This is a genomic window from Cetobacterium somerae ATCC BAA-474 (assembly GCF_000479045.1).
Classification (GTDB): domain Bacteria; phylum Fusobacteriota; class Fusobacteriia; order Fusobacteriales; family Fusobacteriaceae; genus Cetobacterium_A; species Cetobacterium_A somerae.
In genome coordinates this window covers 1-47,157 of sequence record NZ_KI518117.1, presented here as the reverse complement: position 1 = coordinate 47,157, position 47,157 = coordinate 1, and the positions used below count along the sequence as shown (strand labels likewise).

Sequence of the window (47,157 nt, the reverse complement as noted above, 5' to 3'; positions counted from 1 at the left end):
TAAGGGGATTAAAAAACAAAAAAATATTATTGTTAATATACAGAAAAAATGGTATATTATATTACGCTAAATATATTTATTATTGTTAATATACATATTTAGTATTATAAAATTATAGAGAGGTTTTTAATGGAAAAGAAGGTGAAAAAAGAAAAAGATGATATCGTAGAGAATTTTAATATAACATCTACAGGATCACTTTTAACAGATATAACAAAAATTGATATAAGATTAAATCAATTGCCAGATATTGAAGTTAGAGAAGTTATAATAAAAGAAACTGGAAATTTTTTAAATTTAAAAGATAATGTAATAAATATACCTGTCGAAATGATTGTTTTTCCATTTTTTACTCCTCAAAAACAAAATAAAAGAGTAAATTTTCAATATTCTTTTGAAGATTTGGGTGTTACTATGTATTGTACATTAGTAGCTAAAGATTCAAGAGATAAAGTATTTCAACCATCTATTTTTGAAGAAAAAATATATACATATTTAATTTCAACTTATGAAGCTAAAAAAGATTTAGATGATGAAGATGAATATATTGAATTTGAAATTTCAGACTTTATAGTTCATTTTTTAGGAAATAAAATGAATAGAACTTATTACACAAAAGTTGAACAAGCTTTAAAGAATTTAAAAAATACAGAATATCAGTTTATAGTTTCAAATCATACAAAATTAGGGAAATATAAATTTGAAGATGAGGAATTTAAACTTTTAACTTATCAAAAATTAAAAAAGGGTAAAAAAATATATTATAGAGTTACTCTTAATAAAAATATAAGAAAAAAAATAAGTGATAAAAGATATATAAAATATAATTCAAAGGCTTTAATGGAAATTTTAGCAAAAGATCCTATAGCTGGAAGAATTTATAAATACATTAGTAAAATTAGATATGAAAAGCAAGAAGATAGAATAAATCTAAGAACAATTGCTGCAATTATTCCATTAAAAACAGAACAAACAACAGAAAGAGTAAATAAAAATGGTGATACAAAAACTTATGTTCTTTGCAGAATGAAACAGGTATTAAAAAGAGTTGAAAAAGCATATGATGTATTAGTTGAGCTTGGATATGTAGAGTATTACAAATCATATCAAGATAAAAGTGAAGATACATATTATATAATTTATAAATTTAATAGTAAAAAAGATGGTGAATGTCATGTTTCATCATTTATAGAAAATTCAAAGTCAAATAAAACTAAAGAGATTACTTATTCAAAAGAGAAAGAGAGATATGTAGAAAAATCTAATTTTAATTCTGATGATATAGAAGAAGCTGAAATTGTTGAGATTATAGATGAAAAACCAAAAAAAGAAGAAAAATTAAAGATAGAGAGTAAAAAAGAAGTAAAAAAAGAAGTAAAAAAAGAAGTTGTAAAAAAATCTGAAAAAAATAATGAATTTATTTATCCAGATGAAGTAATAAAATATATTCAAAAAGCTAAGAAAAATATATATGTTTCAAGATCATGGGATAAAAGAACAGACACAAAGATAAAGAAAATTTTTATAGAAGAAGGAGAGATTATTCTAATTGAAGTCTTGAAAATTATATATAAAAATTTAAATTCTAATATTAAAACAACTTTAGTTCAATACATAAACGGTGTTCTAAAAAATCTCTTAAGTCAAGAAAATGATGTTTCAAAACAAAACTTAACTTTATTTAACAATATTGTTAAAGAAAAAGGATTAATAAGTAAAAAGAAAATAAATCAAGCGAGAAGAACAGTTAAAAAACCGGTTATAAATAGTTTAAAAGAATTGATTGATGAAACTGATATCTCTGTAGATATATTAAAGGTTTTTGACGAATATGATGAGTACGAAAAATTAAAAATTGAGGAGCAAGCTATTAAACTTTGTTCTCTAGAAGAAAATATAGATGTGAATTTTTTACTTACTATGAAAAGAAAATCAAAAAAAATCTATTTTAATACAATAAAAAAATATATTGAGAGAGTTATTAATGAGTAGATTTAACAAAACGTTAAATATGTTAAATCAGAGTGTATAAAATAGTTAAAATATCATAAAATACACAATTAAAGACTTAAAAATGAACATTTTTTGACAAAAAAACAATTCAAAATAAAAATTGACAAAATTTTGAAAATTAAGTATTCTATATTAGAATAATAGATTTAAACTTTATGTTTTTATATAATAATAAACAATAAATGTAGAAAGGTGAGTAGGATTATGGTAAGTAAAACAGTTGAAATTAAAAATGAAACAGGACTACATACAAGACCTGGTAACGAATTTGTAAGTTTAGCAAAAACATTTACATCTCAAATTGAATTAGAAAATGAAGAAGGAAAAAAAGTAAAAGGAACATCTTTACTAAAATTACTTTCTTTAGGAATTAAAAAAGGTGCAAAAATAACAGTTCATGCTGCAGGAGAAGATGAGAACGAAGCAGTTGAGAAGTTAGCTCACCTACTTGAAAATCTAAAGGACTAATAAATAGGACGATAGTTTAAAGTGTGAGAAGGATGGGGGTGACTCTGTCCTTTTTTTTGTCAAAAAATTAAAGTTTTGGGAGAGATAAAATATGAGAAAATTTGTAAAAGGTATAGACGCATCTCCAGGGGTAGCAGTAGGAAAAGTATTTTTATATAAAGAAGAGGAGCTTTTCATAGATAAAAGCGAATGCTCAAATATTGAGATTCAAAAAGAAAAGTTAATCGAAGGTAGAGAAAAAACTAAAGAGCAATTATTAAAAATTAGAGAAAAAACAGCTAGACAACTAGGTGAAGATAAAGCGGCAATATTTGATGGACATATAACATTATTAGAAGATGAAGATCTATTTGATGAAGTAACAGAGCTAATTGAAGATGAAAAAATAACAGCAGAAAATGCTTTAGAGCAAGGTATCAGCGGATATTGTGATATGTTAGCAAACTTAGAAGATGAGTATTTAAGAGAAAGAGCAGCAGATTTAAGAGATATAGCTAAAAGATGGTTATACAACATAGTAGGAATAGATATTGTTGATTTATCTTCACTTCCTGCAAATTCAGTTGTAGTAGCAAGAGACTTAACTCCATCAGATACTGCTCAATTAGACTTAAAAAATGTTGTAGCATTTATAACTGATATTGGTGGAAAAACAGCTCACTCATCTATTATGGCTAGATCTTTGGAGATTCCAGCAGTAGTTGGAACTGGAAATATAACTGAATTAGTAACTAATGAAGCTTCGATAATAGTTGATGCTTTAACTGGTGATGTTATAATTGAACCTACACAAGAGGATGTAGAAAAGTATTCAAAGAAAAGAGAGAAATATTTAGAAGAAAAAGAGTTATTAAAGCAATTAAAAGATAAAACAGCTACATCGAAAGATGGAATAACTGTTGGAGCTTGGGCAAATATAGGATCTCCAAAAGATGTTGCAGGAGTTCTAAGAAATGGTGCTAATGGAATCGGTCTTTATAGAACAGAGTTTTTATTCATGGCAAATGATAGATTCCCAACAGAGGATGAGCAATTTGAAGCTTATAAAATTGTTGCTGAATCAATGAAAGATGAAAATGGAAAATCATATCCAGTAACAATTAGAACAATGGATATAGGTGGAGATAAATCATTACCGTATATGGAGCTACCACATGAGGAAAATCCGTTCTTAGGATGGAGAGCTTTAAGAATATGTCTAGATAGACCTGAAATCTTAAAAACACAGTTTAGAGCGCTTTTAAGAGCATCAGCATTTGGATATATTAAAATAATGTTACCTATGGTAATTTCAATAGAAGAGTGTAGAAAATCAAAAGCTTTATTAGAAGAGTGTAAAGCTGAATTAAGAGCTGAAGGAATAAAATTTGATGAGGATATTCAATTAGGAATTATGATTGAAACTCCAGCTACAGCATTTAGAGCTAAATGGTTTGCACAAGAAGTTGATTTCTTCTCAATAGGAACAAATGACTTAACTCAATATACATTAGCAGTAGATAGAGGAAATGAGAGAATATCTCACTTATACGATACATACAATCCAGGAGTTTTAGCAGCTATTAAAGCAGCAATAGATGGAGCTCATGAAGGTGGAATCTCTATATCAATGTGTGGAGAGTTTGCAGGAGAAGCTAGAGCAACAGCTTTATTATTTGGAATGGGATTAGATGCATTCTCAATGTCAGCTATTTCAGTTGCAAAAGTAAAGAAAAATATAATGGCTATCGATAAAGCTTCAGCAGAGGCGTTAGTTGAAAGAGTAATGTCAATGAGTACAACAGAGGATATATTAGCAGAAATAGACAAATATAATGAAGAGCTATTAGGATAATACTTTCTAAAAAAGGTGAAACAATGTTTCACCTTTTTTTGTTTTTAGAGTATACTATTGTAAAAAAGTAATAGGGAGAGTGTTATGGGATTAAAAGATTTTAAAATAAAAGTTTCTAAAGAAAATATTCTACATAACTATCACTATTTAAAAAAACTTAGAAATAAAGAGATAATAGCTGTTGTAAAAGCTAATGCTTATGGGCATGGAATAGAAAATATAGTTAGATTTTTATCAGAAAACGGTTGTAAATATTTTGCAGTAGCTAGAGAGTGCGAAGCTGAAAAAATATTAAAGTTAAAAATAGAAAACATAAATATTATTATTTTAGAAACAATAGATGAAATAGAAATTTTAAAAAATAATAAAAATATTCATATGGTAATAAATAGTTTTAAAGATCTTTTAAATCTTTTAGATAAAGGAGTTTCAACACAACAATTACATTTAAAATTAGATTTTGGATTTGGAAGAAATGGAATTTTAGAAAAAGACTTTTTTAAACTAAAAGAGCTAATAAGAGAAAAAAATTTAAAATTTAAGGGTCTTTGTACCCATGTTTTTGCTGCAGATTATGATGATATGATTTTAATAGAAAAAAGATTTTCTCAGATGTTAAAAGAGTTAGGAGATGAGAGATTTGAGATTATTCATATGCAAAATAGTGCTGGAGTTATTTCAATAGAGGGTGAATTTTGCACTCATATACGGTGTGGAACTATTTTATTTGGACTTCAAGAAATAGGATACTATGATCCATGTATAAAAAGAGCTTTTAAGCTAAATGGTAGAATATTAGATGTAAAAGATATAGATGATTTAAAATATATAGGATATGAAAAAAAAGAAAATTTAAATATAGGAAAATATAGAAAAGTAGCAAAAATTCGTTTAGGTTATGGAGATGGCTTTTCAAAAAGAAGTGAAGGTATTATGTCTATAATCAATAATAAAAAGTTTAAAATAGTTCATATCAGTATGGATAGTTCATTTATTTTAGTTGATGATTCAGTAAAAGAAGGGGATAATATTGAAATATTTCATGATTTAGAAGAAAGTATAAATCATTTAAAAGTTCCTCATTATGAATTTTTATCTTGTATAAATGACAGAATAAAAAGAGAATTAATATGACTATAAACAAAAATAAAATTTTATTTTAAAAAAATATTGACATTTTTTTTCAAATAAGATATTATACAGCAAACCATCAAGAGAGACCGAGGGACTGGCCCGATGACGTTTCAGCAACCTACCATTATGGTGTGGTGCTAACTCCAGATAGATGGGAGAAGTAGAAGTCTTGTTTACTTACTCTCATCTTAATTAAATATTAAGATGGGAGTTTTTTTTATACGGGAGGATAAAATGATTACTTTAGAAAGAGTGAATAAAATTTATAATAATAAGTTTCATGCTGTAAAAGATGTTTCTTTAAAGATTGAGAAAAGTGAAATATTTGGAATTATTGGATTAAGTGGAGCTGGAAAATCCTCTTTAATAAGATTATTTAATGGGTTAGAGCCATTGACAACAGGAAAAATAGAGATTGAAGGAGTAGATTTATCAAAACTTTCAAAAAAAGAACTATTAAATAAAAGAAAAAAAATTGGAATGATATTTCAACATTTTAATCTATTAAAATCTAGGACAGTTAAAGAAAATATAGCATTTCCTTTAGAAATTGATGGTTGGTCAAAAGTAGAAATTGATGTAAGAGTTAAAGAACTTTTAAAGTTAGTAGAACTTGAAGATAAAGAGGAATTTTATCCGACTCAACTCTCTGGAGGACAAAAACAAAGAGTTGCAATAGCTAGAGCCTTAGCTAATAATCCAGATATTCTCTTATCAGATGAAGCAACATCCGCTTTAGATCCAAAAACTACAAAGTCTATATTAAAACTAATTAAAGATATTCAAAAAAAAATGGGATTAACAGTTGTCTTAATAACTCATCAAATGGAAGTTATTAGAGAGATTTGTGACAGAGTAGCTGTTATGTCAAATGGTGAAGTTGTAGAAACTGGAAAAACATATGAAATATTCTTAAGTCCAAAAACAGAGATTACAAAAGAACTAATATCATATGTTCCACCTCAAGAAAAAGAGGAGATTGATTACATAAAAAAATCTGGAAATAAAGTTATAAAATTAATGTTTTTAGGCTCAGTAGCAGGAGATCCTATATTATCTAAAGCTGTAAAAAAGTTTAATATAGATATAAATGTCTTAGGTGGTGCAATTGATCTTTTATCAACTATGCAGGTAGGACATTTAATGGTTGAATTAATAGGGGATATGGATAAACAAAATGAAGCAATAGCTTGGTTTCCAAGTTTAGATGTAGGAGTGGAGGTTATTTACGATGGTATTTAATATGTTAATACAAGCGACGATAGAGACAATATATATGGTTTTATTATCTGCTGTGGTTTCATTAGGAATAGGATTTCCTTGTGGAATTTTAGCAGCAATTACATCAGATGGACATATATTTGAAAATAAGGGAATAAATAGAATTTTGAATGGAATTATAAATATAACAAGATCATTTCCTTATATAATTTTAATGATTTTATTATTACCACTATCTAGACTTATAATAGGAACGACAATAGGAAGTACAGCAGCAATAGTTCCTCTTTCTATATCGGCAGCTCCCTTTGTAGCAAGAATAGTTGAAAATTGTGTTTTAGAAGTGGATAGAGGAGTAATAGAAGCAAGTGAAAGTTTAGGAGCTAATAATTTTACAATAATAACTAAAGTAATGATTCCAGAATCGTTACCATCTCTAATCCAAGGAATAACACTATTAGTTATTAATTTAATAGGTTTATCTGCAATGGCTGGAGCTATTGGTGGTGGTGGACTTGGAGATTTAGCTATCAGATTTGGTTATAATAGATTTAAGTTAGATATAATGATTTATTCGGTTTTAATTATTATAGTTTTAGTTCAAGGAGTTCAATTAATTGGAAATTTAATATCAAATAGATTGAAAAAAAATGGGAGGTAGTTATGAAAAAATTAGTTTTAGTATTAGGTTTATTAGGATCAGTTATAAGTTTTGGGGCAAAATTAAAAGTTGGAGCTTCTCCAGTTCCTCATGCACAACTTTTACAATTAGTAAAAGATGATTTAAAAAATGAAAATGTAGAATTAGAAATAATAGAATTAACAGATTATGTAACACCAAATTTACTATTGGATTCAAAAGAGTTGGATGCTAATTTTTTCCAACATAAACCATATTTAGAAACTTTTTCTAAAGAAAAAAATTTAAAATTAGTATCAGCAGGTAATGTTCATGTAGAACCTTTAGGAGTTTATTCTAAAAAAGTTAATAAAATAGAGAATTTAAAAAAAGGTGGAGTGGTAGCAATACCAAACGATCCAACAAATGGTGGAAGAGCTTTAATTCTTTTACATAATAATGGTATTATAAAATTAAAGAATCCTCAAGATTTATTAGCTACAGAGTTTGATATTGTAGAAAATAAAAATAATTTAAAATTTAAGTCTTTAGATGCTGCTCAAATACCAAGAGCATTAGAAGATGTTGATTTAGCAGTAGTAAATGGTAACTATGCAATCGAAGCAGGACTTAATCCTTTAACAGAAGCTTTAATAATTGAAGGAAAAGAATCACCTTATGCTAACTTAATAGCTGTAAGAGAGGGAGATGAGAAAAAAGAGGATATCCAAAAATTAGTAAAAGCTTTACAAAGTGAAAAAGTAAAAGTTTTTATAGAAAATACTTATAAAGGTGGAGTAGTTCCAGCTTTTTAGAATAAAATAAAAAAGTGAGTTTTCAAACTCACTTTTTTATTTTATATCTAATTTGCAAACTTTCCTACATTTAACTTTCTTTTTTGTACAAAATATATCTTCTGAATTACAATTAGGACAAAAATCTAAATCTTTTTTTAATGTGGGAATAAAAGTTTGACCACAAGAGTTACATATAAATTGACAATGAGGAGTTTTAAAATCTCCTCCCTTTAATTGAATTCCATATCCCATAATAAGAGCTTCGGTTATTTTAACTCTTGCTGAATTAAGTATATTTTGAAAAGTTTGTCTTGAAACTCCCATTTTTTCAGCACACTCTTCTTGAGATAAATTTTCTAAATCTTTAAGTCTAATTGCTTCTAATTCTTCAATTTTTATATTATTAAAATGAATATTACAATTTTTACTTCCCTCAGGGATAAACTTTGTTTCATTTGGAATAAATTCTACACTTCTAACTTTAGTAGGTCTAGCCATATTTATTTTCCGCACTTACAATTACAAGAGTGTCCATGTCCATGATGATGTTCGTGGTGATGCTCATGACTATTACATACTGCTTCTCCGTTAACTAGTATATGTTTAAAGAATCCATCAGCTATATCGTCACAAAATCCTTCTAGGCCAGAAAAAACTTTAATATCAAGAGATTTTAAGTTATTTAAAGCTCCTTCACCAATTCCACCACAAGCTACAAATTCAACGCCTAATTCCTTTAATTGTCCAGGAATAGCTCCGTGTCCATTACTTTTATGGTATTCTTTATTTGTACCATCATAAACAAAAAAACCTTCTGCTCTTCCAAAATGTTGACTAATTTTGTTATTTTCAGAAACAACTGCAATTTTCATAAAAACACCTCTTTTTTTAGTTATTGGCATATGCTATAATTAATATTAATTTTTTTTAGTAAAAAAGTCAAGAATTATTTTTTTAAAATTGACTGTTACGATTATTTTTGATAATATACATATATAAAAATGGTATAAATTAAAGGGAGTATAATGAAAACTGATTTATTAGTAATAAAAGATGAGTTAAAAAAATATGCAAAAACAATATCGAAACTATTTGCAATGGATGTTGGGATTTGTGATAAAAATCTTATAAGAATAACAGGAAGTGGACCTCAAAAAATAGGTGAAAAAATAAGAGGAAGAGCTAATAAAAAAACATTAGAAACCAAAGAAACAACAGTTATTTTAAATCCTAGAGAGGATGAGATTTGTAGTGGTTGTTCAGAAAAAGATTGTTGTTTAGAAGTATTAGAAATATCAACTCCAATAATGTATGAAGGAAAATTAATCGGTTTAATAAGTTTAGTTTCTTTTGATGAAAATCAAAAGAAAAGAGTTTTAGAAAATTTAAAAAATTATTTAGATTTTGTTGAACAAATGGCTGAACTGATAAGTATAAGATTTATTGAGTACAATGAAAGTTTAGAAAAAACAGAAAGAGAAAATGTTCTTACAACAATATTGAATACAATTCAAAAAGGTGTTTTGAGATTTAATAGTGAGGGGATAATAACAAGTATTAATAATTTTGCTTTGAAAAAGATAGAATCAGATAGTAGAATTCTTGGGAAAAAAATACAATTAAGCTCACAAAATGATTTTCTTATGGAAGAAGAGATATATAAATTGAAAGTTCAAGAAAAAGAGTTAACAGTTCTTGGAAAAATATTACCTTTTGAAGCTTTTGGAAAAAATGAAAAAATTTTTATTTTTGATGATATGAATAAGGTAAATGATGGAATTAGAGGCCTAGTTGAAACATCAAATAGTGTTTCATTAGAAAATATAATAGGTGATTCAGAGTTTACTAATCTATTGAGAGAAAGAATAAAACATGTTGCACCTTCAAAGTCAACGGTGTTGATAACAGGAGAAAGTGGAACAGGAAAAGAGCTAGTAGCGAGAGCTTTACACTATCATAGTTCAAGAAGAAATGCCCCCTTTGTTGTTATAAACTGCGCAGCAATTCCTGAGTCTCTTTTAGAAAGTGAACTATTTGGATATGTGAGAGGAGCTTTTACAGGTGCTGACAAAAATGGGCGTATGGGAAAGTTTGAGTTAGCAAATGGAGGAGTTATATTTTTAGATGAAATTGGAGATATGCCTTTATATTTGCAAGCTAAAATATTAAGAGTACTTCAAGAGAGAAAAGTAACAAGAGTAGGTTCAAATAGAGATATAGAGTTAGACATTAGAATTATTGCAGCAACAAATGTAGATTTAGAGAAAAAAATTCTTGAAAAAGAATTTAGAGAAGATCTTTATTATCGATTGAAAGTTATTCCTTTTGAAATAGCACCTTTAAGGGACAGAAGAGAGGATATTTTACCAATAACAAAAAATCTCATAAAAAAATATAATAGAATAACTGAAAAATACATAAGCTTTATTGATATAGAAGTAGAAAAGTTATTTTTAAATTATTCTTGGCCAGGAAATATAAGAGAATTAGAAAATGTAGTAGAGTTTATGTTTAATCTTTCAGATAATAGTGATATTTTAAGTTTATCCACAGTTCCTGAAAAGCTATTAGAAAATAGAAGAATAAATAATGAAATAGTTGTAGAGAAAAAAGAATCAAAAGATGTATCTTATATGGAAGATTTTCAAGTTGTGGAAAAAAGTTACATTGAAAAAGCACTCAAAATTTTTGGAAGAGATACAGAAGGAAAGAAAAAAATTGCAGATAAAATGGGAATAGGATTGACAACTTTATATAGAAAAATACAGAAATATAATATTTAGAATTTTCAAAATGAAAAAAACTATTTTCAAAATGAAAAATTTTTCAAAATGAAAAAAATAAAAATTAAATTTATATAAATATTGTTAAACTATATTTAAAGTTTACAGAAAATAATACAAAAAAAAATAAAAAATTACATAAATTTAATAAAAATATCTATTGGAATGAAAATTGCTTATTATATACTTGTATATTATAAAATAATTAGGTATTTAAAGGAGGAATTGAGAGTTATGATAGATAAAATTTTAAGTATTTTAAATGAAGAGATAGTTCCAGCAGAGGGGTGTACAGAACCGATAGCTTTAGCATATATAGGAAGTAAATTAACATCAATATTAGGTGGAGTTCCAGAGAAGGTTGATATCGCTTTATCAGGAAATTTAATAAAAAATGTTAAAAGTGTAAAAATACCAAACTCAGAAGGAATGGTAGGAATAGAGGCAGCTGTAGCTCTTGGAACAATTTTAGGAGATTCTAAAAAAGAGTTAATGGTTATATCAAGCGTTGATAAATCAAGATTAAATGAAGTTAAAGAGTATTTAGATAATAAAAAAGTTGTAGCTACTAAAATAGAAGGGGATGTAAAGCTTCATATGAGAGCTACAGGAGTTTTAGGACAAGATACAGTTACAATAGAGATTAAAGATTATCATACAAATATTGTTAAAATAGAAAAAAATGGTGAAATAATAAAAGGTGCATCTTGTGACGAAGTTGTTACTGGAGATATGATGACAGATAAAAGTTTTTTAACTGTTGAGTTAATCCATGATTTAGCTAAAACTATAGATTTAGCCTTAATTGCTCCAATTTTTGAAAAGGTTATAGCTTATAACTCAGCTATAGCAAATGAAGGTTTAAAAAATGATTATGGAATAAGTATGGGTAAAAGTTTATATGAAGGTATGCAAGAGGGAGTTTACGGTAAAGATTTAAAAAACAAGATTGTAAGCTTTGCAAGTGCTGGAAGTGATGCAAGAATGAACGGGTGTTCTATGCCAGTAATGACAACAAGTGGAAGTGGAAATCAAGGTATGTCTGCATCTTTACCAGTTATAAAGTACTGTGAAGAAAAAGGATTAACACATGAGCAATTAATAAGAGGACTATTCTTTTCACATTTAACAACAATACATATAAAATCAAACGTTGGAAGATTATCAGCATATTGTGGAGTTGTTTGTGCTGGAGGAGGAGTAGCAGGAGCTTTAGCCTTTTTAGATGGAATGCCTTTAGACAGAATAGATGCAGCAATTGAAACAACTTTAGCAACATTATCAGGAATGCTATGTGATGGAGCAAAGAGTTCTTGTGCAACAAAAATAGCGAGTTCAATTGGAATGGCATTTGATTCATACTATTTATCTAAAAAGAAAAAGAACTTTGAATATGGAGAAGGAATAGTTGGTAAAGATGTTGAAGCAACTTTAGCCAATGTAAAGGTTTTAGCTCATGAAGGATTAAGACAGACAGATGAAGTTGTTTTAGAAATAATGTTAAATAACTAGTTTTAATATATGGTTTTAGGAGGAAAAATGAAAATAATAATTATCGGTGGAGTTGCCGCTGGAATGTCAGCAGCAGCAAAAGCAAGTAGACTTAACAAAGAAGCAGAGTTAGTAATTTATGAAAAAACTGAGGTTGTTTCATGGGGAGCTTGTGGGCTTCCATACTATGTTGGAAACTTTTTTGAAAGTCCAAATAATATGATAGCAAGACCAGTAGAGAAATTTATAGAAGCTGGAATGAACATAAAAATAAAGCACGAAGTTATAGCAATTGATGTAGATAAAAAAGAGGTAACTGTTAAAAATTTAGTAACAGGTGAAACTTTTATAGACAATTATGATAAATTAATGGTAGCTACAGGAGCTCATGCAATAATGCCACCAATTAAAAATTTATCTACTAAAGGTGTGTATACTTTAAAAGATTATACAGATGGAATAGTCTTAAAAGAAGAGATGCTAAAAGATGAGAACCAAGATATCGTTATAGTTGGAGCTGGATATATTGGACTTGAAGTAGCAGAGGCAGCTAAACATTTAGGAAAAAGAAGTGTTAGAATAATTCAATTAGGTGATAGAGTTCTTTTAGAAAGTTTTGATAAAGAGATAACTGATGTTATGGAAGAGGAAATAAGAACTCACGAAGGTGTAGAACTGCACTTAGAAGAGATTGTACAAGAGATTGTAGAGGAAAATGGAAAAGTTGTAAAAGTAAAGACTAACAAAGGGGAATACCCAGCTGATATAGTTGTTGTATCAACAGGAGTAAGACCAAATACAGCTTTCTTAAAAGAAACAGGAATTGAAATGTTAGGAAATGGAGCTTTAGTAATAGATAACCATGGAAGAACAAGTATTGATTCAATCTACTCAGCAGGAGATTGTGCAACAGTTCCTCATTTAGTAAGAAAAGAAAATGTGTATATTCCTCTTGCAACAACTGCTAATAAAATTGGTAGAATAGTTGGAGAAAACTTAGCAGGAGTAGAAACTGAGTTTCAAGGAACTTTAGGATCAGCAGCAGTAAAAGTTATGGATGTAGAGGCTGGAAGAACTGGAATAACAGAATCTGAAGCAATAAAAATGGGAATAAACTATAAAACTGTATTTATAAAAGATAAAAATCAAACAAACTATTATCCAGGTAGAGAGGACATATTTGTAAAGTTAATTTATGATGCAGATACAAGAGTTCTTTTAGGAGGACAAATTGCAGGTAAAAAAGGCGCAGTTTTAAGAGTAGACTCTTTAGCAACAGCGATTTATGCTAAGTTAACAGTGGATGAGATTGGAATGATGGATTTCTGTTATGCTCCACCATTTGCTAGAACTTGGGATGTAATGAACGTAGCTGGTAATGTAGCAAAATAAAATAGGCTTCAATAAAAATTAAAATATAGAAACGGGAGAAAAAAAAACAATGAACAATGTATTTTTTGAACAATTTTTAATGATTAGTGATTTGAAAACTGTTGGTTTCTTAGTAGCATTATTAGTAATTTTATTTCTAATAAATATGTTACCAAAGAAAAAATTTAACTTTTCAGCAAAAGTTATGGTTGCAACAGTTGTTGGTTTAATTTTAGGATTAGCAATTCAATTTGTAGCTGGATTCCCAGAGAATCCAATGAATTTAACATTTGTAAAAGAGACAACACTATGGTATAGCTTACTTGGTGGAGGATTTATATCTTTAATTAGAATGTTAGTTATTCCATTAGTTATGGTATCAATCATACATGTTATTATTAACATGAAAGAGGATGCGAATTTAGGAGATTTAGTAAAGAAAAGTTTAATTATTACTTTAGTAATGGTTGCAATTTCTGTAGGTGTTGGATTACTTTTAGGAAATTTATTTGAAGTTGGAAAAGTTTCAACTGATGCAGTACAAGCTGTAGCAACAGAGGGTGGAAGAAAAATCAGAGAGGTTAGCAATATTGTTGATACATTGAAAGCTCTTATTCCTTCAAACCCAGTTGAAGCAATGGTTAAGTTAAATATTGTTGGATTAGTTATATTCTCAGCAGTTGTTGGAGTAGCAGCAAAGAGAATGTCAAAGAAATATATGGATACTGTAAAGCCATTCTTTGATTTAATAAATGCTTCTCAAAAAATTATAGTATCAATGGCAATGAGTATTATTAGATGGATGCCTTTAGCAGTAGTACCATTATTAGCAAACACAATTGCACAAAAAGGTATTGGAGCAATAGCAGAAGTAGGAAAATTCATAGCAGTTTTATACTTAGCAACAGCAGTTATGTTTGTAATACAGATGATAGCAGTATCATTCTTTGGATTAAATCCATTTACATATGTAAAGAAAAGTATCTCTTTAATGATTTTAGCATTTACGTCTAGATCAAGTGTTGGATGTTTACCAGTAACAATTTCAACATTAACTAATAAACTAGGTGTTAGTGAATCAACAGCAAGTTTTGTTGCAAGTTTTGGTACAACAGCAGGAATGCAAGGTTGTGCAGGAATATTCCCAGCATTAACAATTGTATTTGTTACAAATATGAGCGGACATCCAATTGATGCAACATTAATAGTAATGTCTATAATTGTTGTGGCAATTAGTTCATTAGGAATTGCAGGAATTCCAGGAACAGCAACAATGGCAGCTTCAGTTGCTTTATCAGGAACTGGATTAGCAGCTATGTTCCCTCTAATTAACCCAATCTTAGCAATCGATCCTATTATCGATATGCCAAGAACAATGTTAAACGTAATTGGATCAGTTACAAACGCATTAATGGTTGATAAGAGTTTAGGAAACTTAAATCATGAAGTTTATCAAGATGCAGAAGCAGGAAATGAAGCAAACTCTTCTGAGATTGAGTAATAATAAAAAAAGCCACCTTCAAGGTGGCTTTTACTTTATCTAATTCCATGATATAACCTATAGAATTTACCTTCTAATTTTAGAAGTTCTTTAAATGAACCAGATTCAACAATATTATCATCTCCCAAGACATAGATTTTATCAAAATCTTCAAGGATACTAAGTCTATGAGTTATTGCGATAACAATTCTATCATTATATTCCTCTTTTATATTTTTTAAAATAGATTTTTCATTGATAATATCTAAGGCATTAGTTGCTTCATCTAAAAGAATCAAATCAGGATTTTTTAAGAATAACCTAGCCATAGCAATTTTTTGTCTTTGTCCAGAGCTTACATGTACTCCACCTTCACCAATTATAGTATTTTCCTCTTGAGGAAATTTGTCAAAAATTTCATAAACATATGATTTTTCAATTGCAAAGTTTAATTCCTCTTCAGTACAATTTTCTTTTACAAGAGTGATATTATCAATTAAACTTCCATTTATAATATAATCACTTTGATCTACGATTCCAAGTCGTTCTAAATATGTTTTAAAAGTTATTTTATTTAATGGAATATTATTAATTAAAATCTCCCCATTTGTAGGAAGTAAAGCTCTTTTTAAAAGAGAAGCAGTAGTACTTTTACCAATTCCACTTTCACCAACTAGAGCTATTTTTTCTCCTTTTTCTATTTTTAAATTAAAGTTTTGTAAAATAGATTTCTCATCATAAGAAAAGCCTATATTTTTAAATTCAATTGAAGTGATAGGTTCTATTAGTGGTATATCTCCATCCATTCTATTGTTAAGATTTATAATTTCAGTAAATCTATTAACTCCAGATATTCCTTTTTGATAGATATCAACAAGTCCAACCATTCTCATAATTCTAAGTCTAAAACGATCAACTAAAAGCAAAAAAGATAAGATAATTCCCATTGTAACTCCATCTTTTATGTATAAATAACCTCCAGCAAGAATAATTATAAGTTGAGTTATATTGGAGTAAAAAGTTACTCCTGAAACAATTAAGCTAGATGGAATCATATTCTTCTTTTCACTTTCTAAAAGAGTATCATTTTTTTCAAGAAATCTTTTTTGAGCATAACCTTCTAAATAGTTATCTTTTAAAAAAGAGATAGTTCTCAAAATATCATGAAGATTAGCAGATAATAAACCTGAATTTTTTCGAACACTTCTATGACCAGCTTTCATTTTTTTATTTTCCTTATAAACAAAGATTAATGTTAGTGGTAAAGGAAATAAAGTAATTAGTGAAAGTTTTAAATCAAAATCTATCATTATAAAGATAGAAGCAATAATAGTTATAACTGAAAATATAAAATCCTCTAATCCTCTATGACAAAGAGTGGAAACACTATCTAAGTCATTAATAACTCTAGAAATTAAATCACCACTTTGATTTTTTTTAAAAAACTCACTAGGTTGATTTAAAAGTTTTTTTAATAGATCATTTCTCATACTTTGTTTTATTTTACTTCCCATTAATTTTCCGTTTGCTTGAGAATTAACGGCAAAAAATAGACGCAAAATATAAAGAATAATTAGTATAATAGAAAATTTTAACAGTAAATCAATATTTTTAGATGGAAGAGCATCATCTATTAAATTTTTAATTAAAAGTGGTGAGTAAACATCAATAGCAGTCATAGCTAATCTCACACCTAAAAATAGAAGAAGAAGCTTATTTTCCTTTTTTAAATAGTAAATAAGAGTTCCAAAAGATGTTTTTTTCATAAAAAGTTCTCCTTAAAATACATTTATTTCTAAATTAATAGTAACTTTTTTTATACCTAAAAGTCAATACTTCATGATATAAATAATATAAATAATAGATGATAATGTTATAAATTTTAGATAATTTGATTGAAATTTGTACGATAAAGTGTTAATATTAATTAGATAAAAATGTAATGGTTCAACTTGATTAAAAGGGAATTGAGTGAAAATCTCAAACGGTCCCGCCACTGTATAGAGGATGAAAACAGTAATACCACTGAGGATATAAACCTTGGGAAGGGCTGTGAGTAGGATGAATCTAAGTCAGGAGACCTGCCATTATTTAGAATTCTGCGAGGACAGAGAAGGTAAAGGTTTTTACACTTCTCTTTTAGTATTTTCAAAAGGGAGGTTTTTTTTATTGGTGAGAAATTTTAATTTAAAATAAAAATAAAGAAAAATAATACAGGGAGATTAATGATGAACTTTTACAAAACTATGGAAAAGGGCGCGATTATAGCAGCACATTTTGGAACGACACATGAAGACACAAGAGAAAAAACAATAGATATAATAAATAAAAAATTAAAAAATGAGTTTGATAAATTAGATTTTTTTCAGGTTTATACATCAAGAATTATAAATAGAATACTTTCAAAAAGAGGTATTGAAAATTTAAATACCACTCAAATTTTAGAAAAACTAGTAGAGCAAGGATATCAACATGTAATTATTCAACCAACATATATAATAAATGGAACTGAAATGGAAGCTTTAAAAAGAGAAGTGGATATGTTTTCTGATAAATTTGAAGATATAAGAGTTGGAACTCCATTATTAACAGAAGTAGATGATTATTTTAAGTTAATTGAAGTAATAGAAAAAGAAGTTGGAGTTTTAAAAGAGGATGAAGGAGTTGTGATGATAGGGCATGGCACAGAGCATCCTGCATTGTCAGCTTATCCAATGTTAGCTTATGTTACAAAAGACTTAGAAAAACCTATATACATAGGAACGGTAGAAGGATATCCAGGGCTAGATAATGTAGTAAGAGAGTTAAAAAGAGATAATAAAAGAAAAGTTACGTTAATGCCTCTTATGTTTGTAGCTGGAGATCATGCTAAAAATGATATAGCTGAAGATTGGAAAGAATCATTGGAAGAGAATGGATTTGAAGTAGAGGTAAATTTAAGAGGTTTAGGTGAAATTGAATCTATTCAAAATATTTTTATAGAGAGAGCTAAAAAATTAGAGAATTCTCAACCAGAGGATATACTAGTAAAAAAAGCTGAGTATGCTAAAGGAAGAAAAGCTTCTCATTAATTGGAAGAGTTTAACTCTTCCGCTTTTTATTAAAAGGAGAAATTATGAAGAAAATATTGTTACTATTTTTACTGATAACTACTTTAAGTTTTTCTAAAGAGAATGTAAGGGCAGTTTCAACATCACAGTTTACAACAGAAATTTTATTAGCTATAGGAGCGGAAAATCAGATTTTAGGAACAGCTTATTTAGATGATGAAATACTTCCAGAATTAAAGGAGAAATATGATAAGATACCAGTTTTATCAAAAGGAGCTCCAACTAAAGAGCAATTTTATGCTTTAAATCCTAACCTTTTAACAGGATGGAAATCTATAGCAACTCCTAAAAATTTAGGAACAGTAGAGGAACTAAAGGAAAATGGTGTAAAAGTTGTGTTTACAAAATCTCAAGATACATCTAAAATTGAGGATATATATGACGATATATTGATGTTCGGAGATATTTTTAATTTAAAAGATAATGCTAAAAATGTTGTTGAAAATATGAAAAAAGATATTATTAAAGTTACAGAAAATAATAAAAACAAAAAAAGTATCAAGGTTTTTGCATATGATAGCCAAGAATCAGCACCATTTGTAGTTGGAGGAAGTGGAATTGGAAATACTATGATTGAAATAGCTGGAGGAGAAAATATTTTTAAAGATACAAATTTCTCATTTGGACTTGGAACATGGGAAAAAGTATTGGATGAAAATCCAGAAGTTATTATAGTTATAGATTATGGAAATATAAGCTATAAGAATAAAATAGAATATTTAAAAAATAACTCTCCAATATCTCAATTAGAAGCTGTTAAAAACAATAGATTTATAAGAGTTCCATTAAGTTATATATCGGCAGGAGTTAAGGTTGGTAAAGGTATTGAGATAATTTCAAGTGGATTAAGAGAGGAAAAAAAGTGAAAGTAAAAGATAGAAATATAATTATAATATCTCTTATTTTAATTATAATTTTAGGAACAGTAGCAGTAACAATTGGAAGTGTTTCTCTATCTCCAATTCATGTTTGGAAAATATTGGCAAATAAACTCTCAAATAAAGAGATTTTTTCTATTGAATGGAAAAAATCAACAGAGATGATTGTTTGGAACTTAAGAGTCCCAAGGGTTATTTTAGCTTTGTTAGGTGGTGCAGGATTATCTTTAGTTGGAATTTTAATGCAAGCATTAACAAAAAACTCTTTAGCAAGTCCATATATTTTAGGAATATCTTCAGGAGCTAGTACAGGTGCAGTAATCTCCATTGTATTGGGAAGTATTTTAGGAATATCCTTTTCACCAGGTGTTGGAGCTTTTGTTTTTGGGACCTTCACAGCTTTTTTAGTTTTCTATTTAGCTGGAAATGGAGGATATTCGAGTACTAAATTAGTTTTAATAGGTGTGGCTGTATCCTCTTTATTTTCTGGAATTACAACATTTTTAGTAACAACTGCTAAAAATGAATCTCAATTAAGGGGAGCTATGTTTTGGATTTCTGGAAGTTTAGCAGGTGCTAGATGGGAAAGTTTAATGACACTATTTTTAGTATTATTGATATCGGCAATTTTAGTTATATTTAAATATAGAGAGTTAAATATTTTAATTGCAGGAGATGAATTAGCAGAAACCTTAGGTGTCGATGTAAAAAAACTGAGATTTTTTATTGTAATTATATCTACTTTTTTAACTGGATTTATAGTTTCTGCAACAGGAGTAATTGGATTTGTAGGATTGGTAATTCCTCATATATGTAGAGGATTAGTTGGAAGTAATCATAAAAGATTAATTCCATGTGCAATACTTTTAGGAGCTTTATTTTTATTAGGAACAGATACTTTAACGAGAGTTATGTTTAAAACACAAGAGATTCCAATAGGGGTTGTAACATCTATGCTAGGTGCCCCATTTTTTATGAGTATGTTAAGAAAAAATAGCTATAATTTTGGAGGATAATTGTGATAAAAATAGATGATTTAGATTTTAAAATAGAGAAAAGAGATATTTTAAAAAATATTAAATTAAATATAAAAGAGAAAAAGTTTATTGGAATAATTGGTGAAAATGGTTGTGGTAAAAGTACACTTTTAAAAAATATATATAGAAATTATATTCCTAAAAAGAATAGTATTTATGTAGATGGAATAGAATTAAATGATTACTCTGTAAAAGAGTTATCTAAAAAAATATCTGTTTTAAGTCAAAATCAAAAGATTATTTTTGATTTTACGGTTAAAGAGATAGTTGAAATGGGAAAATATAACAAGAGTTCTTTATTTTCAAAAAAAGATTACGAAAAAGATATTGATGAAGCTTTAGATAAGGTTGGAATGAAACATTTAAAAGATTCTAGTTTTTTAACTCTTTCTGGTGGGGAGATGCAGAGAGTTTTAATAGCTAGATCTATAGCACAAGAGAGTCAAGTGTTATTATTAGATGAACCAACAAATCACTTAGATGTAAGATATCAATACCAAATTATGGATTTAGTGAAAAGCCTAGATAAAACAGTTGTTGCAGTAATTCATGATATAAATATAGCAAGTCGTTACTGTGATTATATTTTTGCCATAAAAAATGGTGAAATAAAATACGAAGGAACACCAGAAGAGGTAGTTGTATCTGAAAAAATAAAGGAGATATTCCAAATAGAGGTAGAAGTGATTAAACACCCTTTAAATAACAAGCCAATAGTCATTTTTTTATAGATTCTTTGTGAAAAAAGCTAATTGTATTCAGAAAAAATACAAAAAAAATAAAAGCTAGACTAAAAAGATAAAAATATGGTAAAATTTATAAAAATTTATAAAAATACTAAAAAATAAAGAAAAGAATGGTGGATTATGAAAAAAGGGAAAAAATTAGTCATAGGTATTTTAGTCTTTTTAGTAACATCAATTTTTTATAGAGAGTTTACATTAAAAAATAACGAGGCTAAAAATAACGAGGTAATTGAAAATAAAGAAACAGTAAAGAATGAAGAGGTTGTTGAAACTGAAACTCTAGCTATAGAAAAAGTTGAAGTTACAGAAAAGAAAGTAGAAGAAAAAATTGTTTCTACTCAAGAAAATTCAACTAAAGTAATAGAGGAAAAAGTTACACAAAATTTAGCAGAGGAATCTACTTTAGAGGATTTAGAATTAGAAAATAAAATTGCTAAAGAGTGGGATGATCAAGAGGGACAAGAGTTAGCCGATCTTGATAGCAGTATTGACTTAGAAGAAAAAATTGTATTAGAAAATATGGAATATGTGATTAAAAAAGGAGATACTATTTCAGATTTATCTAAAGAATATAAAATAAAAACTGACTATATCTATGCAAATAATATTGATAAAAACTTAAGAGTTCTTCAAATAGGGAAGAAGATTAATATTCCAACAGAACCTGGAATATTCTACTCAATTAAAAAAGGAGACACTTTTGAAGGGTTGTCAAAGAGATTTGAAGTGGATGTTAAAACAATAAAAGAAGATAATGAGATTGATAGACTTTTAGTTGGAGCTAAAATCTTTTTAAGAGAACCTAAAGTTTCAAGATACTTAAGCAGTTTTAAGCAAGAATATGTTAAAAAAACTAACTTAGGTACTTTTTCTAATCCTTTAATGGCAATGAGTTTAACAAGTAGTTTTGGTTCAAGAAAACATCCTGTATTAAAGAAAGTTTTAAATCATGCAGGTGTAGATTTAAAAGCTAAAACTGGTACAAAAGTTGTTTCTGCAAGAGAGGGTGTTGTATCTTTTGCTGGAAGAGCTAGTGGGTACGGAAAACTTATCATAATAAAACATTCAGATGGTTATGAAACAAGATATGCTCATCTTAGTCAAATAGATGTTAAGAAAGGTCAAAAAATATCTCAAAATCAACATATAGCTTTAAGTGGAGCAACAGGAAGAGTAAGTGGTCCTCACTTACATTTTGAAATAAGAAAAAATGGAAAAATAGAGAATCCATTGACGTATTTAAAATTTTAATAAAATAAAAAATCCCCCGAATAAGTTTGGGGGATTTTATTTTTTGATAAAAGGTAAAGGGAGAAGTACAATGATTTCAAAAAATAAAAGTATAGCTATAGTTTCAGTTGGAATTTTAATTTTTCTTTTTTGTTTCTCACTATTTATAGGGAACTATGAAATAGATTTTATCAAGGGGTTAAATTTGCTTTTGGGAAATGGAAATAAAGATTTATTAGAGTATAAAATAATTTGGAATTTAAGAATACCTAGGGCAGTTATGGCAATAATAATTGGGATGTTATTAGGAAGTAGTGGAGCTATAACTCAAACACTTTTTAGAAACCCTATGGCAGATCCATATATAATTGGAATATCAGCTAGTGGTACTTTTGGAGCGGTTATAGCCTTTTTACTAGGACTTTCAGAGGTATATTTTGGTGTTTTTGGCTCGATATTTTCTTTTATAACATCATTATTAATTTTTAAGCTTTCTAATAGTAAAAGAGGAAGTTTAGATTTGTCTACTCTTTTAATAATAGGAATAGCTATTTCAGCTCTCTTAAGAGCAGTAATCTCTTTAGTCATGTATATTGTTGGTGAGGATAGTTTTAGAGTTGTTCTATGGACTATGGGGTATTTAGGAGGAGCAGATTGGAAAAAAATAGTAATTCTTTTGGTTCCACTTTTATTTTCATTAATATATTTTTATATAAATAGATATAATTTAGATATAATTTTACTTTCAGATGAAGAGGCTCATAGTCTAGGGATAGATATAAAAAAATTTAAATATAAAGTATTAATGATTTCTACATTTATGGTGGGATTTTCAGTAGCCTTTACAGGAATGATAGGTTTTGTAGGTCTTATAATACCACATTTAGTGAGAATTATATTTGGAAGTAGTAATATAAAGTTAATTCCACTATCAATGTTATATGGGGGATTATTTCTGTTACTGTGTGATACGATTTCAAGAGGAGTATTAACAACTATGGAAATACCAATAGGAATTGTAACAGCTATATTTGGAGCTCCATTTTTTATATACTTAGCTTTTAAAAATAGAAGAGGTGTGTAATGGAAAGTTTAAAATTAAAAAATTTAAAATATTCATATGGAGATTATAAAATTTTAAATGATATAAGTTATAATTTTTTTCCAGGAGAACTTGTAGGTATATTGGGAGCTAATGGTTGTGGGAAAAGTACTTTATTAAAAGTTATAATGGGCTTTTTAGAAAAGGAAGAGGGAGAAATTTATTTAGATAATCTAGAAGTTGAAAAACTTTCAAGAAAAGAGTTTGCTAAAAAAATCTCTTTTATAGCACAAAAATCCAATCAAAATTTAAATTTTACAGTACTAGAGATATTAAAACTTGGAAGAGTACCTCATATAAAAAATAGCTTTAAAGGTTTAGATTTAGAAGATGATAAAATAATAGATGAAGTTATAAAAAAATTAAATTTACAAGAGTATTTAAATAGAGATATAAAAAGTTTAAGTGGAGGAGAGTTTCAAAGAATTTTATTAGGAAGAGCATTTATTCAAAATAGTGAGGTTATTTTATTAGATGAGCCAACATCAGCTTTAGATATAAATTATTCCTTAGAATTTTTAGAACTTTTAAAAGAAGAGATTAAGGCTAAAAGTTTAATTGGAATAATTGTAATACATGATATAAATCTAGCTTCATTATTTTGTGATAAAATTCTTTTTATAAAGGATGGAAAAATACCAATATCAGGGGAGCCAAAAGATGTAATAAAAAAGAAGTGGTTAGAAAAAGTATATAATTTTACACCAGAAATTTTAAATTTAGAAAATAATATATATATATTACCAAAGCGAGGTAAAAAATGAAGAACTTAATTTTATTATTTTTGATGTTATCTTTAAAAATATTTTCATTAGATATAGTTGATAACTATGTGGTAGGAGAGAAGGGTGAAAAAATTTTGTTAAAAGAATATAAAAGAATAGTTATTTATAATTTTGGAGCAGTAGAAATCTTATATAAACTAGGAGCAGATAAAAATATTGTGGCTATTGCAAACCACAGTAAAAAAATATGGCCACAGGAAAAAACTCAAAAATTACCTTTAGCTGGAAGCATATCTAAGCCTTCATTAGAAAAAATTTTATCTTTTAATCCAGATTTAGTTATTTTTAATGTTATGGGAAATGAAAAGAGTGGATTAGAAAAGTTTAATATACCTTCAATAACTTTTTCAAATAAAAATTTAGATGATATTTTAAAAAATACATTAATTTTAGGAAAATTAGTAAATAGAGAAAAAGAGAGCAAAGAACTTGTAGAGGAGTTAAATAATAAATTGAAATATATAAGAGAAAACTTTAGATTACAAGGGAAAGCTGTAGTTTTATATTCAGATTCTCCACCTACATCTTTTGAAAAAAACTCTCTTCCTGTAGAGATTTTAGAAACTTTAGGATTAGATGTAATAGTTCCAAAAGTAGGAAAAAAACCAATAATATCTTCAGAATATATTTTAAAAGAAAATCCAAAATATATTATAGGAACTAGAGGAGTAAAAAATATTGATGGAATAAAAAATAGCTTAAAATTAATTGAGGAAACAGATGCTTATAAAAATAAAAACATACATGTTATTGATTCTAGTGAGATACTTAGAGCATCACATAGAGTTTTTGATGAAATTGAAAAAATATATGTAGAATTAAAAAAATAAAAAAGTCAAAAAAAGTTTTTTTGCCATATTTTAGCCATAAAACTTTGTTAGTATATTTGTGTAAAGACAAAGAGAAAACTTAGGAGGTATAAAAAATGAAAAAATTTTTATTAGTATCTATGATGGCTTTAGGATTAGGAACAGTAGCAATGGCAAAAGGAAATAATGGACACAGAATGTCAGCTGATGGAATGGGACATAACAATGGTGGAAAAATGATGGTTGGTCAGTGTCAAACAAATGAAGAAAAAGCTTTAATGAGAGAAAAAATGAGAACAAATCCAAAACTTCAAGAGGGAAGAATCAAACTTCAGGAAAACAAAGTAGCTATGATGAAAGAGATGGCAAAAGAGAATCCAAATTTTACAAATATTGAAAAAATAAACAAAGATAGAGCTAACATCCAAGCTGAGATGAAAACAGAGCAAATGAAAATGAGATATGAGATGTTAAAAACAAATAAAACAACAAATTAATTATCAGAGAGCAAGGTTAATACCTTGCTCTTTTTTATTGAATAATATATACTTTAATTATAAATATTATTAAAAATTTGGAGGGTGAGATGTTATATTATATAAAAGCTGGAGGACCAATACTATATGTATTACTTATTTTATCAGTGGTTTCTTTAGGGGTAATTTTTGAAAGGTCTTTGTGTTTTATAAAAAATAAAACATCAGTAGATTCTATGTTTAAAAAAGAGATAAAAGAACTTTTAATAGATGGAAAGTATAATGAAGCTATAGAGTTTTCGAAAAAAGAAAAAGGTGTAGTTGGAAAAACTTTAACAAAATTTTTAATCCGTTATTGCTTAGTTGGAGATTATAAAAATAGTGATGAACTTTTAAGAGAGATTGAATTAGAAGAGATGGATATATTAGAAAGAAATACATATATTTTAGGAATTATTGCATATACAGCTCCTATGATTGGACTTTTAGGAACAGTTACAGGAATGATTCAAGCCTTTGGAAAAATTGCAGTTTCTGGAACAGGGGATCCCAATGCTATAGCAGGAGGAATATCTCAAGCTTTATTAACAACTGCAGGAGGACTAATAATAGCTATACCGTCAATAATAGCTTATAATATATTTAATAAAAAAATAGAAAAAATGAGTTTAGAAGTAGAAAAAATAGCTACATTTATAGTAAATATAGTGAAGAGGTAAGAATATGAAAAGAAGAACAAAAAGAAGAAGTTTGGCAACTCCAGATTTAACACCTTTAATTGATGTTGTTTTCCTGCTTTTAATTTTTTTCATGTTAGTTACAACTTTTGACAAGTATAGTGGATTTAAATTAGAGCTTCCTAAGGGTGGTGTGGTTTCTGAAACATCTAAGGGTGTATATGAATTAGTTATAGATAAAGATGAAAACTATTTTCTACTAGTAGATAAAACTTCTAATCCTATTACCTTAGAAACTTTAGGAGAAAAAGTAACTAATATAAATGAGATAACAATAAGTGCAGATAAAAATTTGAAATATGAAGTTGTAGTGAAAGCTATTGGAGCTTTAAAAAGTAGTGGTGTTGATAAAGTGGAGCTGAATTTTTATGAATAAATTTTATATTCTATCAGCTATTTTGCATGGTATAGTTATATTTTTTCTATTTGGATTTGCAAAGGATGAAGAGTTAAAGTTTAAAGAGAAAAATACGATGATAGTATCAGTAAAAAATAGAAGAGCAGTTAGTAATAATAGTAATATTAGCTCAGTAAAACAGAGTGAACAAAAAGAAGAGGTTCAAGATGAAAAGGTTATACCTGAAGAGAAGCCAGTAGAAGAAGAAAAAACAAAGGAAAAAGTTAAAAAAATAATAAAAAAAGAAGAGGTTAAGAAAAAAAAGTCAGAAACTAAAAAGTCAGATAATAAAAAGAAAAAAACTAATTCTAATAAAGTAAAAGAAAGCTACAATGAGTTTGAAGACCAAAATAGATTTTTACAAGGAGAGGATGGAGTATTCACAGCGATATCATTAGATGGTATAGAATATGAGATATTAAAAGAAGTAGATCCTCAATATCCTATAAAAGCGAGAAAAATAGGATATAATGGAGTTGGTAGTATTAAGGTTAATTTTCTTGTAGATATTGATGGTACAGTAAAAGATGTAAAGTTTATATCTGGTGAAAGTAAGTTTGGATTTAGAGAAGAAGTAGAGAAGGCTTTGAGGAAATGGAAGTTTAAGCCAATTATATACAAAGGGAAGATAATTAAAGTTCATTTTGAAAAAGAGTTTAAATTTAAAAAAAATTAATAATTAGGTAGAGTCTAGACACAAGATTAAAACTCTACCTATTTTATATTTACAGAAAGGGGGATAATAATGGATTTTAAATTGGGGTTAGATCAAAGTTTAAAATTAAATCTTTCTTTAGAGATGAAAATATCTATAGAGATTTTAAAAATGAGTTTAAAAGAACTGAAAGAATACTTGGAGAAAGAAAGTGTAAAAAACTCAAATATAGAGATTATTTTTCCAAAATCTAATTTTTCAAAAAATGAAGATTATGAAAATTTTATTGAGAATATAGGTGAGGAAGATGAGAGTTTAATAAGTTATTTAGAGGAGCAAATAATTTATTTAGAAATAAAAAGAGAAGTTAGAGATATTTTAGAGTATCTAATAAATAATTTAGATGAAAGAGGTTATTTAATCTCTAATTTAGAAGAGTTAAGGAAAAATGGTGGTTTTAAATTAAATATATTTAAAGATGCTATAAAAATTTTACACACATTAGAGCCTATAGGAGTCGGTGCCACTAATCTTATAGAGTGTTTAAAAATTCAACTTGAAAATAAAGGCATTTTGACTGATACATTATCTAATATTTTAGATAAAAATTTAGAGGATATTGCAAATGCAGATTTAAAAAAAATCTCTTTAGAAAGAGATATTCCATTAGCTAAAGTTAAAGAGTATATAAATACAATAAAAAATTTAAATCCTAATCCTGCGAGAGGTTTTTATGTAAATAAAAAAACAGATTATATTATTCCAGATTTGTTTGTAGAGACAAATAATGAAGAGCTTATTGTAAATTTAAATGAATCAGGGATTCCAAAAATAAGGTTAAAAAACGAAAACAAAAAAGATCAAATATTAGCTTTGGCTTTAGAAAGAGGTTTGATAAAAAGACAAGAAACACTCTTAGAAGTTGGAAGATATGTTTTAAATTATCAAAAAGAATATATTCTTTTTGATAAAAATTTAAAAACATTAAAAGTTAAAGATATTGCTTACAGCTTAAATCTTCATGAATCTACAATTTCAAGAGCTTTAAAAGATAAATTTATAAAAATAAATGGGAAAATAGAAAGTTTAAAAAAATATATTGTTTTAGATGATAAGGCTGAGCTAATAAAAAGAGAAATTTTAAAAATTATTGAGAGTGAAGATAAAAATAATCCTTTATCAGATGAAAAAATTTTAATAAAACTTATGGAAAAAAATCTACTAGTACAGAGAAGGACAGTAGGAAAATATAGAGAGGAGCTTGGAATTCTATCTAGTAGAAAAAGAAAAAAATAGGTAATAAAAAAGTATTTATGCTATAATAGGCACTAAAGATTATTTTTGTATTAAATATATGAATTTTATAATTGAAGAGGTGTACCTTAAATGAAAAACCTAAGTGATTTACAGAAAAAAGATTTAGAACATATCTTTCACCCATGCTCACAAATGAAAGATTATGAACAACTTCCTCCTATGGTAATAGTAAAAGGAGATGGACTATACGTAGAAGATGAATTTGGAAATAGATATATGGATTGTGTTTCAAGTTGGTGGGTGAATCTATTTGGACATTGTAATCCAAGAATAAATGCAGCTATAAAAGAGCAAATAGATAAATTAGAGCATATAATTTTTGCAAATTTTTCTCATGAAGCAGCAATTGAATTGGGAGAAAGATTGACAGCTGTCGCACCAAAAGGATTAAATAAACTTATATTTACAGATAATGGTTCTTCAAGTACGGAAGTAGCTATAAAATTGAGTTTTCAATATCATGTTCAAACAGGAAATCCACAGAAAAAAACATTTGTTTCAATAGATGGGGCGTATCATGGAGAAACAATTGGGGCTTTAGGTGTTGGAAACATGGATAGATTTACAGATGTTTATAAGCCGCTTTTAAAAGAAGGAGTAAAAGTAAAAGGACCAGATTGTTTTAATTGTTCTTTCGATAAAAAAAGAGAAAATTGTAACGCAGAGTGTTTCGTTTACATGGAAGAATATTTAAAAGAAAATGGAGATATAATTTCTGGAGTAATAATTGAATCAATGGTTCAAGGTGTTGCAGGAATGAGAATATATTCGCCAATATATTTAAAAAAATTAAGAGCATTAACACAAAAATTAAATATTCACTTAATTGCAGATGAAATAGCAATGGGATTTGGAAGAACAGGAAAAATGTTTGCTATAGAACATGCAGGAGTTAGTCCTGATATTATGTGTGTTGGAAAAGGTTTAACAGCAGGATATTTTCCAATGTCTATAGTTTTAATAACAGATAAATTATATGATGCATTTTATGCAGATTATTCAGAAGGAAAATCATTTTTACATTCTCACAGTTACTCAGGAAATCCTATAGGATGTAGAATAGCTGTGGAAACTTTAAAAATTTTTCAAGAGGAAAATATTTTAGAAGTTATAAAAGAAAAAGGTGATTATTTAAGAAAATCTGCTACAGAGAAATTAAAGGATATCCCTTATTTTGGAGAATATAGACAAATAGGATTAATTGGAGCTATTGAATTAGTTGGAATTCCTGGAGAACGAGCAGGATATGAAATATACAAAATAGCCTTAAAAAAAGGAGCTATTTTAAGACCATTAGGAAACATTGTTTATTTTATGCCACCCTATATAATTAAAAGGGAAGAGATAGATAAAATGTTAGATATCTTCAATGAATCACTTAGGGAGTATCTAGAGACAATTGAATAAAAGGGGAATATGATGGTTATAAAAAAGAAAAAATCAATCCGTGAGCAAGTATATGATTATCTAAAGGATGAAATTGTAAATGGAAAGATAAAAGAAGGAAGTAGAATAGTAGAAGAGGAATTTGCAGAAAAGCTTAATATAAGTAGAACACCTTTAAGAGAGGCAATTAGAATGCTTGAATTAGAAGGGCTTATTGAGGCAAGAGAAAAGGGTGGGGTAACAGTACCAAAAACCACTAAAAAGGATGTAGAGGAAGTAGTAAAGATTAGAATAGCTTTAGAAACAGTTATCTTTGAAGAACTATTTGAAAGAGTGACAAAAAAAGATATTGAAAGATTAGAGGAAAATGTAGCTAAAGCAGCAGCTATAGTTAATGATGAAGAGAAATCTTTAGAAGTTTTTAAATACTTCTCTGAATTTAATAAAATACTTTATAGTATTTCTGATCTTCCAAGAGTGGTAACTTTAATAAATAATTTGAATCTATATTTAAAAAAGTTTAGAAAAATATCAGCTGAAAATAATAATAGAAGACTAAGTGCTCATAGAGATCATGCTAAGATAGTAGAATTAATAAAAGCTGGTAATAAAGAAGAAGCCATAGCTGTAAATAGAAAGCATCTATTAGAGGCTAAAGAGTTCTTAATAAAACAGGTTGAAAGTTAAAATCAGAAGAAATTCTGATTTTTTTTTGGAAAAGTAGTTCACACTGTACTAAAATTATATTTTTTACCATATTAAACATACAAAAAATAATTTGACAAATATAAAAAATGTTGTATACTTTAGTGTAGATAATAAATTGTATACAGAATACGGGACACCGGATACCAAGGAGGATATTTTGAAAAATAAAGTTAAAATAACAGAAACTTGTCTAAGAGATGGACATCAATCTCTAATAGCCACAAGATTGACAACTGCAGAGATCCTTCCAATTGTAGAAAAAATGGATGAAGTTGGATATCATGCATTAGAGGTTTGGGGAGGAGCCACTTTTGATGCTTGTATTAGATTTCTAAATGAGGATCCTTGGGAGAGATTAAGAGAGATAAAAAAGAGAGCAAAAAATACAAAGTTACAAATGCTATTAAGAGGGCAAAACCTTTTAGGATATAGACACTATGCTGATGATATAGTAGAAGAATTTGTAAAAAAATCAATAGAGAATGGTATTGATATAATTAGAATATTTGATGCTTTAAACGATACAAGAAACTTAAAGGTTGCAGCAGAAGCTACTAAAAAATATGGTGGGCACTGTCAGCTTTCAATTGCTTATACAATAAGTCCTGTTCATACAACAGAGTACTATAAAGAGTTAGCAAAAGAGATGGAAAGTATGGGCGCTGATTCAATTGTTATAAAAGATATGGCTGGAATATTACTACCTGAAACAGGATATAACTTAATAAAAGAGATTAAGTCAGTAATTAATGTACCATTAGAATTACACACTCATGCTACAAGTGGAATAGCAAGTATGCTATATTTAAGAGCTGTAGATGCAGGAATTGATATTATAGATACATCAATTTCAACTTTTGCAGGAGGAACAGCACAACCAGCAACAGAATCTATGGTTAGAACTTTTGAAGGTGGAGAAAGAGATCCAGAACTTAATTTAACACTTTTAAAAGAGATTGCAGAGTACTTTAAGCCAATTAGAAAAAAATATATGGATGAAAAAGTTTTAAATATGCAAGCTTACTTTGTTGAGCCAAGTATTTTAGAATATCAGCTACCAGGAGGAATGTTATCAAATCTAGTTTCTCAACTAACAGCTCAAAAAGCAGCTGATAAATATGAGGATGTTTTAAAAGAGATTCCAAGAGTTAGAGAGGATTTAGGATACCCTCCATTAGTAACACCGTTAAGTCAAATGGTAGGAACACAGGCAGTATTTAATGTACTGACAGGGGAAAGATATAAAATGGTTCCTAAAGAGATAAAGGATTATGTAAAAGGTCTATATGGAAAATCTCCAGCACCAATGTCTGAAGATATAAAGAAGAAGATTATAGGAGATGAGCCAGTATTTACAGGAAGACCAGCAGATCTTTTAAAACCTGAATATGCTGAAATAGCAAAGGAGATAGGAGATTTAGCAAAATGTCCAGAAGATGTTTTAATGTATGCTATGTTCCCACAAATTGCTAAGCCATACTTAGAAAATAGAAATAAACCTAAAGTAGAAAAAGAGTACAGAAATATAAATATAATTTTTTAGTTGAAAGGAGAATGATTTATAAGAATGTTTAAAGGAGCAATATCACTTATAACGTCTCTTGAAATAACTTTAATAAGTATGCTAGTTGTATTTACAATATTAGCTATATTAGCTTTTGTTCTTTCTCTGTTTAAATATATTCCAGCAGAAAAAGTTCAAGAGATAAAAAAAGCTACACCAGCAGCAGCACCAAAAAAAGTTGAAAGAGAAAAGTTTGATCCATCTAAAATAACAAGTGAAGAGATGAGAGTAGCAATGATGGTAGCATGTATAGAGGCAGCTGGAGAAGATAAAGATGCCAATGTAAGAGTTATAGGAATAAAAGAATTAAACTAAATAGGAGTGTAACTAAAGATGATAAAAGTATATAAAGTTAAAATTGGAGAAAAAGTATACGAGGTAGAAGTAGAATCAGTTAAAGAAGTAAATGGGACAATATCAACACCAGCATCAACAACTGCAGCACCAGCTGCTCCAGTATCTGCACCAGCAGGAAATGGAACAAAAGTTGAAGCACCTATGCAAGGTTTAGTAGTATCAATAGAGGTAACTCCAGGAGCTAGAGTAAAAGCAGGAGACACTTTACTAATATTAGAAGCTATGAAAATGGAAAATCCAATCGTATCACCAGTTGATGGAGTAGTAGAGTCAATTACTGTAAATAAAGGTGACACAATTGATGGTGGAGTAGTAGTAGCAACAATAGCTTAATAATAATGAACGAAGTAGAGAGGAGTTAAAATGGAGTTTTTAAATAATCTATTTGCAACAACAGGAATTGCAATGATGACAGTAAATCAAGGGATTATGATATTAGTTGCCTTATTCCTATTGTTTTTAGCAATAAAGAAGCAGTATGAACCATATCTTTTACTTCCAATAGCTTTTGGAATGCTATTAGTTAATCTACCAGCACCAGTAAGTGAAGGAATAATGGATAAAGATGGACTTTTAAATATTTTATATCAAGGAGTTAAATATGGAGTTTATCCTCCGTTAATATTCTTAGCAATTGGAGCAAGTACAGACTTCGGTCCGTTAATTGCAAATCCTAAGAGTTTACTTCTTGGAGCAGCAGCACAACTTGGAATTTTTGGAGCTTTCGTAGGAGCAGTTCTATTGGGGTTAAATGGTAACGAAGCAGCATCTATCGGTATTATAGGTGGAGCAGATGGACCAACAGCAATTTACTTAACTTCAAAATTAGCACCACATATGTTAGGACCAATAGCGGTTGCAGCTTATTCATATATGGCGTTAGTACCAGTAATTCAACCACCAATTATAAGATTATTTACAACTAAAGAGGAAAGACAAATAAAGATGACTCAGCTTAGAACTGTAAGTAAGAGAGAAAAAATTCTTTTCCCAATAGTAGTAACAATAGTAGTAACTTTAATAATTCCATCAGCAATTCCGCTAGTAGGAATGTTAATGTTTGGAAACTTAGCTAAGGAGAGTGGACTTGTTCCAAACTTAGTTGAACATATAAAAGGAGCTTTAATGTATATAATCACAATATTTATTGGATTAACAGTTGGAGCTACAACAAATGCAGAAGCATTTTTAAATCTTGCAACAATAAAGATAATAATTTTAGGACTTTTCGCTTTCTCTTTTGGAACGGCTGGAGGAGTAATCTTTGGAAAGGTTATGTGTAAACTTAGCAAAGGTACAATAAATCCAATGATAGGAGCAGCAGGAGTAAGTGCTGTACCAATGGCAGCTAGAGTTGTTCAAAAAGTAGGACAAGAGGAAAATCCAAGTAACTTCTTACTGATGCATGCAATGGGACCAAACGTAGCGGGAGTTATAGGTTCAGCAGTAGCAGCAGGAGTGTTACTAGCAATGTTTAAATAAAAATAAATTGGAGGCCAGGAGATGGAGATCAAAGTAAAAGCAGTGGCAGGTACTCTTGAATCGAGTGATATGTACGTAATAATTGAGCCAAATGCTACAGGAATTGAATTAGAAATTGAAAGCGTTGTAATGGGACAATACGGAGATGACGTTAGAAGAGTAATTTTAGAAAGCTTAGAAGAGCTTGGAGTTACTTCAGCTAAAGTTTTAGTTAATGATAAAGGGGCTATTGAGCCAGTAATCAAAAGCAGAATCCAGACAGTTGTTACAAGAGCAGCTCAACAAAAATTCACTTGGAAGTAGGAGGAAAAAAATGAAATTAAGACGTTCGATGCTTTTTATTCCAGGAAATAATCCAGGAGTAATAAAAGATGTACATATATATAGACCAGATTCAATAATGTTTGACTTAGAGGATGCAATTGCTGTAACAGAAAAGGATTCAGCTAGATTTTTAGTTTACAATATGTTACAAAAAATGAGACCAGTATATAAGAGTTTAAATATAGAAACTGTTGTAAGAATCAATGCTTTAGATACAGAGTATGGAGTAGAGGACTTAGAATTTATTGTAAGAGCTCAGCCAGATATCATAAGAATACCTAAAACAGATACACCAAAAGATGTTTTAGATGTTGAGGCTCATGTAGAAAGAATTGAAAAAGAAGCTGGAATTCCAGTTGGAACAACAAAGTTAATGGTAGCTATAGAGAGTCCTTTAGGAGCTTTAAATGCTTACCAAATTGCAACTTCTTCAAAGAGACTAGTAGGAATGGCTATTGGTGGAGAGGACTATGTAACTAACTTAAAAACAAATAGATCTCCAGAAGGTGTAGAGTTGTTTACAGGAAGAGGATTAATAGTAATGGCAGCTAGAGCAGCAGGAATAGACGCTTTAGATTCTGTTTACTCAGATGTAAATAATGATGAAGGATTTATAAAAGAAGCAACAATGATTAAGCAGATGGGATTCTCAGGAAAATCATTAATTCACCCAAGACAGATTGAGTTACTTCATAAAGTATATACTCCTTCAGATATTGATATAAAGAAAGCTAAGAAAATTGTAGATGCAACAAGAGAAGCTTTAGAGCAAAATAAAGGTGTATTTACAGTGGATGGTAAAATGGTAGATAAGCCAATTATTGAAAGAGCTGAACATGTTTTAAGACTAGCAAAGGCAGCTGGGGTAAGATTAGGAGGAGACGAGTAATATGATAAATAAAAGAGTTGACGAAAATCTTTTAAAAACAATAAAAGGTTACGGAGAAAGAAAAGCATATAAAGCTCCATTTACTAATCAACCTGAAGGATCTGTTAATGAAAATACAGAATCTTTAAAAGGTGCTATAAAGAGAACTAAAGTTGTAGATTCTTTAGAAGAAGCTATAAGAAATTCAGGATTAAAAGATGGAATGACTATATCTTTCCACCACCACTTTAGAAATGGTGATAAAGTTTTACCAATGGTTTTAGATAAATTAGCTGAGATGGGATTCAAAAACCTAAGAGTAGAAGCTAGTTCATTTACTAAAGCTCATGAAGGAATTGTAAAGCATATTAAAGCTGGTGTAGTAAATAGATTAGGTTCAAGTGGATTAAGAGGAGATTTAGCAAAAGAGATATCTAATGGAATGTTAGGGGATTACCCAGCAGTTATAAGATCTCACGGAGGAAGAGCAAGAGCTATTGTTGAAGGAGATATAAAAATAGATGTAGCGTTCTTAGGAGCATCATCATCAGATTGCATGGGAAATGCTAACGGAGTAAAAGGAAAATCACTTTGTGGATCATTAGGGTATGCAAAGGTAGACGCAGCTCATGCTGATAAAGTAATCATAATAACAGATACTTTAGTTGACTATCCAAATAGCCCAATGAGTATTCCACAAACACAAGTTGATTATGTTGTAGTAGTTGACGAGATTGGAGATCCAAATGGAATAATGTCTGGAGCTACAAGATTTACATCAAATCCAAAAGAGTTATTAATGGCTAAAAAAGTTTTAGATGTAATGTTAGCATCAGGATACTTTAATGATGGTTTCTCTATGCAAACAGGTTCAGGAGGAGCTTCATTAGCAGTAACAAGATTTATAAGAGAAGAGTTATTAAAAAGAAATATAAAGTGTAGCTTTGGTTTAGGGGGAATAACAAAAGCTTTCGTTGACTTATTAGAAGAGGGACTAATGGGACAGCTTTATGATACACAATGTTTTGACTTAGCAGCAGTTGAATCAATAGGAAGAAATGAAAAGCACGTAGAAGTAAGTGCTGATTTCTATGCAAATCCATTTAACTGTTCACCAGCTGTAAATAAGTTAGACTTTGTTATCTTAAGTGCTTTAGAAGTAGATAAGGATTTTAATGTTAACGTTATATCAGGTTCAGATGGAGTTATTAGAGAAGCTTCAGGAGGACACTCTGATACAGCAGCAGCAGCAAATGTATCAATTATAGTTGCTCCATTAACAAGAGGAAGAATACCTACAATAATTGATAAAGTAACAACTGTAGTTACTCCAGGAAGTACAGTTGATGTAGTTGTAACAGACTATGGAGTAGTTGTAAATCCAACTAGAACTGACTTATTAGAAAGATTCCAAAAAGCTGGAATTGAGCTAGTAACTATGGAGAAATTAAGAGAATTAGCAAACTTTATTGTTGGAGAGCCAAAAGAGATAGAGTTTGAAGATCAAGTTGTAGCTGTTGTTGAATATAGAGACGGTAGCATAATTGATGTTGTTAGAAAAATAAAAAGATAATAGGGTATAGAAATCAAAATTCAAAAAACATATATAAATTAAAGAAATAAGGGGAGAAAAATGGCACAAAAAAATTTCAAAGAACTGTTTGATCCAAGACAGTCAAAGTGGAGCGGATTATCAATTCAGATGTTCCTAGGTTTATTAGCAATAGTTGCATTAACTGTGTATGTACCTTTTGGTGGAAAAGAAGCAGCTTTTTTAAGAGGTAACTTTCTAGTAATATTCGGTATATTAGCAGTATTTGGTATCTTATTTGGAGAAATTGGTGATAGAATTCCAATATGGAATGACTACATTGGTGGAGGAACAGTTCTAGTATTCTTTGCATCGGCAGTAATGGGTACTTATAATTTAGTTCCAGCAAAAGTTTTAAAAGCAATTGATGTTTTCTATGGTGAGCAACCAGTAAACTTCTTGGAGTTATTTATTCCAGCTTTAATAGTTGGTTCAGTTTTAACAGTAAATAGAAAAACACTTCTTCAATCAATAGCTGGTTATATTCCATTAATTTTAATTGGAGTAGCTGGAGCTACATTAGGTGGAGTAGGAGCTGGACTTTTATTTGGAAAAGAGCCTTTAGATATTATCATGAACTATGTTTTACCTATAATGGGTGGAGGAACTGGAGCAGGAGCTATTCCTATGTCAGAGATGTGGGCTCAAAAAACTGGTGGAAATCCAAAAGATTGGTTTGCATTTGCAATTTCAATTTTAACAATAGCTAACGTTATAGCTATATTTACAGGAGCATTCTTAAAAGAACTTGGAAAGAAACATCCAGGATTAACAGGAAATGGAAATTTAATATTAGATGATACTAAAGAAGCTGTAAAAGAGGAAGCAGGACCTAAAGTTGTAGTTACTGCAAAAGATATCGCATCAGCGTTCATTTTCATCGGAGTATTATTTATGTTCTCACATATATCAGGAGTAATTTGGACTTCATTAAAGTTCCCATTTGAAATGCATAGATTAGCATTCTTAGTAATTTACTCTATCATTTTAAATATATTAAACGTTGTTCCTGCAGCATTAAAAGCTGGAGCAAAAGAGATTCAAGCGTACTTCTCTAAATATACAATTTGGGTATTAATGGGAGCAGTAGGATTTGGAACAGATGTACAGGAGATTATAAACTCTTTATCTATAGCTAACTTAGTAATCGCTTTAGCAATCGTTTTAGGAGCAGTAATATTAATTATGTTAGCGTCTAAAAAGATGAAATTCTATCCAGTAGAAGCAGCTATTACAGCAGGATTATGTATGGCTAATAGAGGAGGATCTGGAGATATCGCAGTTCTTGGAGCAGCAGATAGAATGGAACTTATTTCTTTCGCACAAATCTCTTCAAGAGTAGGAGGAGCAATGATGCTTATCCTAGGATCTATGGTATTTGGATTCTTTGCATAATTTAGCTCTTAGTTAATTTAATTTACATACATTAAAAGAGGTTGGAGTAATCCAATCTCTTTTTCTTTTAATTTGAAATAAATAATGTATAATAAAGATAAAATGAAGAAGAATCAGGAGGCGTATATGTTTAGAAAAGATATTCCAAAATTTTTAATAGAGAATAAAAATAGTGTAGTATATATAGGGTCTTCTAATAAAAATATAGATATTTATTTTGAAAATCTAATTGATCAAAACGAAATAGATTTAATTGAACTTTCAAATATACAAGAGGAAGATGATTATTATAAAGTAAACTATCAACTTTTAGAAAGTTTAAAAAGTAATAAAAAATTAATAATTTTAACATCTTTAGAAGGACTTTTAACAGAATACTCTTTAAATAGTGATATCTTAACTTTAACACTAGGAACTGGAATAACGAGAAAAAGTCTTATAGAGCTTTTAGAGAAAAACGGATATAAGAAAAATTATTTAGTAGAAAAAAGAATGGAATTTTCAGTTAGAGGAGATATTGTGGATATATTTCCTTTAAATGGAGAAAATCCAATTAGAATAGAGTACTTTGGAGATGAAATTGATAGAATAACATATTTTTCTATTTTTGATCAAAAAAGTTTTGAAAAAATAAGCAGAATAAATATGTATATAAACAAAAATAATTTATTAAAAATAGATTTTATAAAGCTCTTAGAAAAATTAAAAGAGAATAGAGTATGTGATATTTATTTAGAAAATTCTGAAATATTAAATTATAAATTAGAAGAAGCTATAGTAAGAGAAAGAGATAAAGAACAACAAATAAGAGAGTTGTACGAAAAAATAGAGAGAGTTTCTAAAAAAATAGATGTAATTAAAAGTGAAGGAGACACTGAAAGAGTAAAGTCTTTAAATAAAAAAGATGGAATAAAATATGAAAATATCTCTCAGATAAGAGAGGGAGATTATATTATTCATGAAAACTATGGTGTTGGAATTTATTTAGGAATTCAAGAGATTGATGGAAAGGATTACTTGGCGATAAGATATGCAGATGAAGATAGACTTTTTGTTCCTATTGAAGGATTAAATAAAATAGAACGATTTTTAGTATCAACTGGAAAAACCCCAGAATTGTATAACTTAGGAAGAAGAGGATTTAAAAGAAGAAGAGAAAAATTAGAAGAGGATATGCTTAAATTTGCGAAAGAGATTGTAGAGATTCAAGCTAGAAGAGCTCTTCGTACAGGTTATAAATTTTCTCCAGACACAGTTTGGCAAGAGGAGTTTGAAGAGAAGTTTCCATACATAGAAACTAGAGATCAAAAGAATGCTATAAAAGATGTTAAAAGAGATATGGAGTCCTCAAAAGTTATGGATAGAATTGTGTGTGGAGATGTAGGATATGGAAAGACAGAAGTAGCTATAAGAGCAGCATTTAAATGTGTTATGGATGGAAAACAAGTTTTAATAGTAGCACCAACAACAGTTTTAGCTCAACAACACTATGATAGATTTGTAGAAAGGTATGAAGATTATCCAATAACACTTGAACTATTAAGCCGATTAAGTGGAGATAAAGAACAAAAAGAGATAATAAAAAAGGTTGAAAATGGAAGTGTAGATATTGTTATTGGAACTCATAGAGTTTTATCTGGAGACCTAAAGTTTAAAAATTTAGGACTTATTATAGTTGATGAGGAACAAAAATTTGGAGTAAAAGATAAAGAAAAACTAAAAAAAATGAAAAATAATGTAGATATGTTAACTTTGACAGCAACTCCTATTCCGAGAACTTTAAATTATGCGTTATTGGGAATTAGAGATATATCTGTTATAGAAACTGCCCCTGAGGGAAGAGTTCCTGTAGAAACTAGTTTTATAAATGATAATAAGAAAGATATTAGAGAATCTATTATGAAAGAGATAGCACGAGAAGGACAAGTTTTTTATATATTTAATAGAGTTAAAAGAATAGAGGATAAATTAAATGATTTAAAGAAAATTTTACCTAAATTTGTAACTATAGATTATATTCATGGAAAAATGACTCCTAAAAATATAAAAGAGAAGTTAAAAAAATTTCAAGATGGAGATATTGATATTTTATTGAGTACTACAATTATAGAAAATGGAATTGATATAGAGAATGCAAATACCATTTTAATAGAAGGAATTGATAAATTAGGACTTTCTCAAGTTTATCAACTGCGTGGAAGAGTGGGGAGAGGAAAAAGAAAAGGTTATTGTTATTTAATAGTTGATAAGGAAAAGAAGCTAGGTAAAAAAGCTTCAGAGAGAAAAGAAACTTTAAAAGATATAGGAGAGTTTGGAGGAGGTTTTAAACTTTCTTTAGAAGATATGAGAATAAGAGGAGCAGGTGAAATACTGGGAGATAAGCAACATGGTGCCTTAGAAACTTTTGGATATAATCTATATACAAAATTATTACAAGAGGAAATAGCTAAAGTAAAAGGAGATTATAAAGAGGATTTTGAAACAAAAATTATTTTGAAAGAGGATTCGTATATTCCAAGAGATTATATAGAGGGAGATGAAAGATTAATAATCTATAGAAGATTAGTTGATACAAGGGATTTAGAAAAACTGTCAGAGATAAAAGCAGAATTAATAGATAGATTTGGTGAACTCCCTAAAGAAGTAGTAAGTTTATTAAGATATTTAGAGATAAAAATATTGGCTAAAGATTTAAAAATTGAAGAAATAGTAGAAAAAGATGAAGAGTATTTCTTAAAATTTAATAATGATTATGTAAATTTTGAAAAATTAATGAAGCTAATTGAGGAAAAAAAAGCTAGATATTCTCAAAAAGAGGGTGGATTATATTATTTTGAAGATATTTTAAAATTTTTATATTGGTATAAGGGAGATGATGATTTAAATGAAAAAGTTTGATGAATTTGTAGAAATTATAAAAAAATTAAGAGAACCAAATGGTTGTCCTTGGGATAGAGAGCAAACTTTAGAAAGTTTAAAGCCTCATTTATTAGAAGAAACATATGAAGTTTTAGAAGCTATGGATGAGGGAGGAGAAAAGCTAAAAGGTGAGTTAGGAGACCTGTTACTTCAAGTAGTTTTTCAATCTAATATATGTGAAGAAAAAGGTGAATTTAAAATAGAAGATGTCATTGATGGTATCTCAGAAAAAATGATAAGAAGACATCCGCATGTTTTTGGAAATGGGATAGATGTAAAGACATCAGATGAAGTTTTAATTAATTGGGAAAAAATAAAAAAAGATGAAAAAGAGCATGCAGAAAGAATCTCTATTTTAGATGGAGTTCCAAAGGGAATGTCAGCACTTTTAAGAGCTGAAAAACTTCAAAAAAAAGCATCTAAGGTAGGATTTGACTGGCCTGAAATTCATGGAGTTATAGATAAAGTAGAAGAAGAGATAGATGAATTGAGAGATGAAGTTATGGTTGGAGATGAGAAAAAAGCTAGAGAAGAGCTAGGAGATTTATTCTTTGCTTTAGTTAATTTATCTAGGCATTTAGGAATAAATCCTGAGCTTTGTTTAAATGAAGCGTCTAATAAATTCGAGAGACGTTTTAGGTATGTTGAAAAGAATTGTAATGTGGAAGAAGCAACTCTTGAGGAGATGGATAGAGTTTGGGAAGAGGCTAAAAAATAAAAATATTTTTTAGAACTATTGACATATGAAAAAAATAAGGTATATATAATATTACGAAAAAGGAAGTGGCAAGATGAGATTAGACAAGTTTTTAAAAGTAAGTAGAATAATAAAAAGAAGACCAGTTGCTAAAATAGTAGTTGATGGTGGGAAAGCAAAATTAAATGGTAAGGTAGCAAAAGCTAGTACTGAAGTTAAAGTTGGAATGGAATTAGAGCTTGAGTATTATAATAAATATTTTAAATTTAAAATATTGGAGGTACCAGAAGGAAATGTAGCTAAGAGCAAAACATCTGAATTAGTAGAATTACTAGATAGTAAGGGTATAGTTATTGATTTAGATGGTGAGGAGGATATATTTTAATGAAAATATTTAATCTTCAATCAAATGCTAAAATAAATATTGGTTTAAATATAGTTGGTGTCTTAGAAAATGGATATCATCTTTTAGATATGACTATGATACCGATTGATTTATGTGATAATTTAATAATAAAAGTTGAAGATAAAAGTGGTGATTTAAAAATAAAAACAAATAAAAAGGATATTCCAGTAGATTCAAGTAATATTCTTTATAAAATATATATAAAATTTTATGAAAAAGTAAAATTAGCTCCTTTAAGTATGGAAGTTTTTTTAGAAAAGATTATTCCACATCAAGCAGGATTAGGTGGTGGGAGTTCCAATGGAGCGATATTTTTAAATTTTTTAAATAAATTTCATGGTAATATCTTATCTTTTGGAGAGTTGGTAGAATTAGGGAAAAGTATAGGAGCAGATATTCCTTTTTTTATACTAAATAAACCTTCAAGAGTTCAAGGAATAGGTGAAAAACTACAAGAAATTGAAAATAATTTAAAAGTTTCTTTGGTTATAATTAAACCTCCTTTTGGAGTATCTACAGTTGAAGCTTATAAACAAATGAAAAATATAGATAATCCTAGAAAATCAAATATAGATAATATAATACAAGGTTTGAAGGAAAATGATTTATCATTAGTTGAAGAATATATTGAAAATAATTTAGAAGAAGCACTGTTAAAATCAGATAAAAATTTGATTGAGTTTAGAAATAAACTAAAAGAAGTAGAAGAGTTAAAGTTTTTTATGTCAGGAAGTGGAAGTGCATTTTATGCATTTTTAATAGAGGATATTGATGAGAAAATTAGTAAACTAAGACACAGATTTAACGATTGCGAGATATTTCTTTGCAATTTTAAATAAAACTACTAAATCATAAGGAAGGTGCATTTAGAATGAGAATTACAGATGTAAGATTGAGAACAGTGAAAAATGAAAACGAACTTAAGTTAAAAGCTTATGCAGATGTTACTTTTGAAGAATGTTTTGTAATTCATGGATTAAAAGTAATTGATGGTCAAAAAGGAATGTTTGTTGCTATGCCTTCAAGAAAAATGCCTGATGGAGAATACAAGGATATAGCTCACCCGATAACACCTGAACTTAGAAAGGATATAACAGATTCTGTTATAGCTAAGTATAAAGAGGTTATGTCGCAGGAAATAACACCAATAGAAGTAGTAGAAGAAGAAATTGTAGAAGAATAAAAAATCGTTGACAATGTCAAAAAAAAATGATATTATTTTATTGATGTTGGGGTGTCGCCAAGCGGTAAGGCAACGGACTTTGACTCCGTCATGCGTTGGTTCGAATCCAGCCACCCCAGCCATTTAAAATAGTATTTAACGGGAACTTATATGTTCCTGTTTTTTTTATATTTTTATAAAAATAATAAATCCCTCTTTTAGAAAAACCTAGAAGAGGGATTTGTTATTTTATAATTCGCAATAATTTTTAGCTATTTCAGAAGCCAGTTTAGCATTATTGAAAACTAATTGAATATTAGATTCTAAACTCTTTCCTTTTGTAATATCTTTAACTTTAGCAAGTAGGAATGGAGTACTATCTTTTCCTTTGATACCTTTTTCTTCAGCCTCAGCAACAGCGTTGTTGATAGCATTAGTAATTGTATCAAAATCCATAGCAAACTCTTCAGGAATTGGATTTGCAATAACAACTCCTCCTTTTAAGTTAACATCCCATTTAGCCTTTAAAGTTTTAGCAATCTGCTCAGGTGTATCCATTTTATAATCTACTTTAAATCCACTTTTTCTAGTATAGAAAGCGGGTAATTCTTTTGTTTGGTAACCTAGAACAGGAACACCTTTTGTTTCTAAGAATTCAAGTGTTAAACCAATATCAAGAATTGATTTAGCTCCAGCACAAACAACAGCTACATCAGTCATAGCTAACTCTTCTAAATCAGCAGAGATGTCCATTGTTGTTTCAGCTCCTCTATGAACTCCACCAATACCTCCTGTAGCAAATACTTTAATACCAGCAAGAGCTGCAATAATCATAGTAGATGCAACAGTTGTAGCACCATCATCTTCAGAAGCTAATATAGCAGGAATATCTCTTCTACTAGCTTTAGTAACTTCTAATCCTTTTTTTCCTAAGTAATCAACCTCTTCTTTACTTAAACCAACTTTAAGTTTTCCATTTAGAATAGCGATAGTGGCAGGTACAGCACCATTTTCTCTAACAATTTCTTCAACTTTTAAAGCAGTCTCAACATTTTGTGGATAAGGCATACCGTGAGATATTATAGTTGACTCAAGAGCAACAACTGGTTTGTTATTTTCTAATGCTTCCCTAACTTCTTTTGAAATTTCTAAATATTTTGCTAAATTCATAAATTTTCCTCCTTGATTCTATTAATATTTTCTAAAGACATGTTATCACTTATTGTTTTTTCACTTGAAATAGCTATTGCAGCACATGCAATACCATTTTTACAACTTTCAATAATATCTAAATTTTCTAAGTAACTATAGGCGATTCCAGACATAAAAGCATCACCAGCACCAGTAGTATTTATAACTTTTGTTCTAAATGGTTTCATATGACCGCATATTTCTCCATTAGAGTAGAACACGCCTTTTTCACCTAAAGAGATAAAAACTTGCTTAACTCCTTTTTGAATGAAGAAATTAGCACATTCTTGTAATGAAGTTTGATCTATAATACTTATGCCAGAAAGTGTTTCAGCTTCAAGTTGATTAGGCTTTATAGTGTGGAATTTTCCAATAAATTCTTTTATTTTTAAAGCTTTAGTTGTAGAAACACAATCTAAAAATAATGGAATTGAAAAATTATTAACTATATATTCAATAGTTTCTTTTGGTATATTAGTGTCAATTATACATAGCTTTGATTCATCTAAAATCTCTTTCTTAGATTTAATAAAATCTATCGAAAGGTTATCATAGAGATCCATAGCTGATATAGCTAGTTTCATATCATTATTATCATCTAAAATTGATATATAAGTTGATGTTGGTGAATTTGGAATTGTTAAGGAGTTAGATATATTTATTCCTAAAGACTTACAATTTCTTTTAATTTCTTCACCGTTAAAATCATCACCTAATACTGTTATTAGTTCAACATCTTGATTTAATCTTGATAAATTATCTGCAATATTTCTTCCAACTCCACCAAAAGATGTGCTAACTTTCCCAGGATTAGAATCGTAGTCTTTTAAAGATGAATAAGATTGAGCTGAAATATCAATATTAGTTCCACCAATAACAGAAACGAAAGATTTTTTTTGTATAATATATCCTTTTCCAATTATTTTACCTTTTTTTATTAAGTTAGAAATATGTACTGCAACAGATGAACGAGCAATATCAGCTTTTTCTGCTAATTCAGATTGAGATATAAAAGGATTTTCTTCAATCCACTTTAAAATTTCTTTTTCTCTGTTGGTCATAAACACCTCCGTTTAAACAAATGTTTATATACATAAACTTTTGTTTAAATATTATCATTGAAGTATTGAAAAGTCAATGATTTATATATAAAAAAATTGATTTTTAATGGAAAAAATATTAAAATTTTAATAGAGAGTTAAAAGGGGTGATAGATTGGATAATTTTAAAGGGAATAGAAGCAAAAAGATTTGGCTTCTAACAGAAGTAGTAGCAGGAATACTTTTTGCTATGTTTGTTTATTTTGTTTTAAGAGGGAAAGAAAATGTATTAGCAGGATTTATAAGAATTCTGACATCTCCAACGGTATTGATAACTGATTTTTTAGTTATTGGTGGAATGGGAGCGACATTTTTAAACGCTTTTTTAATTTTTATATTTAACTATACTTTAATGAGGCTTCTAGGAACTCCGTTAAATGGTATAGCAATAGCATCATTTTTTACAGTATTTGGATTTTCCTTTTTTGGAAAAAATATTTTAAATATTTTACCATTTTATGTTGGTGGAATTCTTTACTCAAAGTATGAGCACATAGACTTTAAAGATATTTTAGTAACAATATCTTTTACAAGTGCACTAGCTCCATTTATAAGTGAAGTTGCTTTTAATATTCATGTATTAAGTGAATATGCATATATAAATGCAATTGTTTTAGGTATTGTAATTGGATTTATTGTAACACCATTAGCTAAAAAAATGGCAGGATTTCATGAAGGATTCAATCTTTATAATCTAGGATTTACTGGAGGAATATTAGGAGCTGTAATAGCTTCAGTTTTAAAGCTTTACCAATTTGTTGTTGTTCCTCAAAGAATAATTTCAACAGAACACGATTTAGAACTAAAAGTTATATCTAGTGGAGTGTTTTTATCATTAATATTTATAGGTTACTACATAAATAATAAAAGTTTTTCAGGGTATAAGACATTATTAAAAGATACGGGATTAAAAAGTGATTTTGTTATAAAATATGGATATGGACTTACTTTTATAAATATGGGAATTATGGGGTTTGTAGCTATGATGTATCCAATTTTATTAGGTCAAACTTTAAATGGTCCTTTATTAGCAGGAATATTAACAATAGTTGGATTCTCAGCTTATGGAAAAACAATTTTAAATATAACTCCGATACTATTTGGTGTATTTTTAGGAAAGTTTGGAAGTACTACAGATGGCTTTACAATAGCTTTATCAGGGTTATTTGGAACTTCTTTAGCTCCAATTGCAGGTGTGTATGGACCTATATGGGGAGTTGTAGCAGGAATGTTACATATAGCTGTAGTCCAAAGTATTGGTGTAATTCATGGAGGACTTAATCTTTATAATAATGGATTTTCAGCTGGAATTATAGCTGGTTTCTTATTACCAATAATAAATACAACTAAAGAAAGTGTAAATAAAAGAAGAGCTAAATATCTTCAAAGACAAAAAGCGTTGCATGATTTAATTAGAAAAACAGAGGATAATCTTAATGAAAAATGGTAGACTAAAAAAAGTTTTTAAAAATAAAAAAATAAATCATTGACGAAGTTTAAAATTTATGGTACTATAA

45 protein-coding genes, 1 tRNA gene and 2 riboswitches are annotated in these 47,157 nt (G+C 28.6%); of the genes, 41 read left to right on the top strand and 5 right to left on the bottom strand.

Annotated elements, in window-relative coordinates; translation table 11 throughout:
* The first annotated feature begins 129 nt into the window (after positions 1–129).
* The 7 genes from HMPREF0202_RS04885 to HMPREF0202_RS04855 all read left to right on the top strand — a co-directional run bounded on the left by HMPREF0202_RS04885 (position 130) and on the right by HMPREF0202_RS04855 (position 8,104).
* Positions 130–1,992, top strand: a complete 1,863-nt coding sequence (locus HMPREF0202_RS04885) for a replication initiator protein A (RefSeq protein ID WP_023050033.1) — start codon at positions 130–132, stop codon at positions 1,990–1,992.
* Between the two features lie 225 nt (positions 1,993–2,217).
* On the top strand, positions 2,218–2,481 hold the full coding sequence (locus HMPREF0202_RS04880; protein WP_023050032.1) for an HPr family phosphocarrier protein: 264 nt from the start codon (positions 2,218–2,220) through the stop codon (positions 2,479–2,481).
* Between the two features lie 91 nt (positions 2,482–2,572).
* Positions 2,573–4,315 (top strand): phosphoenolpyruvate--protein phosphotransferase, encoded by a 1,743-nt coding sequence (gene ptsP, locus HMPREF0202_RS04875; protein WP_023050031.1) that lies wholly within the window; start codon positions 2,573–2,575, stop codon positions 4,313–4,315.
* Between the two features lie 84 nt (positions 4,316–4,399).
* Entirely contained in the window at positions 4,400–5,449 is a 1,050-nt protein-coding gene (locus HMPREF0202_RS04870; RefSeq protein WP_023050030.1) for an alanine racemase, read from the top strand.
* Positions 5,450–5,519: 70 nt separating this feature from the next.
* A riboswitch (SAM riboswitch) is annotated at positions 5,520–5,607 on the top strand.
* A gap of 76 nt (positions 5,608–5,683) precedes the next feature.
* Positions 5,684–6,691 (top strand): methionine ABC transporter ATP-binding protein, encoded by a 1,008-nt coding sequence (locus HMPREF0202_RS04865; RefSeq protein WP_040406414.1) that lies wholly within the window; start codon positions 5,684–5,686, stop codon positions 6,689–6,691.
* Positions 6,681–7,331, top strand: coding sequence for a methionine ABC transporter permease (locus HMPREF0202_RS04860; RefSeq protein WP_023050028.1), 651 nt, complete (start codon positions 6,681–6,683; stop codon positions 7,329–7,331). Before HMPREF0202_RS04865 ends, HMPREF0202_RS04860 begins: the two co-directional genes overlap by 11 nt.
* Before the next feature lie 2 nt (positions 7,332–7,333).
* The gene (locus HMPREF0202_RS04855) at positions 7,334–8,104 is read left to right on the top strand and encodes a MetQ/NlpA family ABC transporter substrate-binding protein (protein WP_023050027.1); all 771 of its coding nucleotides are present in this window, start codon (positions 7,334–7,336) and stop codon (positions 8,102–8,104) included.
* A gap of 36 nt (positions 8,105–8,140) precedes the next feature.
* Here HMPREF0202_RS04855 and HMPREF0202_RS04850 read toward each other — a convergent pair whose 3' ends face one another.
* Together HMPREF0202_RS04850 and HMPREF0202_RS04845 are read right to left on the bottom strand one after the other, a co-directional pair.
* On the bottom strand, positions 8,141–8,599 hold the full coding sequence (locus HMPREF0202_RS04850) for a DUF134 domain-containing protein (RefSeq protein ID WP_211231162.1): 459 nt from the start codon (positions 8,597–8,599) through the stop codon (positions 8,141–8,143).
* Positions 8,587–8,958 carry a NifB/NifX family molybdenum-iron cluster-binding protein gene (locus tag HMPREF0202_RS04845; protein WP_051364130.1) on the bottom strand — a complete coding sequence of 124 codons (372 nt, stop codon included), beginning with the start codon at positions 8,956–8,958 and terminating at the stop codon, positions 8,587–8,589. The genes HMPREF0202_RS04850 and HMPREF0202_RS04845 overlap by 13 nt, the downstream gene beginning before the upstream one ends.
* 153 nt (positions 8,959–9,111) lie before the next feature.
* On the opposite strand from HMPREF0202_RS04845, the gene HMPREF0202_RS04840 reads away from it, so the two are divergent.
* From HMPREF0202_RS04840 to HMPREF0202_RS04825, 4 genes are all read left to right on the top strand, one after another.
* Positions 9,112–10,869 carry a sigma-54-dependent Fis family transcriptional regulator gene (locus HMPREF0202_RS04840; protein ID WP_023050024.1) on the top strand — a complete coding sequence of 586 codons (1,758 nt, stop codon included), beginning with the start codon at positions 9,112–9,114 and terminating at the stop codon, positions 10,867–10,869.
* A 225-nt stretch (positions 10,870–11,094) separates the two neighbouring features.
* Positions 11,095–12,381 carry an L-cysteine desulfidase family protein gene (locus tag HMPREF0202_RS04835; RefSeq protein WP_147524928.1) on the top strand — a complete coding sequence of 429 codons (1,287 nt, stop codon included), beginning with the start codon at positions 11,095–11,097 and terminating at the stop codon, positions 12,379–12,381.
* A 27-nt stretch (positions 12,382–12,408) separates the two neighbouring features.
* The gene (locus HMPREF0202_RS04830; protein WP_040406409.1) at positions 12,409–13,752 is read left to right on the top strand and encodes a CoA-disulfide reductase; all 1,344 of its coding nucleotides are present in this window, start codon (positions 12,409–12,411) and stop codon (positions 13,750–13,752) included.
* Positions 13,753–13,801: 49 nt separating this feature from the next.
* Entirely contained in the window at positions 13,802–15,232 is a 1,431-nt protein-coding gene (locus tag HMPREF0202_RS04825) for a cation:dicarboxylate symporter family transporter (RefSeq protein ID WP_023050021.1), read from the top strand.
* Positions 15,233–15,267: 35 nt separating this feature from the next.
* Here the strand turns inward: HMPREF0202_RS04825 and HMPREF0202_RS04820 are convergent, their stop codons facing one another.
* Positions 15,268–16,977, bottom strand: a complete 1,710-nt coding sequence (locus HMPREF0202_RS04820) for an ABC transporter ATP-binding protein (protein ID WP_023050020.1) — start codon at positions 16,975–16,977, stop codon at positions 15,268–15,270.
* Between the two features lie 160 nt (positions 16,978–17,137).
* Positions 17,138–17,314: riboswitch (cobalamin riboswitch) on the top strand.
* A gap of 125 nt (positions 17,315–17,439) precedes the next feature.
* Here HMPREF0202_RS04820 and HMPREF0202_RS04815 point away from each other — a divergent pair.
* From HMPREF0202_RS04815 to HMPREF0202_RS04675, 29 genes are all read left to right on the top strand, one after another.
* Positions 17,440–18,282, top strand: coding sequence for a sirohydrochlorin cobaltochelatase (locus HMPREF0202_RS04815; protein WP_051364129.1), 843 nt, complete (start codon positions 17,440–17,442; stop codon positions 18,280–18,282).
* Between the two features lie 44 nt (positions 18,283–18,326).
* The gene (locus HMPREF0202_RS04810) at positions 18,327–19,187 is read left to right on the top strand and encodes an ABC transporter substrate-binding protein (RefSeq protein WP_023050017.1); all 861 of its coding nucleotides are present in this window, start codon (positions 18,327–18,329) and stop codon (positions 19,185–19,187) included.
* Positions 19,184–20,215, top strand: a complete 1,032-nt coding sequence (locus tag HMPREF0202_RS04805) for a FecCD family ABC transporter permease (RefSeq protein ID WP_023050016.1) — start codon at positions 19,184–19,186, stop codon at positions 20,213–20,215. Before HMPREF0202_RS04810 ends, HMPREF0202_RS04805 begins: the two co-directional genes overlap by 4 nt.
* A 2-nt stretch (positions 20,216–20,217) precedes the next feature.
* Positions 20,218–20,967, top strand: coding sequence for an ABC transporter ATP-binding protein (locus HMPREF0202_RS04800; RefSeq protein ID WP_023050015.1), 750 nt, complete (start codon positions 20,218–20,220; stop codon positions 20,965–20,967).
* A gap of 135 nt (positions 20,968–21,102) precedes the next feature.
* Entirely contained in the window at positions 21,103–22,233 is a 1,131-nt protein-coding gene (locus HMPREF0202_RS04795; protein WP_023050014.1) for a M23 family metallopeptidase, read from the top strand.
* 70 nt (positions 22,234–22,303) lie between these two features.
* Positions 22,304–23,296 carry a FecCD family ABC transporter permease gene (locus HMPREF0202_RS04790; RefSeq protein WP_023050013.1) on the top strand — a complete coding sequence of 331 codons (993 nt, stop codon included), beginning with the start codon at positions 22,304–22,306 and terminating at the stop codon, positions 23,294–23,296.
* Positions 23,296–24,078, top strand: coding sequence for an ABC transporter ATP-binding protein (locus HMPREF0202_RS04785; protein WP_023050012.1), 783 nt, complete (start codon positions 23,296–23,298; stop codon positions 24,076–24,078). Before HMPREF0202_RS04790 ends, HMPREF0202_RS04785 begins: the two co-directional genes overlap by 1 nt.
* Complete coding sequence (locus tag HMPREF0202_RS04780; RefSeq protein WP_023050011.1) at positions 24,075–24,929, top strand: ABC transporter substrate-binding protein; 855 nt, start codon at positions 24,075–24,077, stop codon at positions 24,927–24,929. Before HMPREF0202_RS04785 ends, HMPREF0202_RS04780 begins: the two co-directional genes overlap by 4 nt.
* Before the next feature lie 95 nt (positions 24,930–25,024).
* Positions 25,025–25,405 (top strand): hypothetical protein, encoded by a 381-nt coding sequence (locus HMPREF0202_RS04775; RefSeq protein WP_023050010.1) that lies wholly within the window; start codon positions 25,025–25,027, stop codon positions 25,403–25,405.
* A gap of 89 nt (positions 25,406–25,494) precedes the next feature.
* Complete coding sequence (locus HMPREF0202_RS04770) at positions 25,495–26,103, top strand: MotA/TolQ/ExbB proton channel family protein (RefSeq protein WP_023050009.1); 609 nt, start codon at positions 25,495–25,497, stop codon at positions 26,101–26,103.
* Between the two features lie 4 nt (positions 26,104–26,107).
* Entirely contained in the window at positions 26,108–26,497 is a 390-nt protein-coding gene (locus tag HMPREF0202_RS04765) for an ExbD/TolR family protein (protein WP_023050008.1), read from the top strand.
* On the top strand, positions 26,490–27,194 hold the full coding sequence (locus HMPREF0202_RS04760; protein WP_023050007.1) for an energy transducer TonB: 705 nt from the start codon (positions 26,490–26,492) through the stop codon (positions 27,192–27,194). Before HMPREF0202_RS04765 ends, HMPREF0202_RS04760 begins: the two co-directional genes overlap by 8 nt.
* A 69-nt stretch (positions 27,195–27,263) precedes the next feature.
* The gene (gene rpoN / locus HMPREF0202_RS04755) at positions 27,264–28,469 is read left to right on the top strand and encodes an RNA polymerase factor sigma-54 (RefSeq protein WP_023050006.1); all 1,206 of its coding nucleotides are present in this window, start codon (positions 27,264–27,266) and stop codon (positions 28,467–28,469) included.
* A gap of 90 nt (positions 28,470–28,559) precedes the next feature.
* Positions 28,560–29,897: an adenosylmethionine--8-amino-7-oxononanoate transaminase gene (gene bioA, locus HMPREF0202_RS04750; protein ID WP_023050005.1), complete on the top strand. Its 1,338-nt coding sequence runs from the start codon at positions 28,560–28,562 to the stop codon at positions 29,895–29,897.
* Positions 29,898–29,909: 12 nt separating this feature from the next.
* On the top strand, positions 29,910–30,563 hold the full coding sequence (locus HMPREF0202_RS04745; protein ID WP_040406402.1) for a GntR family transcriptional regulator: 654 nt from the start codon (positions 29,910–29,912) through the stop codon (positions 30,561–30,563).
* 178 nt (positions 30,564–30,741) lie between these two features.
* Positions 30,742–32,127 carry an oxaloacetate decarboxylase subunit alpha gene (locus HMPREF0202_RS04740; RefSeq protein WP_040406399.1) on the top strand — a complete coding sequence of 462 codons (1,386 nt, stop codon included), beginning with the start codon at positions 30,742–30,744 and terminating at the stop codon, positions 32,125–32,127.
* Positions 32,128–32,151: 24 nt separating this feature from the next.
* Positions 32,152–32,463: an OadG family protein gene (locus tag HMPREF0202_RS04735; RefSeq protein ID WP_023050002.1), complete on the top strand. Its 312-nt coding sequence runs from the start codon at positions 32,152–32,154 to the stop codon at positions 32,461–32,463.
* An 18-nt stretch (positions 32,464–32,481) separates the two neighbouring features.
* On the top strand, positions 32,482–32,838 hold the full coding sequence (locus HMPREF0202_RS04730; RefSeq protein ID WP_023050001.1) for a biotin/lipoyl-containing protein: 357 nt from the start codon (positions 32,482–32,484) through the stop codon (positions 32,836–32,838).
* Positions 32,839–32,868: 30 nt separating this feature from the next.
* A complete protein-coding gene (locus HMPREF0202_RS04725) occupies positions 32,869–33,987 on the top strand; it encodes a sodium ion-translocating decarboxylase subunit beta (RefSeq protein ID WP_023050000.1) in 1,119 nt (372 codons plus the stop codon).
* 21 nt (positions 33,988–34,008) lie between these two features.
* Complete coding sequence (gene citD, locus HMPREF0202_RS04720; protein ID WP_023049999.1) at positions 34,009–34,290, top strand: citrate lyase acyl carrier protein; 282 nt, start codon at positions 34,009–34,011, stop codon at positions 34,288–34,290.
* A 10-nt stretch (positions 34,291–34,300) separates the two neighbouring features.
* Positions 34,301–35,200, top strand: a complete 900-nt coding sequence (locus HMPREF0202_RS04715; RefSeq protein ID WP_040406397.1) for an aldolase/citrate lyase family protein — start codon at positions 34,301–34,303, stop codon at positions 35,198–35,200.
* A 1-nt stretch (position 35,201) separates the two neighbouring features.
* Positions 35,202–36,752, top strand: a complete 1,551-nt coding sequence (gene citF, locus HMPREF0202_RS04710; RefSeq protein WP_023049997.1) for a citrate lyase subunit alpha — start codon at positions 35,202–35,204, stop codon at positions 36,750–36,752.
* Between the two features lie 60 nt (positions 36,753–36,812).
* Positions 36,813–38,165, top strand: a complete 1,353-nt coding sequence (locus tag HMPREF0202_RS04705) for a 2-hydroxycarboxylate transporter family protein (protein WP_023049996.1) — start codon at positions 36,813–36,815, stop codon at positions 38,163–38,165.
* 126 nt (positions 38,166–38,291) lie between these two features.
* Positions 38,292–41,063 carry a transcription-repair coupling factor gene (gene mfd, locus HMPREF0202_RS04700; protein ID WP_051364128.1) on the top strand — a complete coding sequence of 924 codons (2,772 nt, stop codon included), beginning with the start codon at positions 38,292–38,294 and terminating at the stop codon, positions 41,061–41,063.
* The gene (gene mazG / locus HMPREF0202_RS04695) at positions 41,050–41,802 is read left to right on the top strand and encodes a nucleoside triphosphate pyrophosphohydrolase (protein WP_023049994.1); all 753 of its coding nucleotides are present in this window, start codon (positions 41,050–41,052) and stop codon (positions 41,800–41,802) included. Before mfd ends, mazG begins: the two co-directional genes overlap by 14 nt.
* Before the next feature lie 73 nt (positions 41,803–41,875).
* A complete protein-coding gene (locus HMPREF0202_RS04690) occupies positions 41,876–42,166 on the top strand; it encodes an RNA-binding S4 domain-containing protein (protein WP_023049993.1) in 291 nt (96 codons plus the stop codon).
* A complete protein-coding gene (gene ispE / locus HMPREF0202_RS04685) occupies positions 42,166–43,026 on the top strand; it encodes a 4-(cytidine 5'-diphospho)-2-C-methyl-D-erythritol kinase (RefSeq protein WP_023049992.1) in 861 nt (286 codons plus the stop codon). The genes HMPREF0202_RS04690 and ispE overlap by 1 nt, the downstream gene beginning before the upstream one ends.
* Positions 43,027–43,058: 32 nt before the next feature.
* Positions 43,059–43,370 (top strand): septation regulator SpoVG, encoded by a 312-nt coding sequence (gene spoVG / locus HMPREF0202_RS04680; RefSeq protein ID WP_023049991.1) that lies wholly within the window; start codon positions 43,059–43,061, stop codon positions 43,368–43,370.
* A 47-nt stretch (positions 43,371–43,417) separates the two neighbouring features.
* A tRNA-Gln gene (locus HMPREF0202_RS04675) sits at positions 43,418–43,492 on the top strand.
* A gap of 106 nt (positions 43,493–43,598) precedes the next feature.
* Here HMPREF0202_RS04675 and HMPREF0202_RS04670 read toward each other — a convergent pair.
* Together HMPREF0202_RS04670 and HMPREF0202_RS04665 are read right to left on the bottom strand one after the other, a co-directional pair.
* On the bottom strand, positions 43,599–44,519 hold the full coding sequence (locus HMPREF0202_RS04670) for a pseudouridine-5'-phosphate glycosidase (RefSeq protein WP_023049990.1): 921 nt from the start codon (positions 44,517–44,519) through the stop codon (positions 43,599–43,601).
* Positions 44,516–45,601 carry a carbohydrate kinase gene (locus tag HMPREF0202_RS04665; RefSeq protein ID WP_023049989.1) on the bottom strand — a complete coding sequence of 362 codons (1,086 nt, stop codon included), beginning with the start codon at positions 45,599–45,601 and terminating at the stop codon, positions 44,516–44,518. The genes HMPREF0202_RS04670 and HMPREF0202_RS04665 overlap by 4 nt, the downstream gene beginning before the upstream one ends.
* 154 nt (positions 45,602–45,755) lie before the next feature.
* Here HMPREF0202_RS04665 and HMPREF0202_RS04660 point away from each other — a divergent pair, with 154 nt between their 5' ends.
* Positions 45,756–47,090 carry a DUF1576 domain-containing protein gene (locus HMPREF0202_RS04660; protein WP_023049988.1) on the top strand — a complete coding sequence of 445 codons (1,335 nt, stop codon included), beginning with the start codon at positions 45,756–45,758 and terminating at the stop codon, positions 47,088–47,090.
* The last annotated feature ends 67 nt before the right edge of the window (positions 47,091–47,157 follow it).

Coding starts and splice junctions, on each gene's coding strand:
- HMPREF0202_RS04870 (WP_023050030.1), top strand. CDS start 4,400: ATGGGATTAAAAGATTTTAAAATAAAAGTTTCTAAAGAAAATATTCTA.
- mazG (WP_023049994.1), top strand. CDS start 41,050: ATGAAAAAGTTTGATGAATTTGTAGAAATTATAAAAAAATTAAGAGAA.
- HMPREF0202_RS04765 (WP_023050008.1), top strand. CDS start 26,108: ATGAAAAGAAGAACAAAAAGAAGAAGTTTGGCAACTCCAGATTTAACA.
- HMPREF0202_RS04885 (WP_023050033.1), top strand. CDS start 130: ATGGAAAAGAAGGTGAAAAAAGAAAAAGATGATATCGTAGAGAATTTT.
- HMPREF0202_RS04880 (WP_023050032.1), top strand. CDS start 2,218: ATGGTAAGTAAAACAGTTGAAATTAAAAATGAAACAGGACTACATACA.
- mfd (WP_051364128.1), top strand. CDS start 38,292: ATGTTTAGAAAAGATATTCCAAAATTTTTAATAGAGAATAAAAATAGT.
- HMPREF0202_RS04770 (WP_023050009.1), top strand. CDS start 25,495: ATGTTATATTATATAAAAGCTGGAGGACCAATACTATATGTATTACTT.
- HMPREF0202_RS04690 (WP_023049993.1), top strand. CDS start 41,876: ATGAGATTAGACAAGTTTTTAAAAGTAAGTAGAATAATAAAAAGAAGA.
- HMPREF0202_RS04790 (WP_023050013.1), top strand. CDS start 22,304: ATGATTTCAAAAAATAAAAGTATAGCTATAGTTTCAGTTGGAATTTTA.
- ispE (WP_023049992.1), top strand. CDS start 42,166: ATGAAAATATTTAATCTTCAATCAAATGCTAAAATAAATATTGGTTTA.
- HMPREF0202_RS04820 (WP_023050020.1), bottom strand. CDS start 16,977: ATGAAAAAAACATCTTTTGGAACTCTTATTTACTATTTAAAAAAGGAA.
- HMPREF0202_RS04730 (WP_023050001.1), top strand. CDS start 32,482: ATGATAAAAGTATATAAAGTTAAAATTGGAGAAAAAGTATACGAGGTA.
- HMPREF0202_RS04785 (WP_023050012.1), top strand. CDS start 23,296: ATGGAAAGTTTAAAATTAAAAAATTTAAAATATTCATATGGAGATTAT.
- HMPREF0202_RS04760 (WP_023050007.1), top strand. CDS start 26,490: ATGAATAAATTTTATATTCTATCAGCTATTTTGCATGGTATAGTTATA.
- HMPREF0202_RS04775 (WP_023050010.1), top strand. CDS start 25,025: ATGAAAAAATTTTTATTAGTATCTATGATGGCTTTAGGATTAGGAACA.
- HMPREF0202_RS04795 (WP_023050014.1), top strand. CDS start 21,103: ATGAAAAAAGGGAAAAAATTAGTCATAGGTATTTTAGTCTTTTTAGTA.
- HMPREF0202_RS04840 (WP_023050024.1), top strand. CDS start 9,112: ATGAAAACTGATTTATTAGTAATAAAAGATGAGTTAAAAAAATATGCA.
- HMPREF0202_RS04665 (WP_023049989.1), bottom strand. CDS start 45,601: ATGACCAACAGAGAAAAAGAAATTTTAAAGTGGATTGAAGAAAATCCT.
- HMPREF0202_RS04670 (WP_023049990.1), bottom strand. CDS start 44,519: ATGAATTTAGCAAAATATTTAGAAATTTCAAAAGAAGTTAGGGAAGCA.
- HMPREF0202_RS04780 (WP_023050011.1), top strand. CDS start 24,075: ATGAAGAACTTAATTTTATTATTTTTGATGTTATCTTTAAAAATATTT.
- HMPREF0202_RS04855 (WP_023050027.1), top strand. CDS start 7,334: ATGAAAAAATTAGTTTTAGTATTAGGTTTATTAGGATCAGTTATAAGT.
- HMPREF0202_RS04845 (WP_051364130.1), bottom strand. CDS start 8,958: ATGAAAATTGCAGTTGTTTCTGAAAATAACAAAATTAGTCAACATTTT.
- HMPREF0202_RS04810 (WP_023050017.1), top strand. CDS start 18,327: ATGAAGAAAATATTGTTACTATTTTTACTGATAACTACTTTAAGTTTT.
- HMPREF0202_RS04865 (WP_040406414.1), top strand. CDS start 5,684: ATGATTACTTTAGAAAGAGTGAATAAAATTTATAATAATAAGTTTCAT.
- HMPREF0202_RS04705 (WP_023049996.1), top strand. CDS start 36,813: ATGGCACAAAAAAATTTCAAAGAACTGTTTGATCCAAGACAGTCAAAG.
- HMPREF0202_RS04745 (WP_040406402.1), top strand. CDS start 29,910: ATGGTTATAAAAAAGAAAAAATCAATCCGTGAGCAAGTATATGATTAT.
- spoVG (WP_023049991.1), top strand. CDS start 43,059: ATGAGAATTACAGATGTAAGATTGAGAACAGTGAAAAATGAAAACGAA.
- bioA (WP_023050005.1), top strand. CDS start 28,560: ATGAAAAACCTAAGTGATTTACAGAAAAAAGATTTAGAACATATCTTT.
- HMPREF0202_RS04825 (WP_023050021.1), top strand. CDS start 13,802: ATGAACAATGTATTTTTTGAACAATTTTTAATGATTAGTGATTTGAAA.
- citF (WP_023049997.1), top strand. CDS start 35,202: ATGATAAATAAAAGAGTTGACGAAAATCTTTTAAAAACAATAAAAGGT.
- HMPREF0202_RS04735 (WP_023050002.1), top strand. CDS start 32,152: ATGTTTAAAGGAGCAATATCACTTATAACGTCTCTTGAAATAACTTTA.
- HMPREF0202_RS04715 (WP_040406397.1), top strand. CDS start 34,301: ATGAAATTAAGACGTTCGATGCTTTTTATTCCAGGAAATAATCCAGGA.
- HMPREF0202_RS04860 (WP_023050028.1), top strand. CDS start 6,681: ATGGTATTTAATATGTTAATACAAGCGACGATAGAGACAATATATATG.
- ptsP (WP_023050031.1), top strand. CDS start 2,573: ATGAGAAAATTTGTAAAAGGTATAGACGCATCTCCAGGGGTAGCAGTA.
- rpoN (WP_023050006.1), top strand. CDS start 27,264: ATGGATTTTAAATTGGGGTTAGATCAAAGTTTAAAATTAAATCTTTCT.
- HMPREF0202_RS04830 (WP_040406409.1), top strand. CDS start 12,409: ATGAAAATAATAATTATCGGTGGAGTTGCCGCTGGAATGTCAGCAGCA.
- HMPREF0202_RS04815 (WP_051364129.1), top strand. CDS start 17,440: ATGAACTTTTACAAAACTATGGAAAAGGGCGCGATTATAGCAGCACAT.
- citD (WP_023049999.1), top strand. CDS start 34,009: ATGGAGATCAAAGTAAAAGCAGTGGCAGGTACTCTTGAATCGAGTGAT.
- HMPREF0202_RS04725 (WP_023050000.1), top strand. CDS start 32,869: ATGGAGTTTTTAAATAATCTATTTGCAACAACAGGAATTGCAATGATG.